Annotated in this window: 47 protein-coding genes, 1 tRNA gene and 2 riboswitches; of the genes, 26 read left to right on the plus strand and 22 right to left on the minus strand. The window is 66.2% G+C overall.

Features of this window, described 5'->3' with window-relative positions; translation table 11 throughout:
* The first annotated feature begins 379 nt into the window (after positions 1 to 379).
* From AC5RUM_RS15340 to AC5RUM_RS15355, 4 genes are all read left to right on the plus strand, one after another.
* On the plus strand, positions 380 to 667 hold the full coding sequence (locus AC5RUM_RS15340) for an HU family DNA-binding protein (RefSeq protein ID WP_056625601.1): 288 nt from the start codon (positions 380 to 382) through the stop codon (positions 665 to 667).
* A 126-nt stretch (positions 668 to 793) separates the two neighbouring features.
* Positions 794 to 2,968 (plus strand): bifunctional copper resistance protein CopD/cytochrome c oxidase assembly protein, encoded by a 2,175-nt coding sequence (locus tag AC5RUM_RS15345; protein WP_494035737.1) that lies wholly within the window; start codon positions 794 to 796, stop codon positions 2,966 to 2,968.
* Positions 2,968 to 4,974, plus strand: coding sequence for an NHL domain-containing thioredoxin family protein (locus AC5RUM_RS15350; protein ID WP_494035738.1), 2,007 nt, complete (start codon positions 2,968 to 2,970; stop codon positions 4,972 to 4,974). The genes AC5RUM_RS15345 and AC5RUM_RS15350 overlap by 1 nt, the downstream gene beginning before the upstream one ends.
* A gap of 397 nt (positions 4,975 to 5,371) precedes the next feature.
* On the plus strand, positions 5,372 to 5,869 hold the full coding sequence (locus AC5RUM_RS15355; RefSeq protein ID WP_494035739.1) for an endonuclease domain-containing protein: 498 nt from the start codon (positions 5,372 to 5,374) through the stop codon (positions 5,867 to 5,869).
* Here AC5RUM_RS15355 and AC5RUM_RS15360 read toward each other — a convergent pair.
* Both AC5RUM_RS15360 and AC5RUM_RS15365 read right to left on the minus strand, forming a co-directional pair.
* Positions 5,859 to 6,851: a hypothetical protein gene (locus AC5RUM_RS15360; protein WP_494035740.1), complete on the minus strand. Its 993-nt coding sequence runs from the start codon at positions 6,849 to 6,851 to the stop codon at positions 5,859 to 5,861. The genes AC5RUM_RS15355 and AC5RUM_RS15360 overlap by 11 nt on opposite strands.
* A 127-nt stretch (positions 6,852 to 6,978) precedes the next feature.
* Positions 6,979 to 8,670: a helicase HerA-like domain-containing protein gene (locus AC5RUM_RS15365; protein WP_494035741.1), complete on the minus strand. Its 1,692-nt coding sequence runs from the start codon at positions 8,668 to 8,670 to the stop codon at positions 6,979 to 6,981.
* 174 nt (positions 8,671 to 8,844) lie between these two features.
* Between AC5RUM_RS15365 and AC5RUM_RS15370 the strand changes: the two genes are divergently transcribed.
* Both AC5RUM_RS15370 and AC5RUM_RS15375 read left to right on the plus strand, forming a co-directional pair.
* Entirely contained in the window at positions 8,845 to 9,834 is a 990-nt protein-coding gene (locus AC5RUM_RS15370) for an LLM class flavin-dependent oxidoreductase (protein WP_494035742.1), read from the plus strand.
* Between the two features lie 143 nt (positions 9,835 to 9,977).
* Positions 9,978 to 12,623: a trehalase-like domain-containing protein gene (locus AC5RUM_RS15375; protein WP_494035743.1), complete on the plus strand. Its 2,646-nt coding sequence runs from the start codon at positions 9,978 to 9,980 to the stop codon at positions 12,621 to 12,623.
* A gap of 34 nt (positions 12,624 to 12,657) precedes the next feature.
* Here AC5RUM_RS15375 and AC5RUM_RS15380 read toward each other — a convergent pair whose 3' ends face one another.
* From AC5RUM_RS15380 to AC5RUM_RS15395, 4 genes are all read right to left on the minus strand, one after another.
* Complete coding sequence (locus AC5RUM_RS15380) at positions 12,658 to 13,788, minus strand: FAD-dependent oxidoreductase (protein ID WP_494035744.1); 1,131 nt, start codon at positions 13,786 to 13,788, stop codon at positions 12,658 to 12,660.
* Positions 13,789 to 13,837: 49 nt separating this feature from the next.
* Positions 13,838 to 14,764, minus strand: a complete 927-nt coding sequence (locus AC5RUM_RS15385; RefSeq protein WP_494035745.1) for an AEC family transporter — start codon at positions 14,762 to 14,764, stop codon at positions 13,838 to 13,840.
* A gap of 122 nt (positions 14,765 to 14,886) precedes the next feature.
* Complete coding sequence (gene panD, locus AC5RUM_RS15390; protein ID WP_400580189.1) at positions 14,887 to 15,315, minus strand: aspartate 1-decarboxylase; 429 nt, start codon at positions 15,313 to 15,315, stop codon at positions 14,887 to 14,889.
* 52 nt (positions 15,316 to 15,367) lie between these two features.
* Positions 15,368 to 16,300, minus strand: a complete 933-nt coding sequence (locus AC5RUM_RS15395; protein WP_494035746.1) for a LysR family transcriptional regulator — start codon at positions 16,298 to 16,300, stop codon at positions 15,368 to 15,370.
* Positions 16,301 to 16,439: 139 nt separating this feature from the next.
* On the opposite strand from AC5RUM_RS15395, the gene AC5RUM_RS15400 reads away from it, so the two are divergent.
* Both AC5RUM_RS15400 and AC5RUM_RS15405 read left to right on the plus strand, forming a co-directional pair.
* Positions 16,440 to 17,900, plus strand: a complete 1,461-nt coding sequence (locus AC5RUM_RS15400; protein ID WP_494035747.1) for an amino acid permease — start codon at positions 16,440 to 16,442, stop codon at positions 17,898 to 17,900.
* Between the two features lie 287 nt (positions 17,901 to 18,187).
* The gene (locus AC5RUM_RS15405) at positions 18,188 to 21,724 is read left to right on the plus strand and encodes a bifunctional proline dehydrogenase/L-glutamate gamma-semialdehyde dehydrogenase (protein WP_494035748.1); all 3,537 of its coding nucleotides are present in this window, start codon (positions 18,188 to 18,190) and stop codon (positions 21,722 to 21,724) included.
* A 115-nt stretch (positions 21,725 to 21,839) separates the two neighbouring features.
* On the opposite strand, the gene AC5RUM_RS15410 is transcribed toward AC5RUM_RS15405, so the two are convergent.
* The 4 genes from AC5RUM_RS15410 to AC5RUM_RS15425 form a co-directional block, all read right to left on the minus strand.
* A complete protein-coding gene (locus AC5RUM_RS15410; RefSeq protein WP_400580185.1) occupies positions 21,840 to 22,094 on the minus strand; it encodes a hypothetical protein in 255 nt (84 codons plus the stop codon).
* Between the two features lie 177 nt (positions 22,095 to 22,271).
* Positions 22,272 to 23,435: a N(5)-(carboxyethyl)ornithine synthase gene (locus AC5RUM_RS15415; protein WP_494035749.1), complete on the minus strand. Its 1,164-nt coding sequence runs from the start codon at positions 23,433 to 23,435 to the stop codon at positions 22,272 to 22,274.
* On the minus strand, positions 23,432 to 23,578 hold the full coding sequence (locus tag AC5RUM_RS15420) for a hypothetical protein (RefSeq protein WP_494035750.1): 147 nt from the start codon (positions 23,576 to 23,578) through the stop codon (positions 23,432 to 23,434). The genes AC5RUM_RS15415 and AC5RUM_RS15420 overlap by 4 nt, the downstream gene beginning before the upstream one ends.
* Positions 23,579 to 23,689: 111 nt before the next feature.
* Positions 23,690 to 23,763, minus strand: a tRNA-Gly gene (locus AC5RUM_RS15425).
* Between the two features lie 193 nt (positions 23,764 to 23,956).
* Between AC5RUM_RS15425 and dcd the strand changes: the two genes are divergently transcribed.
* Positions 23,957 to 24,532, plus strand: a complete 576-nt coding sequence (gene dcd, locus AC5RUM_RS15430) for a dCTP deaminase (protein WP_205652723.1) — start codon at positions 23,957 to 23,959, stop codon at positions 24,530 to 24,532.
* Positions 24,533 to 24,541: 9 nt separating this feature from the next.
* Here dcd and AC5RUM_RS15435 read toward each other — a convergent pair whose 3' ends face one another.
* From AC5RUM_RS15435 to AC5RUM_RS15445, 3 genes are all read right to left on the minus strand, one after another.
* Positions 24,542 to 25,726, minus strand: coding sequence for a cation:proton antiporter (locus tag AC5RUM_RS15435; RefSeq protein WP_494035751.1), 1,185 nt, complete (start codon positions 25,724 to 25,726; stop codon positions 24,542 to 24,544).
* Between the two features lie 5 nt (positions 25,727 to 25,731).
* Positions 25,732 to 26,214 carry a cation:proton antiporter regulatory subunit gene (locus AC5RUM_RS15440; RefSeq protein ID WP_494035752.1) on the minus strand — a complete coding sequence of 161 codons (483 nt, stop codon included), beginning with the start codon at positions 26,212 to 26,214 and terminating at the stop codon, positions 25,732 to 25,734.
* A 78-nt stretch (positions 26,215 to 26,292) separates the two neighbouring features.
* The gene (locus AC5RUM_RS15445) at positions 26,293 to 27,708 is read right to left on the minus strand and encodes an MFS transporter (protein ID WP_494035753.1); all 1,416 of its coding nucleotides are present in this window, start codon (positions 27,706 to 27,708) and stop codon (positions 26,293 to 26,295) included.
* Positions 27,709 to 27,899: 191 nt separating this feature from the next.
* On the opposite strand from AC5RUM_RS15445, the gene AC5RUM_RS15450 reads away from it, so the two are divergent.
* The 9 genes from AC5RUM_RS15450 to AC5RUM_RS15490 all read left to right on the plus strand — a co-directional run bounded on the left by AC5RUM_RS15450 (position 27,900) and on the right by AC5RUM_RS15490 (position 38,926).
* Positions 27,900 to 30,959, plus strand: a complete 3,060-nt coding sequence (locus AC5RUM_RS15450) for a Na+/H+ antiporter subunit A (protein WP_494035754.1) — start codon at positions 27,900 to 27,902, stop codon at positions 30,957 to 30,959.
* Positions 30,956 to 31,531: a Na(+)/H(+) antiporter subunit C gene (locus tag AC5RUM_RS15455; protein WP_494035755.1), complete on the plus strand. Its 576-nt coding sequence runs from the start codon at positions 30,956 to 30,958 to the stop codon at positions 31,529 to 31,531. Before AC5RUM_RS15450 ends, AC5RUM_RS15455 begins: the two co-directional genes overlap by 4 nt.
* Entirely contained in the window at positions 31,528 to 33,147 is a 1,620-nt protein-coding gene (locus AC5RUM_RS15460; RefSeq protein WP_494035756.1) for a Na+/H+ antiporter subunit D, read from the plus strand. The genes AC5RUM_RS15455 and AC5RUM_RS15460 overlap by 4 nt, the downstream gene beginning before the upstream one ends.
* Positions 33,144 to 33,689, plus strand: coding sequence for a Na+/H+ antiporter subunit E (locus AC5RUM_RS15465; RefSeq protein ID WP_494035757.1), 546 nt, complete (start codon positions 33,144 to 33,146; stop codon positions 33,687 to 33,689). Before AC5RUM_RS15460 ends, AC5RUM_RS15465 begins: the two co-directional genes overlap by 4 nt.
* A complete protein-coding gene (locus tag AC5RUM_RS15470) occupies positions 33,686 to 33,964 on the plus strand; it encodes an MrpF/PhaF family protein (protein ID WP_494035758.1) in 279 nt (92 codons plus the stop codon). The genes AC5RUM_RS15465 and AC5RUM_RS15470 overlap by 4 nt, the downstream gene beginning before the upstream one ends.
* The gene (mnhG, locus tag AC5RUM_RS15475; protein WP_494035759.1) at positions 33,954 to 34,355 is read left to right on the plus strand and encodes a monovalent cation/H(+) antiporter subunit G; all 402 of its coding nucleotides are present in this window, start codon (positions 33,954 to 33,956) and stop codon (positions 34,353 to 34,355) included. The genes AC5RUM_RS15470 and mnhG overlap by 11 nt, the downstream gene beginning before the upstream one ends.
* Positions 34,356 to 34,471: 116 nt before the next feature.
* Positions 34,472 to 35,179, plus strand: a complete 708-nt coding sequence (locus AC5RUM_RS15480) for a DNA alkylation repair protein (RefSeq protein ID WP_494035760.1) — start codon at positions 34,472 to 34,474, stop codon at positions 35,177 to 35,179.
* A 9-nt stretch (positions 35,180 to 35,188) separates the two neighbouring features.
* A complete protein-coding gene (locus AC5RUM_RS15485) occupies positions 35,189 to 37,972 on the plus strand; it encodes a PEP/pyruvate-binding domain-containing protein (RefSeq protein WP_494035761.1) in 2,784 nt (927 codons plus the stop codon).
* Between the two features lie 135 nt (positions 37,973 to 38,107).
* Complete coding sequence (locus AC5RUM_RS15490) at positions 38,108 to 38,926, plus strand: universal stress protein (RefSeq protein WP_494035762.1); 819 nt, start codon at positions 38,108 to 38,110, stop codon at positions 38,924 to 38,926.
* A gap of 24 nt (positions 38,927 to 38,950) precedes the next feature.
* Here the strand turns inward: AC5RUM_RS15490 and AC5RUM_RS15495 are convergent, their stop codons facing one another.
* From AC5RUM_RS15495 to AC5RUM_RS15510, 4 genes are all read right to left on the minus strand, one after another.
* Positions 38,951 to 40,180, minus strand: a complete 1,230-nt coding sequence (locus AC5RUM_RS15495) for a TerC family protein (protein ID WP_494035897.1) — start codon at positions 40,178 to 40,180, stop codon at positions 38,951 to 38,953.
* 182 nt (positions 40,181 to 40,362) lie between these two features.
* On the minus strand, positions 40,363 to 40,527 hold the full coding sequence (locus AC5RUM_RS15500) for a hypothetical protein (RefSeq protein WP_400580173.1): 165 nt from the start codon (positions 40,525 to 40,527) through the stop codon (positions 40,363 to 40,365).
* A gap of 126 nt (positions 40,528 to 40,653) precedes the next feature.
* The gene (locus AC5RUM_RS15505) at positions 40,654 to 40,917 is read right to left on the minus strand and encodes a DUF4235 domain-containing protein (RefSeq protein ID WP_494035763.1); all 264 of its coding nucleotides are present in this window, start codon (positions 40,915 to 40,917) and stop codon (positions 40,654 to 40,656) included.
* 36 nt (positions 40,918 to 40,953) lie between these two features.
* Positions 40,954 to 41,505, minus strand: coding sequence for a heme-degrading domain-containing protein (locus AC5RUM_RS15510; RefSeq protein ID WP_494035764.1), 552 nt, complete (start codon positions 41,503 to 41,505; stop codon positions 40,954 to 40,956).
* A 138-nt stretch (positions 41,506 to 41,643) separates the two neighbouring features.
* A riboswitch (TPP riboswitch) is annotated at positions 41,644 to 41,785 on the plus strand.
* Between the two features lie 70 nt (positions 41,786 to 41,855).
* On the opposite strand from AC5RUM_RS15510, the gene AC5RUM_RS15515 reads away from it, so the two are divergent.
* The 3 genes from AC5RUM_RS15515 to AC5RUM_RS15525 are packed head-to-tail and all read left to right on the plus strand — an operon-like array spanning position 41,856 to position 44,916.
* On the plus strand, positions 41,856 to 42,476 hold the full coding sequence (locus tag AC5RUM_RS15515; RefSeq protein ID WP_494035765.1) for an ECF transporter S component: 621 nt from the start codon (positions 41,856 to 41,858) through the stop codon (positions 42,474 to 42,476).
* Positions 42,476 to 44,116, plus strand: coding sequence for an ABC transporter ATP-binding protein (locus AC5RUM_RS15520; RefSeq protein WP_494035766.1), 1,641 nt, complete (start codon positions 42,476 to 42,478; stop codon positions 44,114 to 44,116). The genes AC5RUM_RS15515 and AC5RUM_RS15520 overlap by 1 nt, the downstream gene beginning before the upstream one ends.
* Positions 44,113 to 44,916: an energy-coupling factor transporter transmembrane component T family protein gene (locus AC5RUM_RS15525; protein WP_494035767.1), complete on the plus strand. Its 804-nt coding sequence runs from the start codon at positions 44,113 to 44,115 to the stop codon at positions 44,914 to 44,916. The genes AC5RUM_RS15520 and AC5RUM_RS15525 overlap by 4 nt, the downstream gene beginning before the upstream one ends.
* A gap of 37 nt (positions 44,917 to 44,953) precedes the next feature.
* On the opposite strand, the gene AC5RUM_RS15530 is transcribed toward AC5RUM_RS15525, so the two are convergent.
* Positions 44,954 to 45,949, minus strand: a complete 996-nt coding sequence (locus AC5RUM_RS15530; protein ID WP_494035768.1) for a hypothetical protein — start codon at positions 45,947 to 45,949, stop codon at positions 44,954 to 44,956.
* 265 nt (positions 45,950 to 46,214) lie between these two features.
* Between AC5RUM_RS15530 and AC5RUM_RS15535 the strand changes: the two genes are divergently transcribed.
* From AC5RUM_RS15535 to AC5RUM_RS15545, 3 genes are all read left to right on the plus strand, one after another.
* Complete coding sequence (locus AC5RUM_RS15535; protein WP_494035769.1) at positions 46,215 to 47,738, plus strand: UDP-N-acetylglucosamine 1-carboxyvinyltransferase; 1,524 nt, start codon at positions 46,215 to 46,217, stop codon at positions 47,736 to 47,738.
* 127 nt (positions 47,739 to 47,865) lie between these two features.
* Entirely contained in the window at positions 47,866 to 49,101 is a 1,236-nt protein-coding gene (locus AC5RUM_RS15540) for a glutamate--cysteine ligase 2 (protein WP_494035770.1), read from the plus strand.
* A 137-nt stretch (positions 49,102 to 49,238) separates the two neighbouring features.
* Entirely contained in the window at positions 49,239 to 49,892 is a 654-nt protein-coding gene (locus AC5RUM_RS15545; RefSeq protein WP_494035771.1) for an aspartate/glutamate racemase family protein, read from the plus strand.
* Positions 49,893 to 49,924: 32 nt separating this feature from the next.
* Here AC5RUM_RS15545 and AC5RUM_RS15550 read toward each other — a convergent pair whose 3' ends face one another.
* A complete protein-coding gene (locus AC5RUM_RS15550) occupies positions 49,925 to 52,516 on the minus strand; it encodes an AMP-binding protein (protein ID WP_494035772.1) in 2,592 nt (863 codons plus the stop codon).
* A 72-nt stretch (positions 52,517 to 52,588) separates the two neighbouring features.
* Here AC5RUM_RS15550 and AC5RUM_RS15555 point away from each other — a divergent pair, with 72 nt between their 5' ends.
* Both AC5RUM_RS15555 and AC5RUM_RS15560 read left to right on the plus strand, forming a co-directional pair.
* Entirely contained in the window at positions 52,589 to 52,891 is a 303-nt protein-coding gene (locus AC5RUM_RS15555; protein WP_494035773.1) for a DUF1905 domain-containing protein, read from the plus strand.
* A gap of 180 nt (positions 52,892 to 53,071) precedes the next feature.
* A complete protein-coding gene (locus AC5RUM_RS15560) occupies positions 53,072 to 55,279 on the plus strand; it encodes a PKD domain-containing protein (RefSeq protein ID WP_494035774.1) in 2,208 nt (735 codons plus the stop codon).
* 10 nt (positions 55,280 to 55,289) lie between these two features.
* Here the strand turns inward: AC5RUM_RS15560 and AC5RUM_RS15565 are convergent, their stop codons facing one another.
* Genes AC5RUM_RS15565 through AC5RUM_RS15575 form a run of 3 tightly spaced genes read right to left on the minus strand, consistent with a single transcriptional unit; the run spans position 55,290 to position 57,214 of the window.
* The gene (locus AC5RUM_RS15565; protein ID WP_494035775.1) at positions 55,290 to 56,498 is read right to left on the minus strand and encodes an O-succinylhomoserine sulfhydrylase; all 1,209 of its coding nucleotides are present in this window, start codon (positions 56,496 to 56,498) and stop codon (positions 55,290 to 55,292) included.
* The gene (locus tag AC5RUM_RS15570) at positions 56,499 to 56,909 is read right to left on the minus strand and encodes a rhodanese-like domain-containing protein (RefSeq protein ID WP_494035776.1); all 411 of its coding nucleotides are present in this window, start codon (positions 56,907 to 56,909) and stop codon (positions 56,499 to 56,501) included.
* Complete coding sequence (locus tag AC5RUM_RS15575) at positions 56,906 to 57,214, minus strand: DUF1737 domain-containing protein (RefSeq protein WP_494035777.1); 309 nt, start codon at positions 57,212 to 57,214, stop codon at positions 56,906 to 56,908. Before AC5RUM_RS15575 ends, AC5RUM_RS15570 begins: the two co-directional genes overlap by 4 nt.
* 13 nt (positions 57,215 to 57,227) lie before the next feature.
* Positions 57,228 to 57,341, minus strand: a riboswitch (SAM riboswitch).
* Positions 57,342 to 57,516: the final 175 nt, after the last annotated feature.

Consider the following 57,516-nt stretch of genomic DNA (forward strand, 5'->3'; position numbering starts at 1 on the left):
GACAACCATTACACGGTCGAGAGCCCCAACCACACGGTTGGGGCTCTCCCGCATTTAAACACCCAACCAACTGCGCCCACCCAGCCCCTGGAACCGGGACGCCCCTCATCACCCGCCGGCCAGAACCAGACGCCCCCTCACCCGGATGCCGCCGTCGTTCTTTCGTAGCGTTATTGGGAAGGGGCGACCCCCGACGCCCGTCCGCTGAAGGCGGAATCCAGTGTCAAAGCCGCCGAATTCCGGTGATTTAGGTCAAAAAGTCGCGGAAACACGCGGAATTTGTCCCCCTCAGCGGTGCAAGCTGGTAAGTTTTCGAACAGTGGCTTGCACGCACGCCGTGTGCAGGCTCCAGAGATCCAAAGCGTCCAGGAGGACATAAATGGCTAAGAACCGTAGTGAACTTGTTGCAGAGGTAGCAGGCAAGGCAGGCACCAGCCAGGCAGCCGTCAACTCCGTGCTCGATGCACTGTTCGAGGTTTTCGAATCTTCCGTCGCCTCCGGCGAGAAGATCACCATCCCGGGCTGGCTCGCAGTTGAGCGCACCGACCGTGCAGCCCGCACTGGCCGCAACCCGCAGACCGGCGAGACCATCCAGATTGCAGCTGGCCACAGCGTCAAGCTGACCGCTGGTTCCAAGCTGAAGGCCGCTGTTTCCAACAAGAAGTAGTCTTTGCACACAGCTCAGCGGGGCGGCAACCATCTGGTTGCCGCCCCGCTTGCGTTTAACCTTCGGCGTGCCGGGATTCACTCCGGCCGATTCGCCGCGCAGGCGGCGTTAGCGGACAATGGATAGGTGCCCTCAGCCGCAGAATCCCGTACCACACAGCCTGCCCCCAAACCGGGCAGCGGGTTGAACCAGGCCAGCGCCGGGCTCGGCATCACACGTTCCTGGCAGCTGGCGGGTTTCGCTGCGCTGTTTCTTGGTCTCGTTGCAGCCCTGCTCTTCACAGGCGCGGCCATGGCCCGTGAGGTCTCCGATCCAGGCGCCGTGGTGCGCTGGGGCCTTCCCGTCAGCAAGGCGATCCATAACGTCTCGCTGGCCACAGTGATCGGCGGGCTCATCTTCGCCGCAGGCATTCTGCCCAGGACTTTGGACCGCCGCCGTGCCAAGGACGATGACGCCCCTGAGCACCCGGCCTTCTCCCGTGCCTTGGCCATCGCGGCCGCAGCCGGCGTTGCCTGGACGTTGTCGTCCATCGCCGTCCTGGTGCTCACCTATGCCGATGTGGCGGGTCAGGGTGTCTCTGGCGACGCCGAGTTCACCAGGGCGCTCGTTTTCTTCATGACCGACATTCCCACCGGACGCGCCTGGCTGACGGTGACGATCATCGCGGCCGTAGTCACCACCGCCCTGTTCGGTGTCCGGTCACTGACGGGCTTGGCACTGACTCTGCTGCTGGCGCTGATTGGGCTGACGCCCGCAGCCCTCATCGGCCACTCCGCAAGTTCGAACGACCACGAGGGCGCCATCAGCTCGCTTGGACTCCACCTGGTGGGTGTCAGCGTCTGGGTGGGCGGCATCATCGTGCTTGCGCTGCTCTCAGGCGTTGTCTCCGGCACACGCGGCTCCGCGGGTGGCGCCGTGGCGTCCCGCCCGGGTGGAACCTCAGATATCACCGAACCCACGCTGCGGCGGTTCTCCTCGCTTGCAGGATTCGCCTTTCTGCTGGTCTTCGCCTCCGGCGTGGTCAACTCCACCGTCCGGGTTGCAAGCTGGGCCGATCTGTTCGGCTCGCCCTACGGCCAGCTGATCGTGGCGAAGACCGCCGCCACCGTCGTCCTCGGCGGCATCGGGTTCATGCACCGGCAATGGGTAATACCGCAGCTGAACCGCAAGGGTTCGGGCCTTTCCTCGCGCCGCGTGCTGTGGCAGCTGGTTCTCATGGAACTCCTCATCATGGGGGCAACCTCGGGAATCGCCGTGGCACTCGGCCGCTCCGCGCCCCCCGAGCCCACCACGTATGCCCCTGACGCCTCGCCGGCATTCATCCTGTCCGGCTACGAGCTGCCCCCGGAACTGACTCCGGAGCGCTGGCTCACCGAGTGGCGGGTGGACTGGATCTGGGTAACGGTCGCCGTATTCGGGCTGGCCTCCTACTTCCTGGGCGTGGCCAAGGTCCGCGCCCGCGGGGACAAGTGGCCGATCTTCCGTTCCGTGAACTGGGTGGTCGGCCTGCTGGTGCTGACGTACATCACCTCAGGGGCCCCGGCGGTCTACGGGCGTGTGCTGTTCTCTGCGCACATGGTGGACCACATGGCCCTCACCATGGTGGCTCCGCTCTTCCTGGTCCTCGGCGCACCCGTCACGCTCGCCCTGCGGGCCCTCCCGGCCAGGACCGACGGCTCCCGCGGCCTCCGCGAGTGGCTGCTCGTCTTCGTCCACTCGAAGTTCTCGCAGCTCGTGACGCACCCGCTCTTCGCCGCGGCCAATTTCGCCGGCTCGATCGTGCTGTTCTACTACTCCGACGCGTTCGGCTTCGCAATGCGCGAGCATGTGGGCCACGAGCTGATGATCCTGCACTTCGCACTGACCGGGTACATCTTCGTGCTCAGCATGATCGGCACCGATCCGCTGCCGCGGCGCGCACCCTACCCGCTGCGACTCGTGCTTCTGCTGGCCACCATGGGCTTCCATGCCTTCTTCGGCGTCGCCATCATGGGCGGCACCGGGCTGCTCGCGGCGGACTACTTTGGCAACCTTGGCCGGGAGTGGGGACCATCGGCCATTGTGGACCAGCAACTGGGCGGGGCCGTGGCCTGGGGCATCGGCGAAGTGCCCACGCTGTTGGTGGCGATCGGCGTCGCCGTCATGTGGTCCCGGTCCGACGCGAGGGAGACGCGCCGCACCGACCGGGCGGCGGACAGGAATAACGACGCCGATCTCACCGCTTACAACGATATGTTTGCCAAATTGGCGGAACGCGATGCCAAGCTGGCTGAACGCAACTCAAAGCTGGAAGGACGCTGATGAGCGAAACCGTACGCACCCACCACCGGGTCCGCGCCTCCGAACTGGTGGGCCGCAACTGGCTCAACACGGGCGGCAAGACCCTGGACCTGGAGGCCCTGCGCGGCAAGATCGTGCTCCTGGATTTCTGGACCTTCTGCTGCATCAACTGCCTTCACGTCCTGGAAGAGCTCCGCCCGCTTGAGGAAAAATACTCCGACGTCCTGGTGACGGTGGGCGTCCACTCCCCGAAGTTCGAGCACGAGGCCGATCCCGTGGCCCTCGCCGCAGCCGTGGAGCGCTACGAGATCCACCACCCCGTCCTTGACGACCCCGAGCTGGACACCTGGAAGGCCTACACCGCCCGCGCCTGGCCCACGCTGGTGGTCATCGACCCCGAGGGCTACATCGTGGCCCACCTCTCCGGCGAAGGCCACGCCGACGGCCTCGGCGTGCTGATCCCCGAGCTGATCGCCAAGCACGAAGCCCGGGGGACACTCCACCGCGGCAGCGGCCCCTACGTCGCGCCGGAGCCCACGTCGGGCACCCTCCGCTTCCCGGGAAAGGCCCTGTTCCTCCCCGCTGGCCGAGGCTCGGCTTCCGGAAAGCCCGACGACGGCGCTGCCGGCCCGGGTGCCGGCACTTGGCTGGTCACGGACACCGGCCACCACCGGATCGTGGAGCTCGACACCGACTTCCACACGGTGCTCGGCACGTTTGGCACCGGCACAAAGGGATACGCCGACGGCCCGGGGAATGCCCTGGACTTCCGTGAGCCGGTCGCGGAATTCAACGAACCTCAGGGTCTTGTCCTGCTCCCGGAAGACGTGGCAGCGAAGACGGGCTACGACGTCGTGATTGCCGACTCCGTCAACCACCGCCTCAGGGGGCTGTCCCTCGCCGACGGAACCGTCACCACGCTCGCCGGCAACGGCGTGCAGCGCCTGCTGGAGACCGGTCCCGCCCGCGTGGACGAGGACGCTGCCGGCTTCACCGGACGCCTCAGCGACCACCCGCTCGAGGTTTCCCTCAGCTCACCGTGGGACGTTGTCTGGTCTTCCAAGCTCAACGCCGTGGTGATTGCCATGGCCGGCGTGCACCAGATCTTCAGCTTTGAACCGCTGACCGGGGAAGTGTCCATCATTGCCGGCAACGGCCTTGAAGGACTCCTCGACGGACCCGCCCACGAAGCCTGGTTCGCCCAGCCGTCCGGCCTTGCCGAGGACGCGGACGGCAACATCTGGGTGGCCGACTCAGAGACCTCCGCCCTCCGGAAGCTGGTCATTGGCGACGACGGGACGGTCACAGTTGAATCCGCCGTGGGCAAGGGACTCTTCGACTTCGGGTTCCGTGACGGCGAAGCTGCCCAGGCACGCATGCAGCACCCGCTCGGCGTCACTGTGCTCCCGGACGGTTCCGTTGCCATTGCCGATACGTACAACGGTGCCGTGCGCCGTTACGACCCCGCGACCAAGACCGTTTCCACTCTCGCCCGCGGCCTCCTGGAACCCTCCGACGTCATCGTCGACCACACCCGGGTGGCAGGCAAGGAACCGCTCCTGGTGGTGGTCGAGGCCAACAAGCACCAGCTCGTGTACGTGCCCATCCCCAAGGAAGCCCAGCAGGTCGACGAGGGCGCGGTCCAGACCCACCGGCCCAAGAGCCCTGTCGCTCCGGGCCTGCTGGATCTGACAGTCCGCTTCGAGGCGCCGACCGGCCAGAAGCTTGATGACCGGTGGGGCGACCCCACCCAGCTGAAGATCTCGTCAACCCCTCCGGAGCTGCTCGTGGCGGGGGGAGGCACCTCCGTGGGCCTGCTCCGCACCTTGGAGCTGGCCTCCGACGTACCCGAGGGCGTGCTGCACATTACGGCTCGCGCCGCGGCCTGCGACGGGCCCGAGACTGAGGACGGCGAGATCCCGGACCATGCCGCATGCCACCTGTACCAGCAGGACTGGGGCATCCCGGTGGTGCTGCAGGCCGACGGCGACGCAGAACTCGTGCTGGACCTCCGCGGCATGGACTGATCCCGGCCGCCTTGTGCTGAACCGGCCCGGTTTTCGACCCTCAGGGGTTGAGGACCGGGCCGGTCCTGTTCCTGGCTGGTGCAAAAGTGGGCCAGTGCAGCGGCCAGGCATTCAGGTTGCCAGGGGTGCCACAGAATCAGGCATACGCGCCGCCATCCGGTGCGGTGACGTGGTGCGTGTGGAACGGGGGCTTCTGGCTGTCAGTGGCGCCGACCCGGAACTGGTGGCGGCGGGCCGCTCCCGTGGCCTTCTGACATGCGTGTCCGCGGTCCCTCGATTCGGGCTCTGGCACTTGCGCCCGGCAACGCAGCCCCATTACTGGCACAGCAGCGGGAGGAATGCGGTCCGGTGCGTCAGCCACCGCCTCGCGCTGACACAGCGCCAACGCCATGGAACGTTGGCTGCCCTGCCCGACGTGCTGCTCCATGCCCTCATCTGCCGGCCGCCCCTGGAATCGCTGGTCATGGTGGAATGCGCCTACAACCGCGGAGACATCGATCCTGCCTTCTTCCGGCGTCACCTGGCCGGTAACCGCTGCGGGAAGGCCCGCGAAGTCGTGGCCAAGGTGGAACGGGGCGCGGACTCGCTGCTTGAGACCCTGGCCCGCGTACTGTTCCGGGAGGCCGGGATCGCCACCGAAACCCAGGTGTGGCTGGACGGAATTGGCCGCGTGGACTTTCTCCTCGAGGTATTTCTGATTGTCGAGCTGGACGGCATCGCCTTCCACCTGGAGTCGCGGCAGTTCAAGAAGGACCGCAGACGGGACAATTCGGCGGCCGTCCGCGGCTTTCCCGTGCTGCGCTTCTTCTATGACGACGTGGTGCACGCGCCGGATGGCATGCTGACACAGGTGCGGGAGGTGGACAGCTGTCCAGGAACGCGGCCTAGAAGCTGAGGAGCGGCGTGACCTTGATAGTGTCGCCGTCGATATCCAGGCGCGTCGTGAAGCTGAAATCGTGCTCCACGTCCAGGGGCGAGACGCCGCCTGTGAAGAGGTCGACCTGCTGGGCGGTGATCTTGGCCTTGCCGTCCAGGGGCGCAACCACCCACTTGCCTTCAAACGGCTCAATGCTGATCTTCGGGTACTCGGTGATGCTCCACTTGATGGTTCCGTCCACCACTCTGTTGGCGGTGGCGTGGTAGAACGGGCAGTCGGGCTGGAGGCGCTGCTGTTTGATGGCGTCTGCGGCACAGCTGTCCAGGAATTCCTTGACCCTGGACGCCACAGCCTGGTTCAGGTCGTCCGTCGCCTGTGTCAGGAGATTCAGCGGCGCGGCGGGCACGTCCCGGGCAGCGACGGTGGCCCGGGTGGGCTTCGCCGAGAAGAACTTCCCGTTCAGGGAGGCCTCGAACTCGCCCGGGTAGAACACGGCGAAGCTGCCCCGGCCGCCGGGCGTGTTCACCGGCACCCCATTAAGCGTGGCCTCGTTCGAGTTCACCACAGTCACGTCGATCGTGGGCAGGGCGGCTGGAACGAACGCCCATTTGTTGAAGAAGAGCCACTCCGTCCCGGTGCTTTCCAGCAGGAATTCAGTGCGCAGGCGGCTGCCGTCGATCGTGTACTCCATGGGCACCATTACGCGCTTGCCGCCGCGGGCTACCGCATCGCCGATCTTGACATTCGCGATGCGTGACGCGGAGGTCTGCAGCGCTGTGCCGTCGAGCATGGCCGGGTCTGCAGCCGGCACCGAGGCGCGGAGGAGGCCCAGTGCCCGCTCGCCCTCACCCTTCTGGAGGGCGTCCAGATATTCCCGGACAGGCTGCTGCGGGCCGGCTACGGAGCTGTTCACGAGATTGACCGAAACAATGGCTCCGGCCACGGCAAGCATGAGGCCCAGCAGCCACCCGGCCGCCATTTTCACCAACGCTTGACTCATCTGCACGCCCCTTACGTTACCTGCTAGTTATGCGAACTCAGGAGTTGCAGGTTCCGAGCATGACGTACACAGGAAAGGAGAGCGTCCGACGGCGGGGCGTCACCGACGGTGGCGACGCCCCTTGGCATTAGCGGCGGCGCCGGGACGAGGTGCCGAAAACGCCGCGTAACAGTTCGCGGCCCAGCTGGGTTCCCATCGACCGGACCATGCTTTTCAGACCGCTGCCGAGGGCTCCGCCGAGTGCCCCGGTGATGTCCTCCATCATGCCGCCGGCCGGCGGCGCGGAGCGTGGCGCGGGCGCACGGTCGGGTTCCGGGGCGGGCCGGCTGCTCGGTCGTCCAAGGATTTCCTCCTCGATGCGGCGGGCCTCCGCGTCCGCGGTGTCCGGATTTATGCTGCCGGGGACGAACACCTCGCTGGCCGGAGTCGGAGGCTGGCCCGGTGCAGCGGGCCCCGTCGAAGCAGCGGCCTGGCCGGACAGTTTTTCGTACGCTGACACACTGTCCACGGCTGTTCCGTACTTGGCCAGCAGCGCCGAGCCTGCCACGGTGCTTTTGACCAGCTCGTTTGTGCTGGGACCCATGACTGACTCCGGGGCCCGCAGGCGGGTAAGCGCAACGGGCGTAGGCGCGCCCTTCTCATTCATCACCGTGACAACTGCCTCGCCGATGCCAGCGGACGTCAGGGTCTCCTCCAGGTCGTAGTCGCTGACAGGGAAGGTGGAGACCGTGGCCTTGAGTGCTTTGGCGTCCTCCGGTGTGAAGGCCCGGAGCGCGTGCTGGATGCGGTTGGCCAATTGGCCGAGCACATCGGCAGGCACGTCCTTCGGCGTCTGCGTCACGAAGAAGATGCCCACACCCTTGGAGCGGATCAGCCGAACCGTGGTGGTGATGGCCTGGAGGAAGGCCTTGGAGGCGTCATTGAACAGCAGGTGGGCCTCGTCGAGGAAGAACACCAGCTTCGGTTTGTCGAGATCGCCCGCCTCGGGCAGGTCTTCGAACAGGTCCGCCAGCAGCCACATCAGGAAGGTGGAGAACACCATGGGCTTGGTCTGCAGGGTGGGAAGTTCGAGGCAGGTGATGACCCCGCGGCCGTCGGGGGCAGTGCGGAGGAGCTCTGCGGTGTCGAACTCCGGCTCGCCAAAGAAGCGCTCCATCCCCTGTGCCTCCAACGCCACGAGCTCCCGGAGGATGACGCCGGCGGTAGCCTTCGACAGGCCGCCGAGTTCCTGCAGGGCGTCCTTGCCCTCGTCGGAGGTGAGGTGCTGGATGACGGCCCGGAGGTCCTTGAGGTCGATCAGCTCGAGGTTGTTCTTGTCAGCGAAGTGGAAGACCAGCTGGAGGCTGGACTCCTGGGTGTCGTTGAGCTCCATGATGCGCGACAGCAGCAGGGGTCCGAACGACGTGATGGTGGCGCGGACCGGCACGCCGTTGCCGTCGCCGCCCAGGGCCAGGAACTCCACCGGGAACGCCTTGCCCGCCCACTGCTGTCCAATGCTCTCGGTCCGCGCCGCGAGCTTTTCGCTCCCCGTGGCGGCCGTGGCGAGGCCCGACAGGTCGCCCTTGATATCGGCCAGGAAAACGGGCACCCCCGCGGCGGAGAGCTGCTCGGCCATCATGTGCAGCGTAACGGTCTTGCCCGTGCCGGTGGCGCCGGCCACGAGCCCGTGCCGGTTCATCATGGCCAGGGGCAACCGGACCGGCGCGTCTTTGTGGACTTCGTTGTCGACGATGGCGGCCCCCAGCTCGATGGTGGCGCCCTCAAGCGCATAGCCCTTTTGGATCGTGGCGACTTTGTCTGCTGTTGATTTGTTGGCCATGCGGCTAGCTTAGTGGCGGACCAAGACCCGGCGGCCAGTGGAGCCCCATAAAACTGTGGACAGCATCACCCGGCCTGTCAGAAATAACCCTCACGCCGTCGTCGTTGTCGAGAGTGTGCCGCGCAACCACCCCAGCCGGCCGCCCGTGATCCGCAACGAAAGGCCGGCTCCCCTGTGACTGTTCCCCTCTCCATCCTTGACCTTGCGACCATCGGCAAGGGCCAGACGGCGGCGGAGAGCTTCGCCGGGAGCGTGGCCATGGCCCAAAGCGCGGAGGAGCTTGGTTACCGGCGGGTCTGGTACGCGGAGCACCACAACATGTCCTCGATTGCGTCCTCGGCCACGAGCGTCCTGATCGCCCATGTGGCTGCCCATACCGAAAGCATCCGGCTGGGAGCGGGCGGGGTGATGTTGCCCAACCATTCGCCGCTCACCATCGCCGAGCAGTTCGGAACCCTGGAAACGCTGCACCCGGGACGCATCGACCTGGGACTCGGCCGCGCACCGGGCAGCGACCAAAACACCATGCGGGCACTCCGCCGCGATGCCTCTTCGGCCGAGACCTTCCCGCAGGACGTGCTGGAACTGCAGGGCTACCTGACCGGACCCACACGCATCCCGGGCGTGGAGGCGACGCCGGGCAAGGGAACCAACGTGCCCCTGTACATCCTGGGGTCGTCCCTGTTCGGTGCCCGGCTCGCCGCCCAGTTCGGGCTGCCCTACGCCTTCGCCTCGCATTTTGCGCCGAACGCGCTCCAGGACGCGGTGGCCGTCTACCGCCGCGAATTCAGGCCCTCCGAGCAGCTGGAGGCACCGCATGTCATCGCCGGCGCCAACGTCATCGCCGCCGACTCGGCACCCGAAGCCCAGGAGATGCTCCGGGCCACCCTGCGCGCCCGCGTCTCGCTGTTCTTCGGCGGCGGGAGGGAGTTTACCGATGACGAAGCGGACATGATCCTGGATTCTCCGCAGGGCCAGCACGTCTCGCAGATGATGAAATATTCGGCCGTCGGAACGCCGGACGTCGTGCTGGAGTACTTGGACGGCTTCGCCACGCACGCCGACGCGGACGAACTCATCGTCGCGCACCAGGCTACGGGCACGTCCGCGCGGCTGCGGTCGGTGGAACTGCTGGCAGAGGCTGCGGGCCTGGTCCGCGCCTAGGCACCTGCCCGTTGTTGTGGGCGGCACAGCAGAAGGCGCCGAAGTTACACGACCGCAATGACCGGGATATTCAGGGGAAACGGCCGCGCCGGACACTGAGAGGGTCAACGTCCATTTGGGGATGATCCTAAGGAATTCCGAGCATGCCAACTCCGCTCAATCAAACGGTGGCCGATTCCGCACTGTTGACCAAATCCCTGCCGCTCGGCCTGCTGAGGGCGTTCGTCCAGTCGGATGCCGCCGACGACGGGTTGACGCCGCAGCTGCTCGGCGAACTGAAGATCCTGGCACGCACGCCGGGGCTGCTGGTGGCCTGCAACTACGGCGGAACGCTCTGCGCGGCGGAGGGCATCTCCACCGAGACCCTGCCCCTGGGCGGTGCGGCGATCGCACTCCGCGCCTTGGCCGCCCTGCCCAACACGCATGCGGCCGTCATTTCGGGCCGGTCGCTGCGGGACCTGGCAGCGGTGTCACGGCTTCCCGCGGAAGTGCACCTCGTCGGGTCCCATGGTGCAGAGTTCGATATGGGGTTCGCCCATGGCCTGTCCCTGGCCACCGAATCTGTCCTGCAGCAGGCCAACCAGGCCCTCCTCGAATCCGTTGGCGCGTACAAGGGCATCACCATCGAGCGGAAGCCGGTGGCGGTCTCGGTGCACACCCGGCCGGCCGCCCCGGAAATCGTAGCCGAGGCGGCGCAGAAGGCCGAGGAAGTGGCCAAGGCCCTTGGCCTGTTCTTCATCGTCGACGGTTCGGTGCTGGACCTGTCGGTGGTGGAGCCCTCTAAAGCCGATGCGCTTGAACACCTCCGGTCCAGGCTGGGCGTGAGCGCGGCGCTGTACGCCGGTGACGCGGTGAGCGATGAGTTTGCGATGGCCACGCTCCGTGGCCCCGACATGGGGCTGTGGGTAGGAGAGCTTCCGAGCCTGGCCAAGCACCGGCTGCGGGATCCTGAATCGTTTGCACGGGTCCTGGCTATCCTCTTTGAGCTGCGGCGTGCCTGGCTGTTTGGTGAAGACGCGGTTGGCCTGGAGCGCCACTCCATGATTGGCAACGGCTCGTCAACGGCACTGCTCACCCCCGACGCCAAGATCTGCTGGATGAGCCACCCCCTGCCTGACTCGGGCTCGCTGTTTGCCCACCTCCTGGGCGGTGACGCCGCGGGCCACTTCTCGGTGGAACCGGTCAAGGCCTCACAGGTGCTGGGCCAGCGCTATGTGGACAGCACGATGATCGTGGAGACCCGGTGGGCGGACGTGACTGTGACCGACTACCTTGAACCCGCCCCCGAGGGGATCACGAGCCTGGTCCGCGTGCTGTCCGGAACGGGAGCGGCCCGGATCGTCTTCGCGCCCCGGCCGGACTACGCCAACGCCCCGTTCAGCATGGAGGCGCGCGGTGGTGAGCTGCATGTCGCCGGCACGTCGGATCCCATCATCCTGCTGGCCCCAGGCGTCAGCTTCTCCATCACCTCGGACGGCCGCCACGCCACGGCCACGGCCGAGGTCAACCTGCGGCAGGGCCCGGTGATCCTCAATCTTCGCTGCGGCGACACCGAGGCCCAACGCCCCCCGGAGGGGACGGACGAAGCGGCGACGGACGAAGCCGCCCGCCGCTCCGCCGTCGCGCACCATTCCCGCCGCTGGGTGCAGGATCTGACCCTGCCGTCCGTCAAACCGTCATTGGTTCGCCGTTCGGCCCTCGTGCTGCGGGCCCTCGTCCACGAGCCCACCGGTGCCGTGCTCGCGGCGCCCACCACGTCGCTTCCGGAAGGGATCGGCGGAACCCGCAACTGGGACTACCGCTACTGCTGGCTGCGGGACGGCTCCATGACGGTGAACGCACTCGTGGACCTGGGCTCGACGGAGGAGGCCGACGGCTTCCTCCGCTGGCTGGGCAGGATCCTGGCCAATGCTCCCGGGCCGGAATGGCTGCACCCGCTCTACTCGGTCACCGGCGCGCCGCTGTCGACGGAAGCGATTATTGAAAGTCTGCCGGGCTATGCCGGATCGCGGCCCGTCCGGATCGGCAACGCGGCGGACCACCAGGTCCAGCTGGACGTGTTCGGGCCCATCGCGGAGCTGATCCACGGGCTGAGCGAGGCCCGGGGTTCACTGGCGGACCCGCACTGGGACCTGATGGTGCAGATGGCCCATGCGGTGCTGGCCCGGTGGCACGAGCCGGACCACGGGATCTGGGAGGCCCGGCGGGCCCCGCGGCATCACGTCTACACGAAGGTGATGTGCTGGGTGACGCTGGACCGGGCCCTGCGCACAGCCGCCCGCCACGGCCGGGAGCCCGAACCAAGCTGGGCCGGCACCGCCGCCACGATCCGGGATGAGGTGCTCCGCGAGGGCTGGGACGATGCCGCCGCGTCCTACACCGTGGCCTATGACAGCCCGGACCTGGATGCCGCGGTCCTGCACATCGGACTGTCGGGCCTCCTGGACGTCGGCGACCAGCGGTTCCTGGACACCGTGACGGCCGTGGAACGCGAGCTTCGCGTGGGCCCCACCGTTTTCCGCTACAGGTACGACGACGGCCTGCCGGGCCTGGAGGGCGGATTCCACATCTGCACCACCTGGCTCATCGAGGCGTATGTGGCAGTGGGCCGCATTTCCGAGGCCTGGGACCTGTTCGACCAGCTGGTGAACCTGTTCGGGCCCACTGGGCTGCTGCCGGAGGAATACGACCCCGGCACGGAAACGCACCTGGGCAACCACCCGCAGGCCTATTCGCACCTCGGCTTCATCCGCTGCGCCCGACTCCTGGACAGGCACCAGCGGGGCTAGGCCGGGATATGGCGTTCCGGCCGGCTGATGCGCACTAGCTGAGGCCTGGCCGTGAGGCTGAGAAGATTGCGGGAGCGGGGCCGGCGCCCGTGGCGAGGTCTGCCAGCATCCTGCCGACCACCGGCGTGAATTTGAAGCCGTGGCCGGCAAATCCCGCACCGATCACCACGGGACCCAGCCGGTCAAGGATGAAGTTGTGGTCCGCGGCGGTGGTGTAGGTGCAGCTGATGTCAGTCATGGAGTCGGCATCCACGCCGGGCAGCCACTGCCTCGCGTAGCGCTGCAGGGCGGCCCGCTGCACCGGCTCGGGCTGGAACGATCGGCGGTCCGGATCCACCACCGGCCCCACTCCGTGCCAGCCGGCCTTGATTCCCTCGCCAGGGGTGTGCATCCCGTACACGGGGGAGTACCAGCCCGCGTAGTCCGGGCCTGTCCCCGGGAAATGGTTGAACCCGGGCCAGGCTGCGCCGTCGTCCGCTATGCCGAAATGCGCGGGCTGCTCCTGCGTGACAGTCAGGCGCGGCGTTCCCGGCATGCTGCCGAGCAGTTTCGAGGTCCAGCCGCCGGCGGTGACCACCGCCTGGCGCGCGGTGAGCACCTCGGTGGCGCCGCCGTCGTCCACGGTGACGCGGACGCCGTCGTCGAGAACCTGCAGGTCCACCACCTTCACATGGTGCCGCACCTCGGCGCCGTGCCGGACCGCCAGCCGCTGGAGGGCCGGCAGCGCCAGTTCGGGATTGAGCTGTCCGCCGTCCGGCATGAACAGCACCTGCTGGTCGAAACGAATGCCGCGCCAGCGCTCGCTGGCCTCCGCGGTTGGCAGGAACTCGGCCCGCAGGCCGGCATGGTTCAGCGCGGCATGCATCGCGCCGAGCGCCGGGTCAGGGCCGTGGTTTACGACGCCGGTGCGCGCCAGCAGCTGCTCGCCGCTTTCCTCCTCGAGCCCGCGCCAGAGGCGGAGCGTTTCCGCCAGCATGGCAACGTAGTCCGGCTCGCAGTAGGCAAGGCTGAGGTTCCGGGTGGCACCGTGTGATGCTCCAATGCTGTGCCCGGGCCCAAACTGCTCCAGCAGGGTCACGTCCCGTCCGCGCCGCGCCAACGCCCACGCCGCCGCCGATCCCATGGCGCCGCCGCCAATGACCACAGTGTCCAGGCTAGTGTTCACGATTCCTCCCAAGTCGGGCCGTTGTCGGCCACCTTCATCAGCTGCACCGTCATGTCAGCAGCACCGCCACGCCGATCATGGCCGGCACCGCCACGACGGTGGTGATCAGCACCGTGTCTTTGGCGACGGTGAGGCCGGTCCGGTACCGGCTGGCTGCCACGAAAACGTTCTGGGCCGTCGGCAGGGCGGACGTGACCACGGCCGCGAAGAGTGCGTGGCCTTCCATGCCGAGCGCGAAGCGTGCGAAGAGGTAGGCGATACCCGGGTGGACGATGAGCTTGAACGCGCTGGCCACAAGGGCATCCACCCTGCGCGCTGTGGCTGCCTGCAGCGGCCGGGAACCGTTCAGGCTCATGCCGAAGGCCATCAGCATCGCAGGAATGGCGGCGCCGCCGATCAGGTGAATGGGCTGCAGGATCAACGGCGGGACCTGCCAGCCGGTTCCAGCAACCACGAGGCCAAGCGCAGAACCCACGATCATTGGGTTCTTCAGGATCATCAGGACAAACCGGAGCGGGGTGGTGCGGTGTGCGCTGGTGGTCGAATCCAGCGCCATGAGGAGCAGCGGAGTAAAGAACGCGAGCTGGAAGATCAGCAGGGGAGCCACATAGCTGGCGTCGCCCAGGACGTAGACGGCCATCGGAATGCCCAGGTTTGCTGAGTTGGCCAGGGACGCGCTCATCGACGACACCAGGGATTCGGAGGTGCTGCGCTTGAGCAGGAACCTGACTATGACGAAGAAAATGGCGGCCGTGGACAGTGCTCCCACCGCGGCAACCAGCAGCGGGGCGGCAAAAACTTCCTGGAGCCGGGCCTTGCTCAGGGTCTCGAAGAGCAGCGCCGGGCTGGCCACGAAAAAGGTCAGGCCGCTGAGGACCTGGCGGGCGTTGTCTCCCAGGATGCCCCGCCGGCCAACGAACATTCCCACCAGGATGATGGACCAGACGACGAAAAAGCCCGCGAGTACGCCTAGCATTCTGCTGTCGCTGCAGGCTCGGATGTACTGGGGGAGGCGTCCACGGTCCCAGCCTAATCAGATTTATTCTGCGAAGGATTGGCTTGTGGCAGGGATCTCGTTATTCGGGCAAGGCCGCAGCCTCAGCTGAGGGAGGCGTTGTTCAGCGCGAACGGCGGGCGCAGGAGGCCGGGCGTGAGGCCTTCGGCGGGATCGTTGCCCAGCTGGATGATCTTGTTGTTCTTGTCGACGTGGACCACCTTGGGATCGTAGGCCCGGGCTTCCTCGGTGGTCATCTCGGCGTACGTGATCAGGATGACGACGTCGTTCTCGTGAACCAGATGCGCGGCCGGGCCGTTGATGCCGATCACGCCCGAACCGCGTTCGCCGGCGATGGTGTACGTCTCAAGGCGGGCGCCGTTGGTGACGTCCACAATGGCGACGAGCTCGCCGGGAAGAATGTCGGCAGCGTCCAGCAGGTCCAGGTCCACGGTGACGGAACCCACGTAGTGCAGGTCTGCGTGCGTGACGGTGGCGCGGTGGATTTTGGACTTAAACATTGTGCGATTCATAACCTGAACAGTCTAACGCCGGGGTCAACCTTTGGCTGTGAGCCAGGGAACACTACGCCGGGCCCTCCATCTCGTGGTCTTTCGAGGCCGCGATGGAGGCGGCAGTGGTTGCCAGGATCTCGCGGGCGGCGAGAATGGCTGGGCGCTGGGCGCTGGAGCGGCGCACGGAGGTGAACACGGTCCTGCGCGGTTTCTCGGGCAGTTCAATCAGCTCGGCGGTGGTGCCGCGCCCGGTCCATACAAGATCCGGCATGAGGCCCACGGCATTGCCCGACTCGATCAGCCGGATCTGGGCCTGCAGGTCAGCTGTTTCGAAACGCACGTCGGGTTCGAACCCGGCACTCCTGCACGCCTGTTCAGCCCAGTGGCGGGAAGCTGCGCCGCGGGGCTCCATGACCCAGGCCAACTCCGCCGTGTCCGCAAGGGACGTGATTGGGGGCCGGTCCCCCGACTCGGGCGGAACGGCCAGCCGGATGGCATCGGTGGTCAGTTTGATCCGGTCCAGCTCTGGATACCGCGGCGCGGCATGGCCCGGATATTGCTCTGCGATGACAATGTCGAAGTCCCTGGCCCAGGTTTCGTGGAGCGCCGTTTCGGGTTCCCGCTGGGTCATCTCGATTCTGACCTCGGGGTACGTTCCGGCCATGAGCGTCAGTGTGTCCGGCATCAGGGCCAGTGCCGCCGACTGGAAGACGGCGATCCGCACGGTGCCCGAGACGGTCGTGAGGGAGGCGGCCAGGTCGGCTTCCGCCTGTTCCAGCGTCTCAAGCAGTTGCGCCGTGTGGGCCACGAGAACTTCCGCCTGGGGCGTGAGCTGCACTTTCCGTCCGGTTTTCCTCAGCAGCTCCACACCCGCTTCCTTCTCAAGAAGGGCCAGTTGCTGCGAGACTGATGACGGACTGTACTGCAGGGCTGCCGCCACCTCTGCGAGGGTGCCACGGATCTTCAGCTCGCGGAGCAGTCTCAGGCGGCGAACATCGAGCATAGACTGTTCCTTCGTAAGATCTAATGAATATTGATTAGTATTAGTCACTTTATCTAATGCAACGTTCCTTGCATACTGATCACTGTTACCCCCATCACAGGGCGGATGATGGGGCCGCACCCTACGCAGGAGTCCCCGTATGACAACGAAAGATCCCACCCAGTCCATCCTGAGGCGAAAGCCCATAGATGACATCGAAATCGAGAACAAGCACAGCGGCCTCTTCAAGTCCCTTGGACTGTGGCAGCTCACAGCCATCGGAGTTGGTGGCATTATCGGCGTCGGCATCTTTTCGCTGGCGGGGCTCGTGGCCCATGGCAGTGAGGGCACGCCGGGCGTCGGCCCCGCGGTTCTGTTTTCCTTCCTGATCGCCGGCCTGGCCTCAGCCGCCGCGGCCCTTTCCTACGCCGAGTTTGCCGGCATGATCCCCCGGGCCGGCTCCGCGTACACCTACGGTTACGTGGCCCTAGGCGAAGTGATCGGCTGGTTCATCGGCTGGGACCTGCTGCTCGAATACATTGCCATCGTGGCTGTGGTGGCCATTGGCATCTCCGGCTACTTCGAGGCGTTCCTGTCCGGCATCGGAATCCACATGCCTGTCTGGATGACATCCACGCCGGATGAAGGCAAGGGCGGCATCGTCAACATCCCCGCCATCCTGGTCTGCCTGCTGGTCACCTGGATCCTGTCGCGCGGAACCAAGGCATTTGGCCGGTTTGAGCTCGTGGCCGTGGCCATCAAGGTGATCCTCATCCTCTTCATCATCGGACTGGGCGTCTTCTACATCAATGCAGAGAACTTCAACCCGTTCATGCCCAGCGGCATTGGTCCGGTCTTTGCCGGCGCCGCCACGGTGTTCTTTGCCGTGTTCGGCTACGACGCCATGAGTACGGCCGCGGAAGAGGCTACCGACGGCAAAAAGCACATGCCCAAGGCCATCATCCTGTCCCTGATCATCGCCATGCTCCTGTACGTGGCCGCCACCCTTGTTCTCACGGGCATGCAGAACTACCAGGACATCGATCCTGCCGCAGGGTTCGCGTCGGCATTCACGGGAGTCGGCCTTCCGGTTATTGCCACCATCATTTCGGTCTTTGCCGTGCTGTCCATCCTCACGGTGATGCTGACCTTCCTCCTGGGCGTGACCCGCGTCTGGTTCTCCATGAGCCGCGACGGCCTGCTGCCCGGCTGGTTCTCCAAGACGGACAGCCATGGCACGCCCCAGCGCGTCACCTGGATCGCAGGTGTTGCATCCGCCCTTCTCGCCGGCGTCTTCCCGATCAAGGCCGTGGCGGACCTCACCAACATCGGCATCCTTGCCGCCTTCGTGGTGGTCTGCTTCGCGGTGATCGTATTCCGCTACAAGAAGCCGGATGCTCCGCGTGAGTTCAGGCTGCCGCTGATGCCCCTGGTCCCGGCCTTCGGCGTCCTGGCCTCGGCCTTCCTCATGTTCCAGCTCCATTGGGAGACGTGGGCGCGCTTCGGTGTCTGGCTTGTCATCGGCCTGGTCATCTACTTCGGCTACGGCAAGCGGCACTCCCTCATGAACCCGAACAGCCCGAGGCACGAGGAAGCCGTGGAGATGCACACGCCCGTGTAGTTCAGCGCTCCCTCACTTGGAGCGGCCAATGCCGCAGCGCTCCCTCACTCTTGGAGCGGTCTGCGAACCCTTCCTCACCGTTGGTGAGGGAGGGTTCGTTGTTTTGCGGCGAAAGGTGAGGGAGCGTCCGGCGGTTTCCGGGGATTCTTGCGTCGCGGGAAGGCCGCTGAAAACGATCGGATTTTCTAACCTGTATCGCTCAGGAAAGATCGCTTTATCTTACGTGAAATGAAGCCCATACTGATGAATAAGAGGCTCACTACCCACGGAAAGAACGAGAACAAGCCATGACTCACATCGCAACGGATCACCGTGTTTCTGCAGGCAAGGACGCCGCTGAGACCGGCGCCGTCGCTACCCGCCCGGCGGGTTCCCACGTCGCCGAAGCGGCGGCCCTGTCCGATGCAGCCATCGCGCTGGTGCGCCGGTGGCTGACCGAAGCCGCCAAGATCCCCGCGGACGCTTCAGCCGAACAGCTCGCCGGTGTCCTCAAGGACCCGAACGGCTTGGACTTCACGGTTGGCTTCGTGGACGGCGTGGTCCGTCCCGAGGACCTCAAGGTCGCCGCCCGGAACCTTGCGGCGCTGGCACCAAAGGTTCCGGCCTTCCTGCCCTGGCACATGCGCAGCGCCGTCCGCCTCGGCGGCACCATGGCGCCGGTCCTCCCGAACGTCGTCATCCCGATCGCCCGCCGCGTCCTGCGTGAGATGGTGGGCCACCTGATCGTCGACGCCACGGACGCCAAGCTGGGACCCGCCATCGCGAAAATCCGCAAGGACGGCATCAAGCTGAACGTCAACCTCCTCGGTGAGGCAGTCCTGGGCGAACACGAGGCATCCCGCCGGCTCGAGGGCACCCACACCCTGCTGGCCCGCCCGGACGTGGACTACGTGTCCATTAAGGTCTCCTCCACCGTTGCCCCGCACTCCGCTTGGGCCTTCGACGAAGCCGTGGAGCACGTCGTAGAGCGGCTCACCCCGCTGTTCGCCCGCGCCGCCTCCTTCGCCGGCGCCGGTCAGAAGGCCAAGTTCATCAACCTGGACATGGAGGAATACAAGGACCTGGACATGACCATCGCGGTCTTCACCAGGATCCTGGACAAGCCCGAGTTCAAGAACCTCGAGGCCGGCATCGTGCTGCAGGCCTACCTCCCGGACGCACTGTCCGCCATGATCCGCCTCCAGGACTGGGCGGCCGCCCGCCGCGCCGACGGCGGCGCCGCCATCAAGGTCCGCGTGGTCAAGGGCGCCAACCTGCCCATGGAACAGGTCGAATCCTCGCTCCATGACTGGCCGCTGGCCACCTGCGGCAGCAAGCAGGAATCCGACACCAACTACAAGCGCGTGATCAACTACTCGCTGCACCCGGACCGCATTAAGAACATCCGCATCGGCGTGGCAGGCCACAACCTCTTCGACATCGCCTTCGCGTGGCTGCTCGCCAAGCAGCGCGGTGTTGAGTCCGGCGTTGAATTCGAAATGCTGCTCGGCATGGCCCAGGGCCAGGCCGAAGCCGTGAAGAAGGACGTCGGGTCCCTGCTGCTCTACACACCGGTGGTGCACCCGGCCGAGTTCGACGTCGCCATCGCCTACCTGATCCGCCGCCTGGAAGAGGGCGCCAGCCAGGAAAACTTCATGTCCGCCGTATTCGAGCTCAGCGAAAACGAAGCGCTGTTCGAGCGCGAGAAGCAGCGCTTCCTCTCCTCCCTGGAAAAGCTCGACGACGAGGTGCCGCCGCCCAGCCGCCAGCAGAACCGCAACCTCCCGGCCGTGCCCATGCCGCACGACCACTTCGAGAACACGCCGGACACCGATCCGGCCCTTCCGGCCAACCGTGACTGGGGCCGGGCCATCCTGGACCGCGTGCCGTCCTCGACGCTGGGCAAGGCGGCGGTCGAGGCCGCGACCATCACTGATGCGGACACCCTCGACACGGTCATCGCGACTGCCGTCGACAAGGGCAAGGCCTGGGGTGCGCTGAGCGGCGCCGAACGCGCAGAGATCCTGCACCGCGCCGGCGACGTCCTTGAAGCCCACCGCGCCGACCTGCTGGAGGTTATGGCCAGTGAAACGGGCAAGACCCTCGACCAGGGCGACCCTGAAGTCAGCGAGGCCGTTGACTTCGCGCACTACTACGCTGAATCAGCCCGCAAGCTGGACGACGTCGACGGCGCCACCTTCGTCCCGGCGAAGCTCACCTTGGTGACTCCGCCGTGGAACTTCCCCGTGGCCATTCCGGCCGGTTCGGTCCTTGCGGCACTTGCCGCCGGATCCGCCGTCGTGGTCAAGCCTGCCAAGCAGGCCCGCCGCAGCGGCGCCGTCATGATCGAGGCGCTGTGGGAGGCCGGTATTCCCCGCGACGTGCTCACCATGGTGCAGCTGGGCGAGCGTGAGCTCGGCCGGCAGCTGATCTCCCACCCGGCGGTGGACCGCGTGATCCTCACCGGCGGCTATGAAACCGCGGAACTGTTCCGCTCCTTCCGCAAGGACCTGCCGCTGCTGGCAGAGACCAGCGGCAAGAACGCCATCATCGTCACCCCGAGCGCGGACCTCGACCTCGCGGCCAAGGATGTTGCCTACTCGGCCTTCGGCCACGCCGGACAGAAGTGCTCCGCAGCCTCACTGGTGATCCTGGTGGGCTCTGTTGCCAAGTCCAAGCGCTTCCGCAACCAGTTGATCGATGCCGTGACTTCCCTGAAGGTCGGCTACCCGGAAGACCCCACGAGCCAGATGGGCCCCATCATCGAGCCCGCCAACGGAAAGCTCCTGAACGCCCTCACCACCCTGGGTGACGGCGAGAACTGGGCCGTGGAACCCCGCAAGCTGGACAACACCGGCCGGCTGTGGAGCCCGGGCGTCCGCTACGGCGTCAAGCGCGGGTCCTACTTCCACCTGACCGAATTCTTCGGCCCGGTGCTGGGCGTCATGACGGCCGAAACCCTGGAAGATGCCATTGCCATCCAGAACGAAGTGGACTACGGCCTCACTGCGGGCCTGCACTCCCTCGACGCCGAAGAGCTCGGCCTGTGGCTCGACACCATCCAGGCTGGCAACCTCTACGTGAACCGCGGAATCACCGGGGCCATCGTGCAGCGCCAGCCCTTCGGCGGCTGGAAGAAGTCGGCCGTCGGCGCCGGCACCAAGGCCGGCGGACCCAACTACCTGGTCGGCCTCGGTGAGTGGACCAGCAAGGAAAGCTCGCAGGGTGCCACGGCACGCATTACCCACCCCGGTGTTGGCCGTCTTGTCAACGCGATGCAGGGCGAGCTCGACGCGGCAGAGATCGAGGCGCTGGAGCGTGCACTCGGCTCCGACGCCCTCGCCTGGGCTGACGAATTTGGTACGGCGAAGGATGTCTCCGGCCTGAGCGCCGAGCGCAACATCTTCCGGTACCGCAACCTTCCGGTCACCGTCCGTCTGTCCGACGGCGAGCCACTCCGAGCGCTCGTCCGCACAGTAGCTGCCGGCGTCCTGGCCGGTTCGCAGCTGACGGTCTCCACCGCCGTCGCCCTTCCGGCGCAGCTCCGCGCGGTGCTGACCGGACTGGATATCCCGGTAACGGTGGAGGACGACGCCGCGTGGCTGGCTTCCGCCGGCCGGCTTGCCTCCGCCGGCAAACTGTCGGGCGCGCGCATCCGCCTGATCGGCGGGTCTGCTGCTGAGTTGGCCGAGGCAATCGGCGGCCGTCCGGATGTGGCCGTCTACCCGCACGAGGTGACCGAAGCCGGCCGCGTTGAGCTGCTGCCTTTCCTGCACGAGCAGGCCGTCAGCATCACGGCGCACCGGTTCGGCACGCCTAACCATCTGTCGGATTCGCTGATCTAGCAATGCCCACAAAGAACTGGCGGGCACCATCGGTGCCCGCCAGTTCTGCGATGTTGGTGATGAGACCCTGCGTGGTGGTGAGACCTGCTGGTTTCTCTAGTAAAGCCCGGGGCGCCTAGCCCAGGTACCAGCCCGGCGGTGCCCAGGACGAGGGAACGCTGTGGGCGGAAAATTCCTCGCACCTTGTGCAGGTGTAGGCGGCTTCGCCCAGCGTCCTCACGGTGCCGTCTTGGCGGTATCTGGGCGGAACGAAAGACTCAAGGTAGATGAATTCGTCTGTTCCGCATTTGTCGCAGTTCGGCTTGGCGACGTACTCGGTGTCCACTGTCATGGAGTGGTGGGGGAAATGGCGATTTGCGGCTGTGGTCACGGCGTGCCTATCCCGAATATTGCCTGCCTCGTTGCAGGATATTCGTATCGAATGACTGTCATCAGCCGCTGCATGACCTCCAACACTCACAGCATAAGCGAGCTGCGAACGGTTATCAATCATTTTTTGCCCGTACTCCGGTGCCGCGCTGCCGATTGCGGGCGGTGTGCGTGAGGGCTAACTTCCCGCAAACACGGCGTGCGGGTGCTCCGCCTCGCGCCCCTGGAACTCGAGAACGCTCTTGTTAAGGACCACGCCGTCGCGGATTTCGATGGCACGGCTGATCGTCTCGTTCCCCTGCCACGCTTCCGTTCCGGACATCACGGTTTCTAGGAACGGCAGGAGTGCCTCGCTGATTTCCCAGGTGGAGGAGTTCCACAGGTAGGACGGACTGTGGTCCACGGCGTAGTAAGAGATGTGGTCACCCACAGTGAGCATCGGCTCGGCGAAAGTGGTGTTCTTGGCCCAGCTGAAACCCATGCCTTCGTCGCAGGAGACGTCCACGATCAGGCTCCCCGGCTTAAACGCTGCAAGGTCGTCCTGCTGCAGATAGGTCAGCGGGTTGTTGGGGTCTTGGAGGGTGCAGTTGACCACGATGTCGCTCTCGGCCAGAAACGGCGCCAGCGGGACGCGCCCGCGTTCGGTGATCACTTGGCTGAGGAAAGGCGTCTGGTCGTCATGGTCGAACTGAGTGATCCGTACCGAGTGGATGGGGGATCCAACGGCCGCGACTCCACGGTTGGTAAGGACTTGGACATCATGAATGCCGTGCGCGTTCAGTGCCGTGACAGCTCCGCGGGCCGTGGCGCCGAAGCCGATGACAACTGCGCTTAGACGGCGGCCGTAGTCGCCGGTGGAGCCGGTGAGGGAAAGCGCGTGAATGACGGAGGAGTATCCGGCCATTTCGTTGTTCTTGTGGAATACATGCAGGCCGAAGCCGCCGTCGCTGGCCCAATGGTTCATGGCCTCGAAGGCGATGAGCGTGAGCTTCTTATCGATAGCCAGCTGGGTGATGGCACGGTCTTGGACACAGTGCGGCCAGCCCCACAGGGTCTGGCCGTCGCGGAGCTTGGCGAGGTCCTGCGATTGCGGCTTGGGCAGGAGAACGACATCCGCCTGGGCCACCAGGTCCTCGCGGCTGGCCATGCGCCCCACCAGCGGTGCGAGCTGGGCATCGGAATAGCCGAAGCGTTCTCCATAGCCATGTTCCAGGATCATCCGCCGGCGCAACTCGGGCGCGATCCGCTCAAGATGACGCGGATGCAGCGCCAAGCGGCGTTCGTCGGGCTTGCTGGAGGACGAAACAATCCCCAGGATGAAATGGTTCGGCGGGCGGGTCACTTCTTCTTTGCCGGCGTCGGCTTCGCGGTGGCCTTGTCCAGTGAGCTGGGCGGCGCTGCGGCGGCCCTCTTATCAGCGCGCTTTTCCTTGATGGATTTGCCGGATTTCTTGGATGCTGCTTGACGGGGGGACTTGTCAGCCATGTTTGCTCCTGTAGCGGAACCGAAGAGGTTCCAGGCTTCTGACCATACAGGTAGTGACCTAATGCGGTCTTGCGGCGGGGGCGGAGACGGGCCCGGGCGAATCATGGCGAATGGAGCGGCTGACGGGAATCGAACCCGCGTATCGAGCTTGGGAAGCTAGCGCTCTACCATTGAGCTACAGCCGCGTGCACCGGATCGCGTCGGGCAAAACTAGCTTAGCGCAGTTGGCGGGCCAGTCCGCCCACCGCTTGTGCGTGTCTCCGTTCCGGGCCGTCGCGGCCTGTGCATGAATCCCAGTTGCGCATGAATCCCAGCTCACAGGTCCTCCGGCCGCAGCCAAGGGGCTCCCGGCGGCGGGTTGATGCTATTTTGGGAGGTGTGCTGATCTCTGACCGCGACATTCGTGCCGAAATTGATTCCGAACGGATCGTCCTGGACCCGTACGACTCCGCGATGGTGCAGCCCTCCTCGGTTGATGTCCGGATCGACCGTTTTTTCCGGTTGTTCGACAACCACAAGTACGCCCATATCGACCCCGCCGAGGAGCAGCCCGAACTGACCCGCCTCGTCGAGGTGGAGGAGGGCGAACCGTTCATCCTCCACCCGGGAGAGTTCGTTCTGGGCTCCACCTACGAGACTGTCAGCCTCCCGGACGATATCGCCGCCCGCCTTGAAGGCAAGTCCTCCCTGGGCCGGCTCGGCCTGCTGACGCACTCCACCGCGGGCTTCATCGACCCCGGTTTCTCCGGCCACGTGACGCTGGAGCTGTCCAACATGGCCACGCTGCCCATCAAGCTTTGGCCGGGCATGAAGATCGGCCAGCTCTGCTTCTTCCGGTTGACCTCTGCCGCGGAGTACCCCTACGGTTCCGGCGAGTACGGCAACCGCTACCAGGGCCAGCGCGGACCTACCGCGAGCCGCAGCCACCTGAACTTCCACCGCACGGACATTTAGCGGGGTCTGTCAGGCCCGCACCGCTTCGGGGGTTGCCGGGCGGGAGAATTTCGCGAGCACAGGCTCCACGTAACGGGCAGCGAGCGGGCCCAGAATCGCCATTATCAGGACATAGGCCGTAGCGAACGCGGCCAGTTCGGCGGAGACTGCTCCCGAGGCCACGGCCAGCCCGGCGATGACGATCGAGAATTCGCCGCGGGCAACGAGGGCAGCTCCGGCGCGGAAGCGGCCGCGCCGCGCAATGCCTGCCCGCCACCCCGCCCACACCCCGGTGATCATCTTCGTGGCGGCGGTGACCACGGCCAGGACGAGCGCCCAGCCCAGCACCGGGGGGATGGAGGCAGGGTCAGTGTTCAGGCCGAAGGCCACGAAGAAGATGGCGGCGAACAGGTCGCGCAATGGCTCAAGGATCCGAGTTGCGCTGTCTGCCGTGGCCCCGGAAATGGCAATGCCGAGCAGGAAGGCACCAACCGCGGCCGACACCTGCAGCGCAGACGCCAAACCTGCGACGAGGAGTGCTGCACCGAGCAGGTTGAGCAGGAAGACCTCGGAATTTTCGCTGTGCACTGCCTGGGAGACGCGATGGCCGTGCCTTAGCGCCACCGCCAGCACGACTGTGACCACGGCCAGTGAAATGCCGACGGTCAGCATGCCTTCGAGGAAGCTGATCCCCGCGAGCGTGGCCGTCAGGATGGGCAGGTACATGGCCATCGCCAGATCCTCGAACACCAGGATGGAGAGAACCACAGGAGTTTCCCTGTTGCCGATGCGGCCAAGGTCGGTGATGACCTTGGCCGCAATGCCGGAGGAGGAGATATAGGTGACGCCGCCCATCACCATGGCGCCTACGGCGCCCCATCCCAATATCACGGCGAGAGCCGCCCCGGGCAGGAAGTTCAGGACAAGGTCCAACACGCCGCCCTGCCAGGAGCGGCGCATGCCATAGACCAGCTCCGATGCGGAATATTCCAGCCCGAGCATCAAGAGCAGCAGGATCACACCGATCTCGCCGGAGAGATGGGCGAAACTTTGGATGCCTTCGAGCTTCATCATGCCGCCGGCGCCGAAGAACAGTCCGCCCACCAGGTACAACGGGATGGGTGACATGCCGATTCGCCCGGCGAGCCGGGCCAGCAGGCCTAAGCAGAACACGACGGCCCCCAGCTCGATGAGGGTCAGTGCCAGCTCGTCCATCGCGTTCAGCCGTTGCGCAGAATATCGGCCGCTGTATCAAGGCCTTCCTGTGTGCCGACTGCGACCAGCAGGTCGCCAGAGTGAAGGACGACGTCGGGCCCCGGCGAGGGAACCACCTCACCTTCACGCATGATCGCGACAATCGAGACGCCGCACCGGGTGCGGATGCACGCCTTGCCCATGGGCTGGTTTTGGAACGGCGAGTCCGCAGTGATCGAGAACTGCCTCGTGACGATCCCCGGCACCTCTTTGTGCGCCTCCGTCAGCTTCATGGCCAGATGCTGGCCGCCGAGCAGGTTGCCCAGGGTGGCGGCTTCATCGCCGGTCAGTGGAATGGAGGCCTGGCAGGTGTCGGGATCGTCCCACGTGGAGACGAACAGTTCCGTCTGACCCTCGCGAAGCTCCACCACTCCGATCCGCCGTCCGGAGGCCGTCATGAAGTCCTTGCGCCTGCCGAGGCCGGGGAGGTCCGTCTCTTCCACGTTCATACCATCAGCCTAATCCGCCAATCGACAGTTTGGGCGTCGTCGGCGCGGCGAAAACGGGGGCTTAAGTGTCCGTTCGCGCTAGGTGGTCGGGACGACGGCGATCTTGGCTTCGCTCGGCGGTTTGACGGGGAGGAGGACCAGCAGCCCTGCAAGGAGCACCACCATGATGCCCAGAATGCCCCAGCGCTGCGCTTCCCCTTCCGCGACGAGGGGCGTGGCCACGGCGATGCAGAGCGTAAACAGCGTGGGGGCCAGGAAGCTGACGGCCCGGCCGGTGGTTGCGTACAGGCCGAAGAGCTCGCCGGATTCGCCCTGCGGAGCCAGCCTGGCCAGGTAAGCGCGGGAGGACGCCTGGGCCGGCCCCACGAACAGGCAGAGGAACAGCCCGAACACCCAGAACGTGGTGCTCCCTGCCCAGGCCGTGCCGAAGAAGACGTAATTGCCGTTGCCGAGCACCAGGATCACGGTCCCGGCGACCAGCAGGCCCACCAAGGACCCGAGGATCACGGCCTTGGGTCCCACCCTGTCGTCCAGGAACCCGCCGATGATCGCCCCCACGGCCGCCACGATGTTGCCGAAGATGGCAAAGAAGATCACCTCCGACAGTTCGAAACCGAAGGTGCCGGCCGCGATGATCCCGCCGAACGTGAACACCGCGGCGAGCCCGTCCCGGAAGATGGCGCTGGCCAGCAGGAAGAAGATGGTGTGCGGGCTGGTCCGGTAGATCGCCTTGATCCGCCGCACCAGCAGCCCGTAGGACGCAACGATGCTGTTTGCGGTTCCGCGTTCAGTCCCCCGCTTCGGCCTGGGCAGCTCAGGCACAGCGAACATCACCGGCAGCGCGAAGATGAAGAACCACAGGGCGGAGAACACAGCCACGAGCCGGATGTTGAGGCTGTCCTGCGTGGAGGCGCCGAACCACTCGAAGCGGGGCTGGACGAAGAGCTGGAGAACGATCAGCAGGGCCACGATTCCGCCGAGGTATCCCATGCCCCAGCCGAAACCGCTGACCCTGCCGATGTTCCCGGGCGTGGAAATCTGCGCCAGCATGGCGTTGTAATTGACGCCGGCGAACTCGAAGAAGACGTTGGCCAGCGCAATCAGCGAAACCCCAAGCAGCAGGAACTCCGGGCGGGGAAACACGAAAAAGCACAGCGCGGTCAGCACCGCGACGAGCGCCGTGTTGACTCCCAGCCACAGCTTCCGCCGTCCGCCGCTGTCGGAGCGCTGGCCGGTGACCGGCGCCAGCAGCGCAATCGCTGCCCCCGCGATTGCCAGCGCCCCGCCAAGCACGGCCGAGGCCTGGTCTTCGCTGCCGAACGCTTTGGACGTCAGATACACAGTGAAAACGAACGTGGTCATGACGGCGTTGAACGCCGCCGACCCCCAGTCCCACGCCGCCCATGCGAGCACGCGGCCCTTGTTGGAGACCGTGGTGCCGGCTTCAAGGTCGGACGACGGCTGCATTGCCTCGGGAGCGGCGGCGGAGTTCATAACGCCGATGCTATCCGCCCATGGCGAACATGGAACGGAACTGCCCTTGGAGAACTGCGGAATCTTACGCCATTGGCGTCCCGGAGGGAAAAAGTGTCAGTGCCCCCTTGATAAACTGTCCGGACCGAACCCAACGATTGACCGCCTGCTCCAACTTTGATAATCGAATTCCTGACTTTGCGGAGATAACAGTGATCACAGTCCTTGCCGTGCACTTTGCGGTTGCTGCTGTGGCGCCCCTCATCTTCAGGAAATTCGGCCGGAGTTCCTTTTATGCACTGGCAGCAGTGCCCGCCGGCTCTTTCGTCTGGCTGCTGCTGCAGCACGGCGCCGTCTATGCGACGGCGGGCCCGCACGGCAGCGGCGGCCACGCCAGCGAGGTCACCCCGTGGATCCCCGACCTTGGCATCGAATTCGCCTTCCGCCTGGACGCCCTGGCATGGGTCATGTCCCTGCTGGTGCTCGGTGTGGGCGCCCTGGTGCTGCTGTACTGCGCCCGTTACTTCAAGGACAAGGACCAGTACCTGGGCGGCTTCGGCGCCCAGCTTCTCGCGTTCGCCGGTGCGATGTTCGGCCTCGTCACGGCGGATGACCTGCTGCTGCTGTTCATCTTCTGGGAACTCACCACTGTCCTGTCCTATCTCCTTATCGGCTATGCCCGGACCCGCCTCGCGGCGCGGCGCTCGGCCCTGCAGGCGCTCATGGTCACCACGGCCGGCGGACTGGCGATGCTCGTTGGCCTGATCATGCTCGGCTCCGCCGCCGGAACGTACCGGATCTCGGCCATCCTGGAGCAGGCACCGGACCTGGTCACCGGGCAGGCCGCGGGAGCCGTGGGCGCCGCCGTCGTCCTGATTCTCATCGGTGCGGTGACCAAATCCGCGCTGGTCCCGTTCCACTTCTGGCTCCCCGGCGCCATGGCGGCACCCACCCCGGTAAGTGCGTATCTGCACGCGGCGGCGATGGTGAAGGCCGGGGTGTATATCGTGGCGCGCCTGGCACCGGGATTCACGGAGACGGAGTACTGGCTGCCGCTTGTCCTGGGTCTGGGCCTCGCCACCATGCTGGTCGGTGGCTACCGCGCCTTGCGGCAGACCGACATCAAGCTCATTCTGGCCTACGGCACGGTCAGCCAGCTCGGCTTCCTCACCATGGTGGTGGGGCTGGGCAGGCCTGATGCTGCGCTCGCGGGCCTCGCCATGCTGCTGGCCCACGGACTGTTCAAGGCAACACTCTTCCTCGTGGTGGGCATCATCGACCACCAGGCCGGCACCCGCGACATCGGCAAGTTGTCGGGCGTCTTCCAGTCCTCCCGCGCACTCGCAATCGTGGCCGGCATCGGTGCCGCTTCCATGGCCGGGGTCCCGCTGCTCGGCGGCTTCGTGGCCAAGGAGTCGGTGCTGGAAGCATTCGTCCATTTCGCGGGCGAGCCGGGGCACGGGCCGTGGGGCGCGGTGGTCCTGGCCGGCGTGGTGCTCGGATCGGTGCTGACCTTCGCCTACAGCGCCCGGTTTTTCTGGGGTGCCTTCGCGGTGAAGCAAGGTGTGGACCGCACCCCGTTCAAAGCCATCAAGCCGTCCTTCCTCGCGGCCCCGGCGGTCCTGAGCGTCCTCACCATCGTCTACGGCCTGTGGCCGGCGCCCGTTGACGCGTGGATCCAGCCGTACGCCGCCCTGTTCACGGAAGCAGCCTCCGACGCCGGCACTGAGGCAGGTGCCGCCGGCCACCTTGCGCTGTGGCACGGGCTGACCCCGGCGCTCGGCCTGACCGCCGTCACCTTTGTCCTGGGCCTGGCCATGTTCTTCGCCCGCGGGGCGGTGGGGCGCGCCCAGGGCCTGGTCCCGGACTGGATCGACGCCGACCGCGGCTACCGGCTGACCATCGGCGCCCTCGACGACGTCGCCGTCTGGCTGACGGGCCGCACGCAGCGCGGTTCGCTGTACTTCTACCTGGCCGTCATCCTGACCGCGGCCTTCGTGCTTCCCCTGGCTGCACTGATCTCCGCGCCGAAACCGCTGCCGGAGGGGCTGTATTTCATCGATCCGAATTCACCGCTGCAGATCGTGGCGGGCGCAGGCATCGTGATCGGGGCGCTGGCCGCCGTCCGCGCCAACAAGCGCTTCCTGGCCGTGCTCATGGTGTCGGTGACAGGCTATGGGATTGCCCTGATGTTCGCCCTGCAGGGGGCACCGGATCTCGCCCTCACCCAGATGCTGGTGGAGACCATCATCCTGGTGGCGTTCGTGTTGGCCATGCGGAGCCTGCCGGCCGAACTCCGGGACCGCACCGGCGGCAAGTACCGGGTGGTCCGCGTGATCATCGGGCTGGCGTTCGGAGCCACCATGGTCTTCGCGGCGATCCACGCCATGGGCGCACGGGTGGCCACACCTGTTTCCCTGGAATTTCCCAAGCTGGCGTACGAGGGCGGCGGCGGGCTGAACATCGTCAACGTCACGCTCGTGGACATCCGTGCCTGGGACACGTTCGGCGAGATCTCGGTGCTCGCGCTCGCAGCGACAGGCGTGGCCAGTCTGATTTTCCTCCGCGGCCGCGGCGACGGCATCCGTGCGTCGTCCACTGTGGAGGAAGGCACCGTGGGCCGGCGCCGCGGGGTGGACAAATTCTCGCGTGACGGCGCCGCCCTGGCGCTGACCCGCAAGTTCGCCGCCTCCACGCGGGACGCATGGCTGGTGGCTGGCCGGACTCTGGCTCCGGAGCGGCGTTCCATCATTTTCGAAGTGGTTACGCGGCTCATGTTCCACTCGATGATCATTTTCTCGCTCTACCTGCTGCTGGCCGGGCATAACCTTCCCGGCGGCGGATTCGCGGGAGGGCTCATGGCCGGACTGGCCCTCACGCTGCGCTATCTGGCAGGCGGCCGCTACGAGCTTCGTGAGGCCACGCCCATCAGTGCCGGAACACTGCTGGGCCTCGGACTCGCAACGGCCGCGGCGTCCGGCGTCGCCCCGCTGCTGCTGGGCGGCCAGGTGTTCCAGAGCGCCATCATCGAGTTGTGGCTGCCGGTCTTTGGGGACATCAAATTTGTCACGTCCACCATCTTCGACACCGGCGTGTACATCGTGGTGGTCGGGCTGGTGCTGGATGTGCTGCGCAGCCTGGGGGCCGAGATCGACGAACACTTCGAGGAAGAACCCGCGGCCATCCGGCCCGAACGGGCGGCAGCGGTCCACCCCGCCGCCGAGTGGGAGTCCGCTCCCGTCCCCGCGGACACCGGGAGGGGAGAGGCATGAGCGTCAACCTCACCCTGCTGACCGTCATGGGTGCCCTCTATGCGTGCGGCATCTACCTCATTCTCGAACGCAGCCTAACACGCGTTCTGCTGGGGCTGATGCTCCTGGCGAACGCCACCAACCTGCTGATCCTGGCCACCGGCGGGTATGCCGGACTGGCCCCGTTCTTCAGCAAGGACACGGAACCCGGCGCCTACAACGACCCCCTGCCCCAGGCGCTGATCCTGACGTCCATCGTGATCTCCTTCGCCGTCACCGCCTTTATGCTGGGCATCATTTACCGGACCTGGGTGCTGGCCCGCCAGGATGAGATCCAGGACGACGTCGAGGACCGCCGTGTGGCGGCGACCCCCAGCTTCGACGCCGAGGACGACGCCGTCATCCCCATGGAAACGTCGGAGTTCCCGCTCACCATGCTCGGCGCCGACGGAGGGGGAGTGTCGGACTCTCCCATACCGGATTCAGCAACCATCCCGGCGGGCGGCCGCGCCATCTCCGGGGAGGCCGCCGCGCACGAAGAGAAACCAGGTTCCGCCACCATCAACAACCACCCGGAAGGAGACGGAAAGTGAGCCTGACAAGCCTGGCCCCGCTCGCCGTCGTTCTTCCCATCCTGGGCGCGGCGCTGACGTTCGTGCTGATCCGGCATTCGCGTGCGCAGCGGGCGGTGAGCATCGCGTTGCTGTCGCTCACCCTGCTGCTCGAGTGCCTGCTGCTGGCCTCGGTCTGGAACGGGGGAACCGAGGCGGTGAACATCGGCGGATGGCTGCCGCCGTGGGGAATCGTCCTGGTGGTGGATCAGTTCTCCTCCCTGATGCTGGTGGTGTCGTCCGCGGTGAGCCTCGCCGTCCTCGTATACGCCACCGGGCAGGGCATGGCCGACGGCGACGAGGACGCGCCCCTGTCGATCTTCCACCCCACGTACCTGATCCTCGTGGCCGGTGTGTCCAACGCGTTCCTGTCGGGTGATCTGTTCAATCTCTATGTCGGGTTCGAGATCCTGCTGACGGCCAGCTACGTGCTGATGACCCTGGGCGGAACCGGCCCGCGCATCCGTGCCGGCGTCACCTACGTGGTGGTCTCGGTGGTGTCCTCCGTGCTGTTCCTCATCGCCATTGCCATGATCTACGGGGCCACCGGCACCATCAACATGGCGGACCTTGCCATCAAGCTGGCCGAGCTGGACCAGGGAACCAAGACGCTCCTGCACGTCATGCTGCTGGTGGCCTTCGGCATCAAGGCAGCCGTGTTCCCGCTGTCGTTCTGGCTGCCTGACTCCTACCCGACCGCGCCGGCCCCCGTGACGGCCGTGTTCGCAGGCCTGCTGACCAAAGTTGGCGTCTATGCGATGGTGCGGACAGAAACTTTGTTGTTCCCGGGCGACTCCCTGAACACTCCACTGATGATCGCCGCGTTGCTGACCATGGTGGTGGGGATCCTTGGCGCCATTGCGCAGAGCGACATCAAGCGTCTCCTGTCCTTCACCCTCGTCAGCCACATCGGCTACATGGTGTTCGGGCTGGCCATGTCCTCCGTGGCCGGCCTCGCCGCCGCCGTGTTCTACGTGGCACACCACATCACCATCCAGACCAGCCTCTTCCTCGTGACGGGGCTGATCGAGCGCCGCGGCGGAAGCTCGTCGGTTGACCGCCTCGCCGGGCTCGCGAAGCTGTCCCCGATTCTGGCGCTGCTGTTCTTCGTCCCCGCAATGAACCTCGCAGGCATCCCGCCGTTCTCCGGTTTTCTTGGCAAGCTTGGTCTCATGCAGGCCGGCATCCAGCTCGGGACGCCGCTGGCGTACACGCTGGTCATCGGCGGTGTCGTGACGAGCCTCCTGACCCTGCTGGCCGTTGCACGCGTATGGAACCGTGCGTTCTGGCGGAAGCCCGAGGACGCCGAACATCCCGATCCCGTGCTGCTTGCCGACGCCGAGGATTCGCCTGCTGGCCTGCGGACGGGCAAGCGCGGCCTGATCCTTCTGCCCCGGACCATGGTGGGCTCCACCATGGGACTGGTGGTGCTCGGCGTGGCGCTCACGATCTTCGCCGGCCCGCTGTTCCAGGTGGCCGGCCAGTCCGCCGACGCCATGCTGGACAGGTCCGCGTATATCCACGCGGTGCTGGGCCAGCAGACGCCGGTGCCGAACCTTGCGCTCAACGGCAGCAGCCTGAGCGGCGGTGGGAAATGAGCCGGCGGCGGATCTCCCTGCGGCAGGAACTGCCGCTGCTCGTCTGGCTCGTCATCGTCTGGGGCGCCCTGTGGCAGGATTTCAGCCCGGGCAACCTGCTGTTCGGCGCCCTGCTCGCCGTCGCGGTGGCCCGCCTGTTCTACCTGCCGCCGGTGGAGCTGAGCGGACGCTTCAGCGTCCTCCGCGCCATTCCGTTCGCCGTGGCGTTCCTTGGCAGGGTGGTGGCCGCAAGCTTCCAGGTCTTCTATCTGGCCGTGGCGCAGGGTCCCAAGGTGACCAACGCCGTCGTCGCCGTTCCGCTCCGGAGCCACTCGGACCTGATGGTGACCGCCACAGGCCACGTGATCTCCCTGATCCCGGGATCGCTCGTGGTGGAAGTGGACAGGTCAACCTCCACGCTCTACATCCATGGACTGAACGTCCGGAGCGCCGAGGACGTGCAGAAGCTCCGTAAGGAAGTGCGGGACACGGAGGCGGGCCTGATCCGCGTCATGGGGACCAAAGAGGAACTTGAAGCACTGAACCTGGAGGCCGGCACGTGATGGAACTCGTCCTGACCGTCACCGCTGTGGTGCTGTCGCTCGCCGCCGCGGGCGCGATCGTGCGGATCGCCCGTGGCCCCTCCCTGCTGGACCGGGTGCTGGCGGCCGACGTGCTGCTTGCCATCCTGGGTGCGGCGCTGTGCATCGACATGGCCGTCAACCGGCACCTGAACAACCTGATGCTGCTCGTTGCCGTGTCGGTCATCGGGTTTATCGGTTCGGTGACCGTGGCGCGCTTCGTCGCCGACCGGCGGGAGCAACTCAATGCATCCTGATGCCAGCGCCGTGGATACCATCATCGATGTGGTGTCCGCCGTCTTCATGATCGTGGGGGCGTTCATGTCCCTGGCCGCTGCGATTGGCCTGCTGCGGTTCCCGGACCTGATGAGCCGCATGCACGCCGCCACCAAGCCGCAGGTGCTTGGCCTGTTCCTGCTGCTGGCCGCCGTGGGACTGCAGCTCCGCACATGGTGGGTGTGGCCGGTACTGCTGGTGGCCTGGATCTTCCAGCTGCTTACCGTACCGGTGTCCGCGCACATGGTGGGCCGGGCCGGCTACCGAACCAAGCACCTCCACAAGGAACTGCTGAGCACGGATGAACTTGAGGCCGTGGTGCTGAAGGCCGCCGAGGCGGCCAGGGAACAGGATTCCGACGGCGGCCGCTGACCGATTGCGCTGACCGGTTGCGCAGGCGGGGTTGCGCAGGCCGCGCCACATTTATGCCACCGTAGCCCGGCTCGCCGTCGTAGGCTGGTCCCACATGCGACGGACAGGAGGCTGAGGTGGCCCAGACCACGGTGACCGGGGCGACAGTTCTTGAGGTGAAGGCCGAACTGGCCGAGCTCGAGGATCCGAGGATCCGCGAGGTGAACGCCAGGCACGGAGACGACCACGGCGTGAACCTCAGCAAGCTGCGCGCGTTGGCCAAGCGGCTGAAGACCCAGCAGGAGCTTGCACGCGAGCTGTGGGAGACCGGGGACGCCGCGGCGCGACTCTTGGCCATTCTGATCTGCCGTCCGAAGGCGTTCGAGCGCGGTGAGCTGGACGCCATGTTGCGCCAGGCGGGCACTCCCAAGGTGCAGGACTGGCTCGTGAACTATGTGGTGAAGAAGACCCCGCACTCCGAAGAGCTGCGCGTGACCTGGTTCGCCGATCCGGATCCGATAGTCGCGAGTGCCGGATGGGCGCTGACCACCGAACGCGTGGCGAAGAAGCCCGACGGGCTGGACCTCCCAGGGCTGCTCGACATCATCGAAGCGGAGATGAGGGAGGCCCCGGATCGCCTGCAGTGGGCGATGAACCACTGCTTGGCCCAGATCGGGATTGAGCACGCCGGGCATCGTGCCCGCGCCATGGACATCGGTGAGCGCCTGGAGGTGCTCAAGGATTACCCGACACCCCCGGGCTGCACCTCTCCGTTCGCGCCCATCTGGATCACCGAGATGGTGAACCGGCAGCATGGCATCGGTGAGCTGGCGGACACTTCATAGGAGCATGCCATGGGCCACCCAAGCCAGGATTCCGCACGCCACGATTCCCAGGACAGGCTCGTGGTGGAGTTGGCCGATCTCGGGTTGCAGGCGCCCGCTCTCGTGGGCGGGAAGGCGCTGAATCTCGGCAGGATGGCTGCTGCCGGGCTCCCGGTGCCCACCGGATTCTGCCTGACCACGTCCGCCTACCGCTCTGCTGTGCCTGCGGAACTGGAGGTCCTCGCGGCCCGTCTCGCAGACCTGGGCCCCGGGGATGCCGAGCATCTGTACAGGCTTGCCCGCGAGGCCAGGGAACTCGTGAACGCAGCGCCGGTTCCGCCGGAGGTGGATGCCGCCGTGCGTACCGCTTACGCCGCTATGGGCATGGAGGGGCGGAAGCAAGGGACGAGCGGCGACACGGCCGTGGCCGTTCGCTCCTCCGCCACAGCCGAGGATCTGCCGTTCACCAGCTTCGCCGGACAGTATGACACCTTCGTGGACGTCACCGGTGTCGACGGGGTACTGGAAGCGATCCGCCGCTGTTGGGCCTCGCTCTGGACCGACCGGGCTGTGGTGTACCGGGCAGCCAACGGGATCAGCCACCGCGAGGTGAGTCTCGCCGTCGTCGTTCAGGATTTTGTCGAGGCCGCGACGGCGGGCGTCCTGTTCACCGCGAACCCTGTGACCGGAACGCGCGGCGAGACGGTGATTGACGCCCACCAGGGAGCCGGACAGGACGTGGTCTCCGGTGCGGTCAATCCCGACCATTTCGTGATCCAGACGGCCACGGGCCGGCTGGTGGACGGTAGCCGCCCGGACGGCATCCGGCACGACGGCGGGGCGCGCCGGCCGGTTCTGAACGCCCAGCACCTCCGCGAACTCACGTCGCTCGGCACGGCCGCCCAGCGACTCCTGGGTGCGCCCCAAGACGTCGAGTGGGTCATTGATCGCGCCGGGACGGCCTGGCTGACCCAGTCACGGCCCGTCACCACGCTGTATCCGCGGCCCGTGCCGCTGCCGGTAGGCCTTCCCTCCACCGGATTTGATCTTGGATCTGAGGACTTCGCGGACGGGGAAGCGCTGGCCGAAGAGGACACCCGCGTCTACCTGTGTGCCAGTCTCCTGCAGGGTCTGACCCGGCCCATCACGCCCATGGGGCTCACCGCACTGAACCTGATGCGGGGCGACAGGGGGCCGTGGCGGCAGTACGCCACCCCCGGCCTGCGGCTCTACGTGGACCTGACCCCCGCCTTCCACAGCAAACGCGGCAGGCGCTCCCTGCTGAAGATGCTTCCCCTGGCGGACGGGAGATCAGCTTCCCTGCTCGCGGCCCTGATGGAGGATCCCCGCTTCGCTGTGAAGTTGTCAGCTGCCCGGAAGGAGGAGCCCAGGGGAGACCGCAACTCCCGGCCAAAGGACCAACGGAAGCGAAATGCCGGCGACGTGCAGAACCTGGCCGCGATGGCCAAGATACTGCCCTCGATGGTCCGGGCGGTGGTACGGCCCGAAGCCGAGCTGCGCCGGGCGCAGGCCTACGGCACGCGGCTCCGGACCGACCTGGCAAGGAACCAAGATGCACTGACGAGCGAGAAGCGACTCGATCATGTCGAAGGCATCATGCGCGGGACTGTCGAGGAACTGATCGGCGCAACCCTGCCCGCCCCCGCCGTCGGCTACCTGCTGCTGGCCGCCGCCCGCCGGCTGCTTCGCGGCATCGTAGAGCCCAGGGAGCTGGAATCCGTCCTTCGCGGGCTGCCGCACAATGTGACCACCGAAATGGACCTGGAACTGTGGCAGCTGGCCGCGTTGCTCGGCCGGGATCCCGATTCCCGGACTGCCTTCCTCGGAAAGAGCCCGGAGGATCTGGCCCGGGATTACGGTGGGCGCGCCCTTCCCGCGCTGGCACAAACCGGTGTTGGCGGGTTCCTGGAAAAGTACGGTCACCGGGCGGTGGCCGAAATCGACCTTGGCATGCCGCGGTGGTCGGAGCATCCGGCCCATATTCTGGGCGTGATCGCCAACTACCTTCGGGTGGAGGATCCGGAGCAGGCGCCGGACCGGCAGTTCGCCCGCGCCGCCGAACAGGCCGAGTCCGCCATCCGCCGCATGGTCGAAAAAGCACAGGCGAAGGGGAAGTTGCGGGGCCGGCTGGTGGGTTTCTGCCTCCACCGAACCAGGCAGCTGGCTGGCCTGCGGGAGCTGCCGAAGTTCAACGTCGTGGTGGTCCTGGGTGAAATGCACCGGCAACTCGCCGAGGTGGGCAAGGACCTTGCGGGGGCGGGGCGAATTGCGGCCCCCGAGGACGTTTTCTTCCTCATCTTCGACGAACTTCGTGTGGGGCTGCGGGGCGCAGATCTGTCCGGCATCGTGGGCAGCCGCCGGCGGCACTACGATCTGGAACTGCGCCGCCGGCACATTCCCCGGTTACTGCTCTCCGACGGGACAGACGTCGAAGCTGCCTTCGCGCTTACGGCGGGGCCGCGAGCAGAGGGAATCCTGGCAGGCACGCCCGCCTCGACCGGCACCGCCACCGGCACAGTGCGTGTCATCCTGGACCCCGTCGGCGCGCACCTGGAACCCGGGGAAATCCTGGTGGCGCCCTCCACGGATCCGGGCTGGACCCCGCTCTTCCTGACAGCCGGAGCCCTGGTCATGGAGATGGGCGGAGTGATCTCGCACGGGGCAGTCGTGGCCCGCGAGTACGGCATTCCTGCCGTGGTGGGCGTCCCGGACGCGACCACCCGTCTCCGCACCGGCGATGCGGTGACAGTGGACGGGGCGGCAGGAACGGTCGGGCCCGCCATCCCGCGCTGACAATTGGGCGGCCGCCCTCACGCTGGGAAGATCCGGGGGCAACGGGGCGTTAAATTGAGTAGGACCAGCGATTGGGACCGAGGGCATTCCGTGGGTCCGGGTGAGCTGGCGTGGGTAGTCAGGGGGCCGGTAACAATGGGCAAGACAGTGGCAGTTGGCTATGACGGCTCGGACCAGTCCAAGCTGGCCCTGCGCTGGGCCGCAGAGTACGCGATGGCATCGCAGGCCGTCCTGCGGATCGTGCACGCCTGGATTTGGCCCATGTTCACTCACGACGTGGGGCCGGTGAAGGGAGTTGCCGACAGCGGGTTACGGCACGCAGCTGAGGCCATTCTTTCCGAAGGCGTGGAACTTGCCCGCGGCATCTCGCCCGATTTGCACATAGAACCGCGGATGGTTGCCGGCCTGCCCGCGGATGTCCTGCGCAAGGAATCCCCGGCTGCGGACCTGCTGGTGGTCGGTAACCGCGGGCTGGGCGGCTTCCTTGGAAAGCTTGTGGGCTCCGTGTCCGTCGGCCTGGCCGGCACGTGTCCCGGCCCTGTGGTGGTGGTCCGCGCCGAGCGTGCGGAAGGAAAACCGGTGATCGCCTGCGTGGACGGGCACCTGAGGAGCAGCAAGGTCCTTGAGCAGGCAGTCAGTGTGGCACAGACCCTGCAGACGAAGCTGCGGATCGTTCACGTGGACCCGCCGATGCCGGCCTGGGGACGCCATGCCCCCGCGCAGTTTCACGGCAGGGACGTCCTGCGCAATGCCATGCTCCACGTGCAGGGGCTCGATCCCGGCCTGGCTGTTTCGGAGGAACTTCTCTCCGGCCACTCCGTGGCCGCGGCGCTCGTCGACGCGGGGACTGATGCGGAACTGCTGGTGTTGGGGGCGCCCAAGCGTGAAGGCCATCCCGGAACCCTGGCCACCGTCCTGACGCACGCACATTGCAACGTCATGATCGCAAGGTAGCAAAGGCAGCAAGGGCTCCAGGGCTCAACCACCCTCGTCTGAACCGCCGGAACCGCCGGAACCGTCGGAGCGGCCCTCCTTCCCATCATGTTGTCGGTGGGCCCGGGCTATCAGGTCCATCAGTTCCTTCTCGTCCTTTGCCTGCCGCCGGTGTTTGGGGCCGAACCTGCGTATCTGTTGTTCTTCCGCGACCAGCTTCGCGAAGATCCGGCTCCGTTCCCCGAGATCATTGGTGTAACCGGGGTCGAGGTAGTTGACGACATCGCGGCGGGCGGCGGACACGACCGCTCGAGCCTTCCCCCGGGGACTGAGCAGCGATGCGAGAACTGTGACGCCCAGCACGGCAATAATCACTGTGAGCGAGAGCGCTGTATCGAACTCGACTACCGGTACTGGATCGCCGTCATTGATGAACGGCACGTTGTTTTCGTGGAGGGCATGGAGCAAAAGTTTCACGCCGATGAACCCCAGGATCAGCGCCAGGCCGTAGGAGAGGAAAATGAGGCGGTTCAGGAGGCCGTCGATCAGGAAGTACAGCTGGCGAAGGCCCAGGAGCGCGAACGCGTTTGCCGTGAACACGATGAAGACGTCTTCGGTCAGGCCAAAAATTGCCGGGATCGAGTCCAGCGCGAAGAGAATGTCGGTGCCGGCGATGGCCACCATCACGAGCAGCATCGGAGTCAGTGTCTGTTTGCCGTCCTGCAGCGTGAGCAGCTTGTCGCGATCGTAGTAGTCCGCGGTGTGAAACAGCCGTTGGGTCATCCGGATCATGATGTTGTCAGCGGATTTTTCCTCCGAGCGGTCGGGTCTCAGCATGTTGCCTGCGGTAATCAGCAGGATCAGTGCGAAGAGGTAAAAGACCCAGGCGAAGGTATTAATAAGCGCAGCCCCCAGAAGAATGAAGACAGTGCGTGCGGCCAAGGCGAACGCTATGCCGAACAGCAGCACTTTTTGCTGGTCTTCGCGCGGCACGCCAAAGCTGTTCATGATCACCAGGAAGACAAACAGGTTGTCTACCGACAAAGCCTTCTCGGTCAGGTAGCCGGCGAAATATTCTGCGCCGGGGGATGCCCCTCCGAAGGCGAAAATTCCGGCCCCGAAGCAGAGTGCGATCCCCACATACACGGATGACCAGATGACCGCTTCCTGCAGGGTGGGGATGTGGGCACGGCGGACGTGGACAAAAAAGTCAAAGGCCAGCAGCGCAACGATGCCCGCGACGGTCAGCGCCCATATCAGTGGCGGAACGTCCATCATTCCTGCTCCCGGTAGCCGATGAAGGCACGGCAGGACGATGCAGCGCGCACGGGAACTGCACCGCTTCCCGCCTTGCCGTCAGGCTACTCCCTATTGCCGCTCCCGGCGTACCCCAGTCCGGACCTGGTTCCATAGAGGAACAGTTGACGGACCAGGGCCGGCGGCCGCAGCGAGCTTTCCTAGAGAGCAAGCTCGCTGCTGCCGCTGATTGAAAAGCAACCATCTCCGTCGCCATCATCACGTGAGATGTAGGTGGTGAAGTCAGCAAGCGACATGAAGCAGTAGAAGTCGCTGTAGCGGTAGTTCGCTTTTTCTGCCTTCGTCGCCACTTTGATCATCATCACTTTCGCAGTCGAGGTTTTCGTTGTCTGTTGAGTCAACGATGCGCGGCCACGATCAAGGTTTGCATCGGTTGGATGCAGAGTTCGGGCAAGACTGGGGAAGAATTAGCGAAGCAAACGCAGTGTGGGCTAGACGATGTCCTGGGTCTTGGCGAAGCGGGTGATGGCCCGCTGCGTGCCGCGGTTTGCCAGCACCTGGATTACCGCGCTCACGGACGCGGAAATGAGGGCGAACGTCAGGGCCGTGCGCAGCGTCGTGGGGACGTCGTCCTTGTCGCCCTTGGGGGGCTTCCGCCCGGTGATCTTTTCCCAAATGGTATCCACGGCCTTGGTGCCGGCGTACCCTGCCAGCAGGCTGATGCCAGTGCCAAGCAACTTGATGAAGAAACTCATTCCGGGACTCCCTGCGTCATGAATACTGGTCTTTCCCTAGCCTAGCCGTATGGAGCCGTGGATTTCCCGCAGCGCCTGGACCACGAGGTCGTGGTCCTCCATCTGTGGCAGCCCGGAAACCGTGACGACTGCTACGGCTCCCACCCCGCGCACGTAGACGGGGAAGGCCCCGCCGTGGGCAGCATAGGTTGACTGGTCGAACCACGCATTGTCCTCGATCCGGCCGCCGCCAAGCCGGCCGCGCAGGCCCACCAGCAAAGACGGCTCCTCGTAGCGTGCCGCCGTCCGCTGTTTGGCCCGCACCCAGCCCTCGTTGTCCGGTGTGGCCCCCTCGAGCGCCACGTGGAAGAGGACCTGGTCCCCCTTGGTGATGTCGATGGCTATCGGGAGATTGCTTTGCTTGCCCATTTCCACCAACTGGAGGCCGAGTGTCAGGGCGTCATCCTTGCTGAACCTGGGCAACTGCAGCTCAGCTACTTCCCCCTCAATCCGTTCAATCAGGGCTTCCAGGGCGCCTGCCGGCTGCTCATCCGGAGAGTCAGGGTCGAAGGCGGGCACGGCGCGGCTGCCGGAATCCTCATGCGTCATGGCCCCAATGTACTCCGGTACGAGGACGGCTCACCGCCCCGCCTCTGGCGGACGCGGTCGTACTTCCCGGAATGTGACTGAAGCCCCGGGATGCCAAGGCAGTCACGGTGTAAACTGGATCAGCCCATAAGGGCATATTAATTACGACAGGGGAGCGCCGCCGTCGGACCTCACTGGCATTGCCAGGGAACCGCGGAAGGGCGCTGAGAGTGCGGACAGCCGCAGACCCTCGAACCTGATCCGGCTAGTACCGGCGCAAGGGAGTCGAGTTCTCAGAGTGTCCGGCAGCAGGCAACCCACCGCCCGCAGCCGGGGAGCGCTTTCCCCTCCTGATCCTCAGGAGGACCATCATGACAACCGCAGCAATCAAGAAGACCGGTTACAACTGGCGCGTGGCCGACATCGTCGTGGCGGCACTGATCGCCGTCGCCGGCGGCGTGATTTTCTGGGCCTGGTCCCAGGGCGCCAACCTCATCTCCGCTCCCATCAACGCGGTCTATCCGCCGCTCACCGGCCTCTACGCCGGCGGCTGGATGATCCCGGCGGTGCTCGGCATGCTCATCATCCGCAAGCCGGGCGCGGCACTGTTCTGCGAAACCGTGGCCGCCACCGGTGAACTGATCATGGGATCCCAGTACGGCACCACGGTGCTGATTTCCGGCCTCCTGCAGGGCCTCGGTGCGGAACTCGTCTTTGCAGCGTTCCGCTACAAGAAGTTCAACCTGCCCGTTTCGCTGCTGGCCGGAGCGGGTGCGGGGCTGTTCTGCGGCCTGAACGATTCCTTCGCTCCGTGGGGCTGGAACATCGCCTACGCGGCCGGCGACAAGCTGGCCTACGTTATCTTCACCGCCATCTCGGGCGCCATCATCGCCGGTGCGCTGTCCTGGGTCGCTACCCGCGGCCTCGCCAAGACCGGCGTGCTGAGCTCGTTCGCGTCCCGCAAGGCAGCCACGGAGCCCGTCTTCTCCTGATGCCCGCCCATCATCACGGGGGCGTTCGCCCCGCCGCGGTCACCGCCCGCGGCTGGGGCTGGCGCCACGCCGGCCGCACGAAACCTGCCGTCAACGCCCTGGACCTGGACATCCGTCCGGGGGAGCGGGTGCTGCTTCTGGGGCCCTCGGGCGCCGGCAAGTCCACGCTGCTCCACGCTCTCGCCGGCGTGCTCGGTGACAGTACCGCGGGAAGCAGCACAGGCGACGACGGCGGTTCCGCCGGCACTGACGACGCGGACGAAAGCGGGAGCCTCCTGATCGACGGCGAACCGCCGCGTGCCCAGCGCGGCCGCGCCGGACTCGTGCAGCAGGACCCCGAAACGCAGGTGGTCCTCTCCCGCCTCGGCGACGACGTCGCCTTCGGCGCCGAAAACCTCTCGGTGCCCCGCGACGCGATCTGGAGCCGCGTGCATGAGGCGCTGGACGACGTCGGGCTCGCGCACCTTCCGCTGGACCACACGACGTCGGCCCTGTCCGGAGGCCAGAAGCAGCGCCTCGCGCTGGCGGGCATCCTGGCGATGCGCCCCGGGCTCATCCTGCTGGACGAGCCCACCGCCAACCTGGATCCGGCAGGCGTCCTGGAGGTCTGCGACGCCGTGGGCCGCTGCCTCGACAAGACCGGCGCGACATTGGTGGTGGTGGAGCACAGGGTCGCGGTCTGGAAAGACCTCGTGGACCGGATCATCGTGCTGCAGCCGGGATCCACCACGCAGCCCGCCGTGCTGATCGACGGCGCCCCCGACCAGGTCCTCGTGCAGGCGCGCGAGATGCTGATCGCCGCAGGGGTCTGGGTGCCGGGGTACGTTCCGCCCACCCGGCACCGGTTGCACGGCTTTCCAGGCGGCAAGGTCCGGCCGGGCCCCGTTTCTGGCCAGCCTGACCTGGTGCCCGGCCAGCTGCTCCTGGCGGCCGAGGGCGTCGGCGTCTCCCGCGAGCGTCCGCGGAGACGCGGCTTCAAATCTGTTCCGCCGCTGCCCATCCAGAGGGACATCACGGCGCAGGTCCGCGCCGGTGAAGCCTTGACCATTACGGGGGCCAACGGTGCCGGTAAATCCACATTCGCGCTGACGCTCGCCGGCCTGATCCCTCCCATCGAGGGCAAGGTGTCGGCCACCGTGGAGCTGAGCCGAGGAGCAGGGATCGATCCCTACAAATGGCGGGCCGAGCAGCTGATCGCAAGGATCGGCACGGTCTTCCAGGAACCCGAGCACCAGTTCGTCACCGGCAGGGTCCTGGACGAGCTGCAGTTTGGCCCGCGGCACATGGGCCACGGGGAAGAGCGAGTGGACGAACTGCTCGAAAGGCTGCGCCTGACGGGCCTTGTGGACGCCAACCCGTACACGCTATCGGGCGGGGAGAAGCGGCGGCTCTCGGTGGCCACCGTCCTGGCGGCCCATCCGCAGGTCCTGGTCCTCGACGAGCCGACATTCGGACAGGATGCCAACACTTGGGCGGAACTCGCCTCCTTCCTCTCCGAACTGCTCGATGCCGGAACCGCCGTGGTCTCCGTGACGCACGACCAGGAATTCACCCAGGTGCTGGGCGGCACGGAACTCAAACTGGGCGCACCGGAACTCCGTGTGCCGGGCGTCGGGACACCGAAGGCGGCCACACCATGAGGGCCGCCCTGACGATCGGCGGGAACCGCGCACTGCTGACCCGCGCCAACCCGCTGGCCAAACTCGTTGCCGTTTTCCTCATCACCCTGGTGCTCGCGCTGTCCATCGACTGGATGTCCGCCTCCGTTGCGCTGGCCTGCGAACTGCTGCTGTTCCCGCTGGCCGGACTAACCTTCACGCTGCTCTGGCAGCGCGGCTGGCCGCTGATCGTCGCGGCCGCAGTCGGCGGCTGGAGCACCTCAATCCTCGCGCCGGACAGCGGAAGGATACTGCTCGACGTCGGCATCTGGTCCATGAGCGAAGGCTCCCTCGAGTTGGGAGTGGGTTTCCTGCTCCGAGGCCTGGCGATTGCGCTGCCGGCGGTGCTGCTCATGAGCTGTACCGACCCCACCGACCTCGCCGATGCGCTGGCGCAGAAGGCCCGCCTGCCGCACCGCTTCGTCCTGGGGACCCTGGCGGCCCTGCGGCTCGTGGGACTGATGGCGGAGGAATGGCAAACCATCGGCATGGCCCGGCGGGCCCGCGGTGTGGGATCCCGCGGCACCCCGTGGCAGCGGCTGCACGCCACCCTGGGGCAAAGTTTCGGGCTGCTGGTCCAGGCCATCCGCCGCGCGACCCGTCTCGCCGTCACCATGGAAGCGCGAGGCTTCGGCGGCGCTGACAGGACCTGGGCCCGCGAATCAACCTACAGCCGGCTGGACATCTGGGTGCTGCTCGGGGGAATGGCAATCGCGGCTGGCGCCGTGGTGGCCGCGGTATGGGCCGGCACGTGGAACATGGTGTGGCTGGAGGGGCCGTAGGGCTTCTCTTGCCGCGACTCGCCGTTTTGTGGCGTTCCTAGATGCAGGAGTAGTTGTAGTCGAAGCCCTTCGAGACGAACTGCGTGAGCGTGACCTGACCACCGGAGGTCAGCGGCGGAAGGGAGCAGTTGATCTTGGCTCCCTCTGCGGTGTGGGCACCGGCGAGCCAGCTGGGCAGGCTGTAGAGGCTGCTGCCTTCGCTGACGGTCCCGACGATCTGCCACCACTGCAGGCTTGCGGAGTAGATGCCCACGTCCGCGCCAATGCTGTGGAAGAAGTCCGTCATGCCTTCGAGGACTGCTCTGTTGGCGTTCTTGTCGCCGGACCACGTGTTTTCGGTCTCCACGTCGAGCCACCACAGGTAGTCCTCCGGGTCCGGGACCGTGCGGAGATAGGCGTCGTCGAATGCCTTGGCATAGCCGTACATGTAGGCGCAGGCGGCGTCTTCCGCTCCAGTGCATGTGCCATGGGGGTTGGTCACGCTCTTGCCGCCGTAGTCGTTGCTGTTCGGCCACCAGGATCCGGCGTGGCCGGGGTTGGCGGTGTTGACGTACAGGGCGACCGCAGGCTGGGCAGTCCCGCCCAGCGCGGTCTCAGCCCACTCCAGTTGCTCGTGCAGGCAGGGATTGGTGGTGTTGGCCAGCCCGTTGTTGACGCCGACGATGGCGAAGGCGGGGATTTCAGGGAGCGCCGTGTTGCATTGCGGCCAGGACACATCGTTGCCCAGCAGCGTTGTGCTGCCGCCCGGAGGGGCACTCGGCTTCGCCTGCGTGGTCGGGGCAGGGGGCAGGGCCGACACTGAGGAGGTGGGGTCGGGAGTTGCCGCAGGAGATGGGCCGGCAACTGGGGACGGCCCGGTGGCGGAGGGGGACGGCCGGGTCACGGAAGACTGGGGGGCCGGCGGCGAGCCGTCATCCAGGCGGGGGCCGGGAACGAATCCCACTGCGGTCGCGACCACGAAGGACAGCAGGGCGGTGGCCTGTTGCCTCGTCGGGCGCTTGGTGCCGAGCGCCCGGGAACTGAAAATGGACACGGCGGCCTCCCATTCCTCACTATTTGGCCGCAACCGCTAGCAGCTAGCTTGCTCCCGTGTCGTTTCCCGGTCAAGGGCCCTCGCGCGAGCCGGGCAGAGTATTACCCATGGCGGGCGCCAATAACCGCGCAGCTGGAGGTCCCGTACCGCAGCCACTGACCGGGGCGGCTGGAATTTATCGCATGAGGCGGGTATGGTGCCGCCTCTGCGCGCCCAAAGCCTTGCCTTCTTCGCTGAGATACCTCATTTGTGATATTTTATAGGTATGACTCAAGAGACTGCTGAACAGGTTGGCATGATGCTCCGCGACGCCCGCGGACAGAAAGGCTGGACTCAGGAACAGCTCGCCGCCGAACTCGGAACCAGCCAAAGCGCGGTGGCCAGAATGGAGCAGGGCAAGCAGAATCTGAGCCTCAAAATGATCCAGCGCCTTGAGGTGATCTTCGGCCAGAGCATCGTCCAGCTCGGCAAGTCCCAGATGACCCACCTCCGCGTGGAAGGCGGCCGGACACTCTCCGGCTCCGTTGACGTGAACACCAGCAAGAATGCCGGCGTCGCGCTCCTCTGCGCCAGCCTTATCAATCGCGGCACCACCACGCTACGCCGGCTGGCCCGCATCGAGGAAGTCAACAGGATCGTGGAGGTGCTCACCAGCATCGGCGTCGAGTGCACCTGGCTCAACGACAACGATCTCCGCCTCCGCCGGCCCGCAGACCTGGACCTGGAGTCCATGGACGTCGAGGCCGCGCGCCGCACACGCAGCGTGATCATGCTCCTGGGCCCGCTGCTGGACGAGGCGGATGAATACCGGCTGCCCTATGCGGGCGGCTGCGACCTCGGCACCCGGACTGTGGAGCCGCACATGCAGGCGCTGCGCCAGTTCGGGCTCTCGGTGGAGGCCACCGCGGGCTTCTACACGGTGCAGGCACCTGCCTCCGACAGCCTCGACCGCTCCTTCGTTCTGACTGAACGCGGCGACACCGTTACCGAAAACGCCATCATGGCGGCGGCCCACCGCTGCGGCACCACGGTTATCCGCAATGCGAGCCCCAACTACATGGTGCAGGACCTCTGCTTCTACCTGCAGCGGCTGGGCGTGACGATCGACGGCGTCGGCACCACTACCCTGAAGATCACCGGACTGCCGTCCATCGACGTCGACATCGAATACTTCCCCTCGGAGGACCCGATCGAGGCAATGAGCCTCATCACCGCCGGCATCGTCACCCACTCTGAAGTGACCATCCGCCGGGTGCCCATCGAATTCATGGAGATCGAGCTGGCCACGCTGGAGCAGATGGGCCAGCAACTGGAGGTGTCCGGCGAGTACATGGCCCGCAACGGGCGCACGAGGCTGGTGGACGTGACCACCAAGCCCTCCGAGCTGCGCGCGCCGGAGGACAAGATCCACCCGATGCCGTTCCCCGGCCTGAACATCGACAACCTGCCGTTCTTCGCGGTTATCGCAGCCAACGCCGAGGGCCAGACCATGATCCACGACTGGGTCTACGAGAACCGGGCCATCTACCTCACGGAGCTGAACAAGCTCGGGGCGCGCGTGCAGCTGCTGGATCCGCACCGGATCTACGTGAACGGCCCCACCCGGTGGCGCGCCGCGGAGGTGGGCTGCCCGCCGGCCCTGCGCCCGGCCGCCTGTCTGCTGCTGGCCATGCTCGCGGCCCGGGGTGTCTCCGAGCTGCGCAACATCTACGTCATCGAGCGCGGCTATGAGGACCTGGCCGAGCGCCTTAACACCATCGGCGCCAGCATCGAGTACTTCCAGGACTGAAACCCAGGACCAACACAGCGCGAACTGGCAGCTAACGCCCTCAAACGAGGAGTTTGAGGGCGTCACCTGCCAGTTCGCGCTTCGTCATGTCCGGGACGTTTTCGCCGGTCTGACGGACAATGTACGCATGCGGACGTTTGGGGTCGAGGAAGAGCTGCTGATTGTGGATCCGAAGACCGGGGAGCCACTGGCACTCGCCGATGCGCTGCTGGCTGGCCGGAAGCTGGCCGCCGATGATGCTCCGGACAAGCCGCGTCTATTTGAGCCGCACGGGGAAACCGAGTTCGACGACAGCGGGATGGGCCTGAGCTTTGAGCTCAAGCTCGAGCAGATCGAGACCCAGACGCGTCCGTGTCTTGACCATGTCGAGCTCCTCCGCCAGATCCGGGCGGGCCGGGCCATGGCGGATGAGGCGGCCCGCAAACAGGGCGCCCGAGTTGCCGCGCTGGCCACGTCGCCGCTCGCCCTGGCAAGCCACACCACACCGGATCCGCGGTACGCCCGCATGCTCGAACGGTTCGGCCTGACAGCGCAGGAGCAGCTGACCTGCGGATTCCACGTCCACACGTATATCGAATCCCAAGAGGAAGGCGTGGGAATCCTGGACCGGATCCGGGACAAAATGGCGGTGCTGACGGCACTCAGCGCCAACTCGCCCTTCTGGAACGGGGTGGAAACGGGTTTTGCGAGCTACCGGACACAGGCCTGGAACCGGTGGCCGACGGCGGGGCCGTCGGGCATTTTCGGCAGCCTCTCCGCTTACCGCCGGGTGGTGACCCGGTTGCTGGAGAGCGGCGTCATGCTGGATGAAGGCATGATCTATTTCGACGCCCGGCTGTCCCGCAACCATCCCACGGTGGAGGTCAGGGTTGCCGACGTCTGCCTCCACGCAGAGGATGCCGCGCTCATTGCGGTGCTGGTCCGGGCACTCGTGGAATCGGCGGGGCGGGAGTTGCGCGAAGGCGTCGAGCCCGCGCCTGTCCCCACGGTGCTGTTGCGGATGGCGTCCTGGCAGGCGAGCAATTTTGGCGTCCGCGGCGACCTGCTGGACTTTGGCAGCTTCCGCCCGGCGCCGGCCGCGGACGTCGTGGCCTCCCTGGTGGACTACCTGGAACCTGTGCTGGCCGAGCAGGGCGAACTCGAGTTCGTGCGGAACGGCATCGCCACCATCCTTGAACGCGGCACCGGGGCTGAGGAACAGCGCAGCGTGCGGCAGACAGCGCTTGCAAAAGCAGCGCCCGACGACGGCGGGCTGGGTGCCGTCGTCGCTCACGCCGTGCGTGCCACCACGCGGGGAATAACGGGCAACTCCGATCCCCGGACCGAACCTGCGCCCGAGCTGCTCCGGGTCCGCCAGCCCTGATCCTCCCGTCCCGGTGTGGTCCCGCCGCCCGGGCGGCGTGCCGCCGGTGTTTCCGATGGTCATTTTTCCGTAAACCGCAGGAAATATCGGCTGGCTACGCTGGAGCCACAGGATCCATTCGGGGGAAGGCGCGAATCATGCGTGTAGGTGTCATCCGGGCTTTGACGACGTCTGACCGGCGTCTGCTCAATTCACACGGAAAGCTGCTGCAGGAATCCTTCGGCTTCGATGTGACGTCGCGTTGCATCCAAGGCCAGCCGTCCGGTGTCTACAACGAGGAGTCTCTTCGGGCGGCGGTTCCGAAGGTTGTGGATTTGGCCCTCGACATGGCCGGCGACGTTGACGCCCTGATCGTCAGCTGCGCTGCGGATCCCGGCCTGGCCGAAGTGCGCTCCATGGTGGGCATCCCCGTGATCGGGGCAGGGTCCGCTGCCGCTGCGGCCGCGCTCTCGTTCGGTGGGCGCGTGGGCGTGCTGGGGCTCAGGCAGTCGGTGCCGGGGCCGATTTCCAAGGCCCTCGGCGACCGGATGCTGCTGATCGACGGTCCCGAGAGTGTGGAGACGCCCGAGGGGTTCCTGCTGCCCACAGGCATTTTTGATTCCCTTGCCGCAGCCCACATGCTGGTTGATGCAGGGGCGGATGTCATTGTCGAGGCAAGTACCGGGCTGACCAGCATTGGCATGGCAGAAGTGCTGCGGCGCAGGCTGGGCATACCGGTGATTGACCCCGTCATGGCCGCAGGCTCCATGCTCATTGCAGCCGTGGCGGCACGGGAACTGCACGCGGCCTGAGGCGCGGCTGAGCGGCTTGCTGGATGGCCCGCCTATGCGGCTGGCTTTGCGGCCAGCGCCGGTACCTCGGTGCCGGCTCGGGCGGAGGAGCCCCGGCGGGTGATCCGCCAGCGGCTCAGCGTGGCCATCATCCGTACGGATAGCGCCCAGTAGGCCACGCCGGCGGCCAGCGAGGCAGCAACAGCTAAGGCCGGACTGACCGGGGCAAGCGGCGGATAGACTAGCCAGTGGACCAGATATGCGTAGAGTGAGGCGCTGGCCAGCACGACGGTCAGCCGGCGCAGGCCCCTCGGCACCGGGATGCTCCGCAGCCAGATCAGGAGCAGAATGCCGGCGAGCAGCGTCCCCTCGCGGGTCGCATTCTCGAAGAAACCGGGGACGGTCAGGACTGCAAGGACAGACACCGCGCACCGCTGGCCCAGGTTCCGGGTCCGCGCAATGGCCCAGCCCAGGCCGAAGAGCCACAGTGCAGGTGCAGTGTTCGGAATGCCGGGATCAACAAGCTCAAAGCGCGTGAGCAGTCCGACGCCGGTCAGCGCCAAGGGGAAGAGCAGTGGAAAGCGTCGTTCGGCCCGGCTTGCCCAGGGAATGGTCAGCAGGGCTGTCATCGCCACCAGGATGTACACCAGGATCTCGATGAACCAGAAATGCCACTGGGTGGTCACTGCCTCCGGGCCGATGACGGCGTTGAGCAGCAGAATGTTGGCGAGGCTGTAGCGGTCGGTGACGAGGTAGGCGACCGCGATGAAGGCCATGCTCGGAACGACCACCCTGGCAAGGCTCGTGAGCTGCCTCCGCAGACGGGGCAGGCGGTCGCCGGAAACCTGAAACCGGGCAAAGTTATAGCCCGCCACCGCCATAAGTACGTGTGCCATGCCCTGCCAGCTGAAGAGACCGACGTGCGTGCCGACGATGCACACAATCGCGACGGCCCTGAGGACAATGCCGGTTTCGAGCGGCGCGAAGAACCGCCGGATTGTCCGTCCCGGCGCACGGCCCGGAGCACGTCCCGGAGCACCGGACGGACGGGGCTCCAGATCGCGGACCGGCGTGACATGCCAGTCCGCGGGAAGGTGGCCCAGCGCCTGCTCGAGCCTCACGGAGGCCGCCACGTAGGAAAGCGAATCTCCGCCGAGGCTTACGAACGTGTCGTCGTCGCCGACCTCGGAGCATTCCAGCGTCTCGGCGAAGATCGTTCTGACGTTGCCCGGGTCGTTTACTGCCGCCGTCGGCGTCGGGTCCGGCACTTCTGCCTTCCGGAGGGCCAGGACCGCGGGATAGTCCAGCTTGCCGGTACCCAGCCGGGGGAGGTGTTCGACGGCGTGCACGTCCAGTGCTGTCCGCGGCAGCCCCAGCCCCTGCGCCAGTACCTTGCCCAGTAACCGGGTGTCGTGGTCCCCTTCGACGGCGACCACGAGTCCTTCGTCCGTTCCTGCGCTGGCGGCCTGGACTCCGAGATCGGCCAGGATTCTCTCGACCTGCCCCAGATCCACGCGCAGCCCCACGATCTTCACGAACCTGCTGCGCCTGCCCACCACCTCGTACACTCCGGCGGGGTGCTTCCGTGCCAGGTCCCCGGTTCGGAGTTCAGCAACGGTCCGGCCAGCCGCCAGGTCACCGGGGCTTTCTGCGTAGCCCAGCATGACGTTCGGTCCGGTGTACACCAGCTCGCCGTCCGCCAGCCCGGGGACAGGGTCGATCCGGAAATCACCGCCGGGCACCGGGATGCCTATGGCGCCGGGGACGGTGGCGGCCAGTTCCGGCGGCAGGTACGCCATTCGGGCCGTAGCCTCCGTCTGGCCGTACATGACGAACAGGTCCCAGCCGTTTCGGCGTCCTACTTCGGCGTAGCTGCGCACCTTGTCCGGGGCGAGGCGGCCCCCGGCCTGGGTGACGTAGCGCAGGCCAGGCAGCGCCATGTCGGCGAAACCGACCCGTTCCAGGAGTTCAAACGTGTACGGAACCGCCGCGAAGGAGGTTGCGCCGCGGCGGCGAAACAGATCCCAAAAGCAGGGGTCAACCACTGACAGGTCGGTGAGGACGAGCCCGGCGCCCCGGAGCAGATGGCTGTTGATCACCGACAGCCCGTAGCAGTAGGACATCGGAAGTGTGGTCATCGCCCGGTCCCCGGAGCCTATGCGGAGATATTCGGCGATGGACTCGGCGTTGGCCTGCAGGTTCTGGTGGGAGAGCCGCACGAGCTTGGGTGAGCCGGTGGAGCCCGACGTGCTGAGCAGGAGGGCGAGATCCGAGTGCAGCTCGTGCCGCGTGCCCGGCCGGCGCTCCTCCATGACCGTGCCTCCGTCGCCGGGCCGCAGGACGACGTCGGGATCGTAGGCCGCCACGAGCGACTCGAGGGCTGCGGGCTTGTCTTCAGGCAGGAGGATAAGAGCGTGGCGGGCCACGAGGGCGGCCAGATAGGCCACAAGCGAGTCAAGGTCGTTAGCGGCCGACAGGGCCACCAGTCGGCGGCTTGGTCCGAGCCGGCGGGCCATTGCGGCGACGCGTTCCGCCAGCTCCCGGTATGTCAGGGTCCCTTGGGCGGAGAGGATGGCGGGGGTGTCTCCAAAGTTTGCCAGTTCGGTAGCAAAGGACACCCCCGTCAAATCAAGCTGAGTGGTCATTCGGTGATCTTATTAGCTGAGCCTTACCTAATTAAATCCAATTACTGTTGTGACAAGTGCCATACTCGGACCGTGACCACGTCGTACACGTTCCGCTCCGAAGTGTGGCTCTACCCCGGGGAAGCGGGCTGGCACTTCGTCACGCTGCCCGTGGACGTGGCGGAGGAGATCCGTGAGGCGACGGCCTTGCTCCGCAAGGGGTTCGGCTCGGTCAGGGTGACCGCCGACGTCGGTGGCCAGACGTGGCAGACCTCCCTCTTCCCCGACACGCAGAGCGGATCCTACCTGCTCCCCGTGAAGAAGGCCGTGCGGACCGCCGCACGCATCAGCGCCGGGGACGAGGTGGAGGTCCGGCTCACTGTCGAGGATGCCTGACGAGGCCGCCTGAGCACGCCTGCGGGATATACGCGGGCCCCGGCTCGGGAGCGGAAACAACCCCCAAACCGGGTGGGCGTGTGGTCGGCCCGCCGGCCCGCTCCAAGGTTTTCCAAGGTTTTTCAAGACGGCACCGGCGCACGATGGGGCAGTTCACCCCCGGAGAAACGGCGCCAAAAGATGAAAAAATCCCGCTGGCTTAGCCAACTGCTCGCCTTGCCCATCGTCGCCTGCATCATCGCCGCGGGGGGTCTCGTGGCCGGCGCCAGCGGCGCCCAGGCGGCCAGCGTGGGCACGCCGAGCATCGCCTACTCCGGCGTACTCAACCCGCCGACGGCGGACAAACCGCAGAGCAAACTGTGGTGGAACGACGGTTCCTGGTGGGCAAACATGTGGAAGACCGGCAGCGGTTGGAGCATCTACCGGCTGGACCGGGGGACCGATACGTGGGTGGACACCGGAGTGCGCAGCGACAGCCGGGCCAGCACATCCTCGGACACCTTGTGGGACGGCACGCATCTGTACATCGCCTCAAACGTGGTCACCGCAGGCGCCTCAGCCGCCGGCCAGCCGGCCCGCCTTTACAGGTACAGCTACTCCAACGGGACCTACACGCGCAGCACCGGGTTTCCCACCACCATCTCGAACAACAGCAGTGAGTCGCTGACCATCGCCAAGGACTCCACTGGTGCAGTCTGGGCCAGCTGGACCCAGGTCTCCGGCACAACCAGCACGGTGTATGTCAACAACTCCGCCCCCGGCGGGACGAGCTGGGGGGCGCCGTTCGTGGTGCCCGGGGCGGCGGATCCAAGGCCGACGCCCGATGACCTGTCCGCCATCGTCGCGTTCGACGGTGATGAAATCGGGATCATGTGGACCGACCAGGCGACCGGAACCGCATGGTGGGCCACCCACGACGATGGCGAAAGTGCGAGGGCGGCGTCATCGTGGAAGGTGAAGGAAGCCATCAAAGGCAACAAGCAGGTCGATGACCACCTGAACATCAAGACGCTGCAGGCTGACCCTTCCGGCCGCGTCTATGCGGCAGTGAAAACCAGCCTCAACGACGGTTCGAACGATCCGAACCTGGCACAGCTGGTGCTGGTGGTGTTCAAGCCCGCCACAGGATCCTTCAGCCAGGCGACCATCGCCAGGACCGGGGACTGTGTCTCCCGTCCGCAGATCATGCTCGATACGGAGAACAACCTGGTCCGCGCGTTCCACACCGCGCCGTCCACCTCGGTCAGCGGCTGCGCCTTCACGGGTGTAGCCGGCAGCATCTATGAAAAAACCGCCTCCATGGACAACCCCGTGTTCGGGGGCGGCCGGGGCACACCGGTCATCGAAGATGGGGCGTCTGCCAACATGAACGACGTGACCAGCTCCAAGCAGAGCGTGAACGCCGCCACCGGGATCGTCGTCATGGCCAGCAACAACGTCACCAAGCGCTACTGGTTCTCCGACCGCAGCCTCGGCTCCGGGAATCCGGATCCGGCTGCCCCGACAGCATCCTTCACCGCCACTCCGACTTCGGGCACGGTTCCCCTGACGGTGAGCTTCACCGATACGTCCGTGGGGTTGCCGACATCTTGGGCCTGGAATTTCGGTGACGGCAGTAGCTCAACCACACGGAACCCGTCACACACCTACAGTGCATCCGGCACCTATACGGCACGGCTAACCGCCACGAACGCGGCAGGCTCGTCGTCGACCACCAAGACGATCACGGTCAACCCGTCCGGCGGTACCAGCCCGGGGATCTCCGTCCGCAGCTCAACCACGGCCAACGCAACAACGGCAACCAGCACGGTCGCCTTGGCCGCGCCGGCAGGCCGAACGGCCGGGGATGTCCTGGTCGCCTCGTTTACCACCGACCTGAACCCCACGGTGGCCGTGCCGGCCGGCTGGACCGCCATCGTCAACGGGCTGGGCATCAACAGCACCACCACATCCGGCGCACGGGTGTTCGCCTACTACCGCGTCGTGGGGTCGGCGGATCCGGCAACGTACACCTGGACGGTGAGCAAGGCCGTGAAGTGGGGCGGCGGCATTACAGCCTACGACGGCGTCAGCAATACAACGCCCCTGGACAGCGCGGTGACCACTGCGGTCAACGCGACCTACACCGCCACCAGCATCACGGTCCCCAGCGTCACGACCTCCAGGAATGGTGCCCGGCTGATTGGCGGCGTCGGCTTCGACACGGCAACGCCGGGTGCGACGGCGCCCACCGGGTGGACGGAGCGGTGGGAGGCGGCCAATGGCCAGATCGCCGAGCAGGCCGACCGGGCGCAGGCCACGGCGGGCGCCAGCGGCACCGCGACCTGGACGTTCAGCGCGGCCAAGGCGGCCGGAGCGTGGCGGACTGCCCTGAGGCCGGCAGCTTGAACCCAGGATCTCAGATCTGCTTGAGCGCCTGCTCCAGGTCGCCGATCAGGTCCTCGGGATCCTCCAGGCCCACGGACAGCCGCACCACGCCGTCGCTCAGCCCGATGGCTGCGCGGCCTTCGGGCCCCATGGCCCGATGCGTGGTGGTGGCCGGGTGGGTGATGAGGGTCTTGGCATCCCCGAGGTTGTTGGAGATGTCAATGATCTTCAGGGCGTCCAGCAGCGCAAAGGCGGCCTCCTTGGCCGACTGGCCCGCCGTCGTCGCGAGTTCCAAGGTGAGCACGGTGCCGCCGGCCTTCATCTGCTTGGCGGCAAGCTCGTACTGCGGGTGGGACTTCAGCAGCGGGTACTTGACCCAGCTGATGGCTGGCTGGTCCTGAAGCCATTCGGCGAGGCGCAGCGCGGTGGCCGATGAGTGGTTCACCCGCAGCGCCATGGTTTCCAGTCCCTTGGTGAGCACCCAGGCGTTGAACGCGGACAGGTTAGGCCCGGTGTGGCGCATCAGCTGCTTGACCGGTCCGTCGATGAATTCCTTGGTGCCCAGGATGGCGCCGCCCAGCACGCGGCCCTGGCCGTCGATGTGCTTGGTGCCCGAATAGACGATCACGTCGGCGCCGAGGTCGCCGCAGCGCTGCAGCAGGGGAGTGGCGAACACGTTGTCGACGACGACGGTCGCACCGGCCGCGTGGGCGAGCTCGCTGACGGCGGCGATGTCCACAATTTCCTGCATGGGATTGGACGGCGACTCGAAAAAGACAGCAGTGGTGGGCACCGAGAGGGCCGTACGCCACTGCTCAAGGTCCGGCCCGTCCACGAAGACCGTCTCCACGCCCCAGCGCGGCAGGATTTCGTTCAGGATCACGAAGCAGGAGCCGAACAGAGAGCGGGCGGCCACCACACGGTCCCCGGCGGCCAGCAGGGCGCCCAGGGCGGTGAACACGGCGGACATGCCCGACGCCGCGGCGAAGCACGCTTCCGTGCCTTCGAGCAGGCGGAGGCGCTCCTGGAAGGTGGCCACGGACGGGTTGCCGTAGCGGGAATAGACGAAGCGTTCGTCCTCACCCGTGAAGGCGCGCTCGGCAGCGGCCGCGGACTCGTAGACGAAGCCGGAGTTCAGGAAGATCGGCTCGGTGGTCTCCTGGAAATTGGTGCGGTCCAGCCCGCCGCGGACGGCTTGGGTCTCGGGACTCCAGCCGGCGGCATCTTGATTGAAGGTCACTTAGTTCTTTCCCAGGTTTGTCGGCAGACCGCGGTTTTTCCAGCCGTTGACGGTGCGCTCACCGTACCGGTCGGGCTCTCCCTCGAAGCCTTCGAGGACGTTGTACGAGGTGAAGCCGGCCTGGGTCGCCGCGATGGCTGCGGCAATGGAACGCTGGCCTGAGCGGCACAGGAAGACGAGCTCTGCGCCGTCGTCCTCCGGAGCCTGCTCCTTGAGCTGGTCGATGAAGGCCCGGTTGGGGATGCCGCCCGGGAAGGTCCACTGGATGAACAGCGGGTCATTCTCGGTGGCCTTGGTGTCGGGGATGCCAATGTGTGCCCATTCGCCCTCGGTGCGGACGTCCACCAGGACGGCGCCCTCCTCCAGCTTGGTCCACGCTTCGTGCGGGGTAAGGTCTCCGGCGTAGCTCATGCGTGCCCCTCGAAGGCTTCGGCGTCGAGGTTCTCGTCCGAGTCCAGCCGGTCCACGGCAGTGGCCACGGCGGCATCAGCTGTTGCGACGGCCAGGGGCAGGATGACGGCCTGGGCCACGATCACGTCCCTGCCGTTGAACGCGGCTGCCGGGTTGCCGTGCAGCACATACCCTTCGGCCAGGGCGTCCGAAATGCGTTCGCAGAAGGCACGGTTGTCCGGTCCGGTGATCAGGCGGTAGGCCAGTTTTTCCTCAGGTTTGTCCTGCGGGGCCGGCAGGGTGGCGCCGGCGGGCGCGTCCGTCATGACGGATCTCCTTCTCTCACGCTTGCAGCTCGAGTGGTCGATTGCCGAGTATTCACCTGAGGCACCCCGCCGCGAAAGGGAGGGTTGCCGACCGGCCAGTCAGGGCTTGGCGCCGGTTCTCATTACTCCTCAAAAAAGTAACACCGACGACGCCGGCGCGCACCGCCGCCGTCGTCATGTTCCGTAACGCTGGAGGCCTGCAGCGTCGGTTACAAAGATCTCGACCGGGTGCATAATGACGGGAGATGAACCGCCATAACGCCGGATGAAACCAGGCACCAGTGAACGAAGCGAATGCCAAT

The sequence above is a fragment of the Arthrobacter sp. B2060 genome, from assembly GCF_059090445.1.

What these genes read in the sequence shown, in the direction of transcription:
- AC5RUM_RS15520 (WP_494035766.1), top strand. Translation starts at nt 42,476, where the DNA reads ATGCCCGCCCATCATCACGGGGGCGTTCGCCCCGCCGCGGTCACCGCC.
- AC5RUM_RS15385 (WP_494035745.1), bottom strand. Translation starts at nt 14,764, where the DNA reads ATGCTAGGCGTACTCGCGGGCTTTTTCGTCGTCTGGTCCATCATCCTG.
- AC5RUM_RS15405 (WP_494035748.1), top strand. Translation starts at nt 18,188, where the DNA reads ATGACTCACATCGCAACGGATCACCGTGTTTCTGCAGGCAAGGACGCC.
- AC5RUM_RS15340 (WP_056625601.1), top strand. Translation starts at nt 380, where the DNA reads ATGGCTAAGAACCGTAGTGAACTTGTTGCAGAGGTAGCAGGCAAGGCA.
- mnhG (WP_494035759.1), top strand. Translation starts at nt 33,954, where the DNA reads ATGCATCCTGATGCCAGCGCCGTGGATACCATCATCGATGTGGTGTCC.
- AC5RUM_RS15465 (WP_494035757.1), top strand. Translation starts at nt 33,144, where the DNA reads ATGAGCCGGCGGCGGATCTCCCTGCGGCAGGAACTGCCGCTGCTCGTC.
- AC5RUM_RS15395 (WP_494035746.1), bottom strand. Translation starts at nt 16,300, where the DNA reads ATGCTCGATGTTCGCCGCCTGAGACTGCTCCGCGAGCTGAAGATCCGT.
- AC5RUM_RS15510 (WP_494035764.1), bottom strand. Translation starts at nt 41,505, where the DNA reads ATGACGCATGAGGATTCCGGCAGCCGCGCCGTGCCCGCCTTCGACCCT.
- AC5RUM_RS15495 (WP_494035897.1), bottom strand. Translation starts at nt 40,180, where the DNA reads ATGGACGTTCCGCCACTGATATGGGCGCTGACCGTCGCGGGCATCGTT.
- AC5RUM_RS15360 (WP_494035740.1), bottom strand. Translation starts at nt 6,851, where the DNA reads ATGAGTCAAGCGTTGGTGAAAATGGCGGCCGGGTGGCTGCTGGGCCTC.
- AC5RUM_RS15420 (WP_494035750.1), bottom strand. Translation starts at nt 23,578, where the DNA reads ATGGCTGACAAGTCCCCCCGTCAAGCAGCATCCAAGAAATCCGGCAAA.
- AC5RUM_RS15455 (WP_494035755.1), top strand. Translation starts at nt 30,956, where the DNA reads ATGAGCGTCAACCTCACCCTGCTGACCGTCATGGGTGCCCTCTATGCG.
- AC5RUM_RS15375 (WP_494035743.1), top strand. Translation starts at nt 9,978, where the DNA reads ATGCCAACTCCGCTCAATCAAACGGTGGCCGATTCCGCACTGTTGACC.
- AC5RUM_RS15560 (WP_494035774.1), top strand. Translation starts at nt 53,072, where the DNA reads ATGAAAAAATCCCGCTGGCTTAGCCAACTGCTCGCCTTGCCCATCGTC.
- AC5RUM_RS15400 (WP_494035747.1), top strand. Translation starts at nt 16,440, where the DNA reads ATGACAACGAAAGATCCCACCCAGTCCATCCTGAGGCGAAAGCCCATA.
- AC5RUM_RS15575 (WP_494035777.1), bottom strand. Translation starts at nt 57,214, where the DNA reads ATGACGGACGCGCCCGCCGGCGCCACCCTGCCGGCCCCGCAGGACAAA.
- AC5RUM_RS15445 (WP_494035753.1), bottom strand. Translation starts at nt 27,708, where the DNA reads ATGAACTCCGCCGCCGCTCCCGAGGCAATGCAGCCGTCGTCCGACCTT.
- AC5RUM_RS15515 (WP_494035765.1), top strand. Translation starts at nt 41,856, where the DNA reads ATGACAACCGCAGCAATCAAGAAGACCGGTTACAACTGGCGCGTGGCC.
- AC5RUM_RS15540 (WP_494035770.1), top strand. Translation starts at nt 47,866, where the DNA reads ATGCGGACGTTTGGGGTCGAGGAAGAGCTGCTGATTGTGGATCCGAAG.
- AC5RUM_RS15550 (WP_494035772.1), bottom strand. Translation starts at nt 52,516, where the DNA reads ATGACCACTCAGCTTGATTTGACGGGGGTGTCCTTTGCTACCGAACTG.
- AC5RUM_RS15440 (WP_494035752.1), bottom strand. Translation starts at nt 26,214, where the DNA reads ATGAACGTGGAAGAGACGGACCTCCCCGGCCTCGGCAGGCGCAAGGAC.
- AC5RUM_RS15535 (WP_494035769.1), top strand. Translation starts at nt 46,215, where the DNA reads ATGACTCAAGAGACTGCTGAACAGGTTGGCATGATGCTCCGCGACGCC.
- AC5RUM_RS15485 (WP_494035761.1), top strand. Translation starts at nt 35,189, where the DNA reads ATGGGCCACCCAAGCCAGGATTCCGCACGCCACGATTCCCAGGACAGG.
- AC5RUM_RS15490 (WP_494035762.1), top strand. Translation starts at nt 38,108, where the DNA reads ATGGGCAAGACAGTGGCAGTTGGCTATGACGGCTCGGACCAGTCCAAG.
- AC5RUM_RS15350 (WP_494035738.1), top strand. Translation starts at nt 2,968, where the DNA reads ATGAGCGAAACCGTACGCACCCACCACCGGGTCCGCGCCTCCGAACTG.
- AC5RUM_RS15435 (WP_494035751.1), bottom strand. Translation starts at nt 25,726, where the DNA reads ATGGACGAGCTGGCACTGACCCTCATCGAGCTGGGGGCCGTCGTGTTC.
- AC5RUM_RS15545 (WP_494035771.1), top strand. Translation starts at nt 49,239, where the DNA reads ATGCGTGTAGGTGTCATCCGGGCTTTGACGACGTCTGACCGGCGTCTG.
- AC5RUM_RS15365 (WP_494035741.1), bottom strand. Translation starts at nt 8,670, where the DNA reads ATGGCCAACAAATCAACAGCAGACAAAGTCGCCACGATCCAAAAGGGC.
- AC5RUM_RS15525 (WP_494035767.1), top strand. Translation starts at nt 44,113, where the DNA reads ATGAGGGCCGCCCTGACGATCGGCGGGAACCGCGCACTGCTGACCCGC.
- AC5RUM_RS15505 (WP_494035763.1), bottom strand. Translation starts at nt 40,917, where the DNA reads ATGAGTTTCTTCATCAAGTTGCTTGGCACTGGCATCAGCCTGCTGGCA.
- panD (WP_400580189.1), bottom strand. Translation starts at nt 15,315, where the DNA reads ATGAATCGCACAATGTTTAAGTCCAAAATCCACCGCGCCACCGTCACG.
- AC5RUM_RS15570 (WP_494035776.1), bottom strand. Translation starts at nt 56,909, where the DNA reads ATGAGCTACGCCGGAGACCTTACCCCGCACGAAGCGTGGACCAAGCTG.